Raw genomic sequence first — 57101 nt, forward strand, 5'->3', positions numbered from 1 at the left:
AGCGAGTGCACCAGGTAGACGGTCGAGGGAGCGGTGCCGATGCCCGGACCCAGCGCCACCACGTCCCGAGTCGCCGCCTCGCGCAGCAGTTGCGGGAGAGCGCCCGCCTGCAGGTGGTCCGCCCCGGCGCTTCCGACCGGCAGGGTCATCACCTCGGTGGTCTTCGCTTCCAGGATGGGATTGAGCGCGGCGGGGATGGCCAGCGTCACCAGGCCCCCGCCGGTGCGCAGGGCGCTGTTCGCGGCCATGGCCGCGGCGCCGGTCTTGCCGGGCGACCCGGCGACGATGAGGCTGTGTCCGGCGCTCCCCTTGTGGGCAAGCGGGGTGCGCGGGTGCATCAGGGAGCGCGCCTGCGCCAGGTCGACAAACCCGACGCCGGGAGCCTCGTCGAGCACCGCCTGCGGCATGCCGATGTCAGCGACCACCAGCCGGCCGCAGAGGTCGCAGCCGGGATGCAGCACGTTTCCCAGCTTGGCGAGGGCGAAGGTCACGGTGAGTTCGGCCCGTACCGCGGCCCCGAGAATACGCCCGGTCGCCGCATCGACGCCGGAGGGGATGTCGACCGCCACGACAGGGCGGCCGGAGGCGTTGATCGCCTCTATGGCATCCCGGAAAGAACCGGTTACCTCGCTCTTCACGCCGGTCCCCAAAAGTGCGTCCACCACGAGCGTCGCCTCGCGGAAGAGTTCCAGCGGCAGCGGCGCGCCCACCGGCGGCAGGATCAGGCTCGTCTTGTCGAGAAGCGCGAGGTTCGCGGCGGCGTCTCCGGTCACTGCCGAAGGGGGAGCCAGCATGAGCACCGCAGCCTGCCAGCCGCGCGCACTCAAGAGGCGGGCGATCACGTAACCGTCGCCGCCGTTGTTCCCCTTGCCGGCGACGACCAGGACCTTTCTCCCCTCCCCCGGACCGAAGCTCTCGGTGATGGCGTCGGCACAGGCGCGGCCGGCGTTTTCCATCAGGGTGAGGCCCGGGATCCCGAACTCACCGATGGCCCGCTGGTCCATCTGCTGCATCACCTGGCCGCTTACCACTTTCATGGGTACCTCACTTCTCCAGGACGACCATGCCGACCCCGGCCCCCGCATCGTGGGACAGGGAGAGGAAACAGGAAGTCAGACCGTGGCAGCGGAAGAGCTCCTCCGCCTTGCCGTAGAGTTTCAGTTCCGGCTTTCCCAGGGGGTCGTTGACCACCTCGAGGTCCTTCCAGGAGAGACCGTCGCGCAGCCCGGTCCCCAGGGCCTTCAGGAAGGCCTCCTTGGCTGCGAAGCGCAGGGCGTAGTGCTGGGCCGCGCGTTTCTTCCCGCCGCAGTAAGCGATCTCCGTCGGGGTGAAGAGCCGCTGGAACAGGGGCTCGTTCCCCTCGGCCAGGAAGCGCTCGAAGCGGGCAATTTCAACGATGTCGACACCGATACCGAAAACCACGTGAACTCCGAAAAACCGGTTAGAAGCCTTACCACAGAGGGACACAGAGGGAACGGCGAGGAACGCAGGGGAAAACGAAGCAAAGATGATCGAGCAACTTGGGACCCAGCTCACCTTCGTGGCAGCACCCTCACCGTAACGATCTGGGAAATTTAGGTTTACCCTCAAGCTTTTGGTTTTCCCTCTGCGTTCCTCTCCTTTCTCTCTGTGGACCTCTGTGGTAATGCTTTAGTTTTGTTTTTGCCTTTTGTTTATATGTTTTTGTTACTTCCGCCTACTGTGCCTGGGCCTCCGCCGGGAGGCCCAGGCTTTCCCGCCACTCGCGCAGCACCCCCGGCATGTCGAGCGACCAGTCCGCGAGCGCCTTCGACACCGCGACCTCTATCTTCACCCGGTCCTTCAGGTTCTTCAACACGTTCTGCATCGCGTACCAGCCGTAGCGCTGCACCATGAAGCTGGTGAGCGAGTAGCTCTGCCGGTAGGCCGCCCCGGCACCTTCCCGGTCGAGCCCGATGAAGGATCCGGACAGCGCGCCCAGAGGGAGCAGTTTCTCCTTGGCCAGGGGCGCGCCGTGCGCCGCCATGGCGGTCCCGTACTCACGGTACTCTTCGATCTGTGCCAGTCCTTCGTTGAGCCAGGTGGGGACGTTACCGCCGGTGATCTCGGCGATCAGCACGTGAGTGAATTCGTGAAACAGCACGCCGCGCAGTTGCGGGGTCATCTTGGTGATCCCGCCCAAGGGGAGGCGGATCTTCCCGTCGTAGAGGCCGCCGGACCAGTCCGGACCGTTGGTGACGCTGGAATATTCCTGTTTGGTGTAGAGCAAAACCGGGATGCGCGCGCTGGGGAAAAGCCCCAGGTCGGTCCCCACGCTGTTGTAGGCGGTCTCCAGGGCGTCCAGCACCTCGGAGGAGAGCCCGGGCGGGAGCTCGGCATCGAAGGTGATGTCGAACATCGAGCTGTACCCCTTGTCCATACGGGATTCGACCGGCAGCTCCCGCTCAGCCTTGGCGATCAGTTTCTTTATGCCGGGGTCACCCCCCAGGGGCTCGGCCCGGCGCCAGTTGTCCAGCGCGCCGTTCAGGTCACCGGTGTCGTAGCAGATCTTGCCCAGGTAGGTGAGTGCCTCGGCACTCTCGCCGAGCTGGTTCAGTTCGGCGCGGGCGGAGTCGAAGTTTTTGGCGAAGTACAGGGCGACGCCCCGCAAAAGGGTGAAGCGGCTTTCGTCGGGGTAGAGCTCGCGGGCCTGGGCGTAGTTCTCCGCAGCCTCGGGGAAGCGGCTCAGGTTCATGTTGCGCTGGGCCAGCGAAAGGTAGGCCTGCGCCAGGTCGTGGCGCAGGTTCTCGTTGTAGGGAAAGAGCGAAAAGCCGGCTCTGAGCTCCTCGATGGCCTTGTCGTACTGCCCCGCCTGGATGAGCGTCTTGGCGTCGGCGCTGACGCTGGCAGCGTCGCCGGCGCCGGCCCGGACGGGCAACAGGAGGAGGGAGCACAGCAACCCGAACATCACGACAGCAATCGAACCGGTTGATCTCATGGCGCGTCACACCTCTTGGTCAGACAGTTGGGTCACGCCCTCGTTACGACACCCCGCACGGAGTTGCCGATGCCGGCGGCGTCGAGCCCGTAGCTCGCCCGCAGTTCGGCCTGCTCGCCCTGTTCTACGAAACTGTCCGGGTAGCCCAGGCGGGTGACCGTGACGCCGGTCAGCTCCTCTTCCTCGAGAAGCTCCAGCACCGAGGTTCCAAAGCCCCCCTGCACGACGTTGTCCTCCACCGTGAAGAGTCGGCCGGTCCCGGCAAGTTTCAGGATCAGTTCGCGGTCCAGCGGCTTCACGAAGCGCACGTTCATCACGGCGACCTCGACCCCTTCCTTGGCCAGCAGATCAGCCGCCTCGAGAGCAGGCTGCACCATGGCCCCCACGGCAAGGATCGCCCCGTCTTTCCCCTGGCGCAAAAGCTCACCCTTGCCGACGGGGAGCGCCTTGAAGATCTGGTCGATGGGGACGCCGCAGCCGGAGCCGCGCGGGTAGCGTACCGCCGAGGGACCGGGAAGCTGCAGGCCGGTGTAGAGCATGTGCTGCAGTTCGTTCTCGTCCTTGGGGGCCATGACGGTGATCCCGGGGAGCAGGCGCAGGTAGGAGAGATCGAACACGCCGTGGTGGGTCGGGCCGTCGTTCCCCACCACGCCGGCGCGGTCGATGGCGAAGAGCACCGGCAGATCCTGCAGGCAGACGTCGTGGGCCAACTGGTCGTAGCCGCGCTGCAAAAACGAGGAGTAGAGCGCCACCACGGGCCTGAGCCCCTGGGCCGCGAGCCCCGCGGCGAAGGTGACGGCGTGCTGCTCGGCGATCCCCACGTCGAAGAAACGCTCCGGGTACTCCTTGCCGAACGGGGAGAGCCCGGTGCCGTCGGGCATGGCCGCGGTGACCGCGACGATCTTGTCGTTTTCCACGGCGAGCTTCTTCATGGTCTCGCCGAAGATGCCGGTGTAGGAGGCCGCGCCCCCTTTTCCCTTGAGCACCTTGCCGGTCTCGGGCTCGAAGGGACCCACCCCGTGGAACAAGGACGGGTTCGCCTCGGCGGCGGGATACCCCTTCCCCTTCTTGGTAAGAACGTGGATCAGCACCGCGTCGTCGAAGCGCTTGACGCTCTCCAGGGTGTCCAAAAGCTGCGGGATGTTGTGGCCGTCGATGGGACCTATGTACTCGAAGCCGAACGCCTCGAAGAGCATCCCCGGCGTGAAGAGCCCCTTGAGCGACTCCTCGGCGCGCTTGGCGACCTGCAGGGCGCTCTTGCCGAACTTGGGAAGCTTTTCCAGGAAGGCCTCGAGGTCCTTCTTGGCCTTGTGCACGAACTCCGAGGTGATGGTGCGCGACAAAAGGTTTGAGAGCGCCCCGACGTTCTCCGAGATGGACATCTCGTTGTCGTTGAGGATCACCACCAGGTCCTTGTTCAGGTGGCCGGCGTGGTTCAGCGCCTCGAAGGCGATGCCGCCGGTCATGGAACCGTCGCCGATCACCGCGAGCACCTTGTTGTGGCGCTCGCTCAGGTCGCGGGCCACGCCGAGGCCCAGCGCCGCGGAGATGGAGGTCGAGGAGTGCCCCACGTCGAAGACGTCGTGCAGCGATTCGGCGCGCTTGGGAAAACCGCTGATCCCCCCCAGGGTGCGCAGGGTGCCGAAGCTGTCGTTGCGGCCGGTCAGAAGCTTGTGGGCGTAGGCCTGGTGCCCGACGTCCCAGACGATCTTGTCCTCGGGGGAGTCGAAGACCCGGTGCAGCGCGATGGTGAGCTCCACCACGCCGAGGCTGGGAGCCAGGTGTCCGCCGTTGGCGGCGCAGACCTCGATAATCCGGGCGCGCAGTTCGCCGGCCAACTGCTCCAGCTCGGCAAGGGAGAGCCCTTTGATCTGCGCGGGATCGGTAATGTGGTTCAGGATGCTCGGCATCAAGATTTCCTTTTCACGATGTAGGAGGCGATCAGGCGCAGCGGCTCGGCCTTCTCGTCGAAGACGGAAAGCGCCTCGAGCGCCATGTCCACCAGTTCGGCGGCGCGCTGCTTGGAAGCCTCGAGCCCCATGAGCGCCGGGTAGGTCGCCTTGCCGCGCGCCTCGTCGCTGCCGGCGTCCTTGCCCAGCTCCTCGGTGGTCCCTTCCACGTCGAGGATGTCGTCGGCGATCTGGAAGGCGAGACCGATCGCGTCGGCGTAGCGGGTCATCGCCTTCAGCTGGTCGGCACTGGCTCCCCCAAGGATCGCCCCTGCCCGTACCGAGGCGCGGATCAGGGCGCCGGTCTTGTGGGTGTGGATATAGGAGAGGGTGGCGAGGTCGATCTCCCCCTTCCCTTCGCTCTCCATGTCCACCACCTGGCCGCCCACCATGCCGCGCGAGCCCGAGGCGAAGGCGATCTCGTGGATCACCTTGAGCCGGGCAGCCGGGTCGCCGGCCTCGTCGCGGGAGAGCAGGATGAACGCCTCGGTGAGCAGGGCGTCGCCTGCCAGGATGGCGGTGGCCTCGCCGTACACCTTGTGGTTGGTCGGGTTGCCCCTGCGGAAGTCGTCGTCGTCCATGGCGGGCAGGTCGTCGTGGATGAGCGAATAGGTGTGGATCATCTCCATGGCGCAGGCGGCGGGGAGCGCGGCTTTCAGCTCGCCCCCAACCGTCTCGCAGGCGGCCAGCATCAGCACCGGGCGGACCCTCTTGCCGCCGGCGAACACCGAGTAGCGCATGGAGCCGTGCAACGATGCGGGGAGTTCGGTTGCCTGCGGGAGGAAGCGATCCAGCGCCTCGTCGACGATCTGGCATCTCTCGGTCAAATATGCTTTCAAGTCCATGGATATCTCACTTAACTGGATTGGATTTTTGGTTCTCGTGACGGTCGGGGCAAGGGAATGAACTCAACGCACCGAGCTCATGTCGAGTCTACAGTTTTTAGTCGGTTTAATCTACTTCGTCGAACGGTTTGGTAACGAAGCTGCCGTCGCGCTGCTTGAGGAGCACATCAACCCTACGTTCCGCTTCATTGAGTTTCTTGCTGCAGAATGCCGACTGCTTGACGCCCTCTTCAAAAGCCTTCAGCGACTCTTCCAACGAGAGGTCGCCAGTCTCGAGTTTTTTGACCACATCCTCGAGTTTTTTGAGAGCAGTTTCGAACTTTTCTCCTGCCATGGGGACCTCGCTTGAAAAAAATGAACGCCCATTATACAGACTGTTCGCCCCGCGTCAAGGAAGTAGAGGCAGGGGGTGAGGCAGGGGCTAGGGGCTGGTCTCTTCCACTTTCAAGAACGCCGAGCCGGCGGCTAGGGTGAGTTCCAGGCGGTCGCCGGGAGCGAGGTCGCGGCTGTCGCGCACCACGGAGCGCTTTGGGAGCTTGCGGGCGATGCTGTAGCCGCGCCCCAGGACGGCGAGCGGGGAGACCGCGTTCAGGGTGCCGGAGGCAAAGCGCAGCCTCTCTCCCGCGCTCACGATGCGCCGGGTGATGGCGTGCTCCAGGCGCAGGGTGAGGTTACTGAGGCGCTCCTGGGTGCGGCGCAGGGTGAGTGCCGGGTTTTGCTGGTTGAGCCGCGCGGTCAAGCTGTCGATCCGCTCCTCCAGGTCCCCCAGGGTGAGGTCCATCTCGCGCCTCAAGCGCTGGTCCAGGGTATCGACGCGCTGGTTCAGGTGCCCAAGTATCCGGCTGGGATCGGCCACCAGGCGGGAGAGCGCGGCGACCCGGGAGCGGGTACCCTCCAACCGGCGCACCTGGGCGATCTGCAGCCGGTGCACCTGGGAGTCGAGCTCGGCGGTTAGCTCCTTCTTGCTGCGCACCACGAGCTCCGCCGCGGCTGACGGGGTGGCGGCCCTCAGGTCGGCCACGAAGTCCGAGATGGTGAAGTCTACCTCGTGCCCCACGGCCGAGATGATCGGGATCTTGGAGCGGTGGATGGCGCGCGCCACCACCTCCTCGTTGAAGGCCCAAAGGTCCTCGAGCGAGCCGCCGCCGCGCCCGACGATAAGCACGTCCAGGTTCCCCAGGCGGTTCAGGTCCTCGATGGCACCGGCGATTTCCTGCGCGGCCCCCTCCCCCTGTACCCGGACCGGGTTGATCAGGATCTCCAGGTTGGCGAAGCGGCGCCCGAGCACGGTGAGGATGTCGCGGATGGCGGCGCCGGTCGGGGAGGTGACCACGCCGATTCTTTGAGGGAGCTTGGGGATCTCGCGCTTGTGCAGCTCGGAGAAGAGCCCTTCACGGGCCAATTTCTCCTTGAGCTGGATGAAGGCCATCTGCAGCCCGCCGATCCCCTGCGGCTCCAGGTATTCGGCGACCAGCTGGTACTCGCCGCGCGGTTCGAACAGGGTGAGCCGGCCACGCACCAGGACCCGCATGCCGTCCTTGGGGACGAACTTCAGGGTCCGCGCCGCGGTGCGGAACATCACGCAGCGCAACTGGGCGCCGGCATCCTTCAGGGTGAAGTAGCAGTGTCCCGACTGGGGCGAGGCGAAATTGGAGATCTCCCCTTCCACCCAGACCTGGTCGAAATTTTCCTCAAGAAGGTCGCGGATGAGCGAGGTCAGAGCGCTGACGGTTAGGACGCGACGTTCGCGGAAAAGCTCCATTTCTCCCCCTTTTTGGCACGGCTCACCGTTTCTATCACGCCCCTCGGACGGTGTCAAACCGGTTGACCGGCGCGCGCTGTCGATGCTAGTATGCGCGCCATGAAAAATTACCCGTACGTGATCACCGTCTCCTCGGAAAAAGGGGGGGTGGGCAAGACGACGCTGGCAACCAACCTGGCGATTTTCCTGAAAGCCCTCGACGAGAACCTGCCCGTCTCCATCTTCTCTTTCGACAACCACTTCACCATCGACAAGATGTTCGCCATCAAGGGGCAAAAGACCACCGGCAGCGTGGCCGACCTGCTCCTGGAGACCCCGGGGTGCGAGCTTTTGCATACCGGGCAGTTCGGGGTGAACTTCATTCCCTCCTCGACGGCGCTCCCGGATCTCAAGGGATCGCTCAAGGGACCGATGGTGCTGGCGCGCCTGCTGGCCAACTCCAACATCCCCGGCGTGCTCATCGTCGACACCCGTCCGGACCTCGACATCATGACCCAGAACGCGCTCTACGCGGCGGACCGGGTCTTCGTGCCGATCAAGGACATGGCCAGCATGGACAACTGCCGCAACATCTTCGAGCTCTTCGACCAGCGCGGCCTGGACCGCAAGAGCCTCTCGCTGGTCCCCTGCCTGATCGACGAGCGCATCAAGTTCGACGGCCTGTTCAAGGACCAGAAGACGCTTTTGAAGGCGTTTGCCATCAACCGAGGCTACCGCTGCCTCGATACCTTCATCTCCAAGAGCCCCAAGGTCGAGAGCCTGAACACCAACCCGGAAGGCCGCATCTACCCGATCCTCACCCACGGGCGCGGCACCGACGTCTACGGCCAGTTCACCGCACTCGGGCAGACCGCGCTGGAGGAGTTCTACGGCACCAACGAACCGCGTTCGCTCCTGTTCGACAAGTGGCTGACCGAAGAGGACACCCGCAAGAAGGAAGCCTACTTCGCCCGACTGACGGGCCTTAAGAGCGAGTGCCTTGCCTGCGGTGCCCAGCTCGACAAGGAATCGCGGGTTTCCTACTACTGCGAGAGTTCCGACGGCGCCTCGAACGGCTTCATGGAGGCGGACTGCTTCGTCGAGTTCCTGATCCGGGCCGTCTTCAAGATCGACCGCGAGCTCCCGGCCGACGATCCGACCCGGCTCATGATCGCCCACACCGCGCAGGAATCCGTGTTCGTGCTGAACCCGGCCGACGTGGAGAACGGCATCCTCGACTTCCACCGCTTCGACCTGCGCGGCACCTCGCTTTTGAAGAAGCAGTACTCGATCGCGCTTCCGCCGGAGCGCGACGAGTTCACCGGACTTTTGCAGGGGAGCTTGGCCGGCTACGAGGGGAACCTGCGCGACGCCTTCTTGCTGGTGCACCCGGTAAACGGCGAAAGCCCGGAGGCGATCCTTCTGGACGAGAACTACCGCGAGCTGAACCGGCTGAAAAAGCGGATCGTGGCCCAGCTGTAGATTCGGCGGGCGGTTCGCATAGTGCCGCATACCTAAAAAGGCCTCCCGGCATCGAGCCGGGAGGCCTTTTTGTTTGTGTATCCTCAACCTGCCTCTAGCTCGTGAGCGCCGAGGCGGGCACGAAGGTGATCCCCTCGCGGGCCAGTTGCGGCATGAGGGCCTTGAGAGCCCTGATCGTCGCCGGGTGCGGGTGGCAGATGGCGATGGCCGACCCTTTCTTGCGGGCAATGGAGACCGCCTGGGCCAACTGCTTGCCGATCAGCGCCTCGTCCTGCACGTTGTCCAGGAACACCTGGCGCGCCGCACAGCGGACCCCGAGGGCCTTCGCGGTACGCAGGCCGGCCGAGGCGGGCGAGGTCATCGAATCCACGAAGAACATCCCCTTCCCCTGCAAAACCTTCAAAACCACCTCCATCTTCTCGGCGCTCTGGGTGAACTGCGACCCCATGTGGTTGTTGGCCCCGACGGCATGCGGCACCGTCCGGAAGTAGCTGTTCACCCGGTTCGCGATCTCGGCATCCGACATGGCAACCAGCACGCCTACTTTTTCCATGGGCTGGCGCGGGTACCCCTCCGGCTCCATCGGCATGTGCACCATCACCTCGCGCCCGGCCGCGTGGGCCTTTTCGGCAACCTCCCTGGCATGGGCGAGGCTCGGGATCACCGAAAAGGTGAGTGGCAGCTCGATGGAGAGCAGCGCCTGGAGTTCCTTAGGGCTCGCTCCCATGTCGTCGATGATGATGGCTACCCTCCCCGGACCGCTTGTGTGCGGCAGCGCGGCCTGGTGCGGCTTGGCCGGCTTGCTCTCGGGGTGGGGCGCGTGCGAGCTGGAGAGCGCTTCGTGCCGGGTCTCGGGGCGCGGCGGGATCTTAACGCGCGCGGCCGGAAGGTCGGCCTTCCTAGCGGGAGGAACCTGCGTTTTGCGTCCGTGCTCGAGCAGAAACACTGCGGCGGCGATCACTACGGCTACGACGAGCAGCGCTACCAGGGGGCCCTTACCGCGTCCCGCCGGCGCCTTGCGTCTGTTGACTGCTTTACCTCTACGTGCCAATCGGCAAACCTCCCCATCACACAACGTACGTGACTACCGGCTCTCCTTATAGAGGGACACGGCGTGCATCGTCTCATTGGGGTTATAAAGCGTTCGCCTCCGTTTTGACAACTGTTATTTGCTGACCAACTGGTCAGCGATTACTGTAATGCAAAAGGAAATCGGACAATTACATCCCTTGCAACGGTTCATTTGGCGGTCACCTCGAGAACGGTGTAGGGGCGAATCATCATTCGTCCCTGCGCCTCATCTCCGGAAATTCCGCAAATTTAAAATTGATCGTTTCTAATGCAAAAGCGGACGCTATACTTTTCCAGGACCTGAACCGGCTCCGACCGGGATTCCGACGCTTGACCTGCCGCTTCATGCGTTTAAAAGGGCATCGGAGGCACACCATGAATCCCCCCCTGCAGCGTAACCTCGTTTTTCGGCACCTGGAGAAACTCGTTCTGTTCGCGTTCCTTTTGCTGTGGACCGGCTGCGGCCGGCCGATCGCCGGCAAACACGCCGCCCCCATCCCGCTGCCCGCTCCGCCCCCCAGTCCATCGAGAACTGCGCCGCAACCGCTGCCGGCATCCCCCACACCGGCCCCGGCGCCGCCGGTGCAACCGGCTCCTCCCCAACCCAGCTTGGCGGTGGTCAAGGTCTTCTTTGCCACGGATCGGGCCCGCACCAGTAGCAGCGACCCCTACAAGATGTTCTCGGCCAAGCGCGGCCCCTTGAGCTTTGGTTCCTGCGAAGTGGCCATTGTTTCCGACACCGCCGAAGCCGGCAAGGCTCAGGGGGCCGGCACGCCCCCGAAAGCTGCATCTAGGCCGGCCCTGCGCCGCGTGGTGGCGCGGGAGCGCGCGGAGCTCATGAACCAGCTGAGGGGGGCCCTCTCAAAGAGCGGGAAGCGGAACCTGCTCGTCTTCGTGCACGGCTACAACATCGGTTTCGCCGAGGCCGCCCGGCGCACCGTGCAACTGAACCAGGATCTCAACCTCGACGGCGTCGCGGCCTTTTTCAGTTGGCCCTCGAAGGGACGCAGCGACGCCTTCACCGCCGACGAATCGGACGTGGAATGGGCCCAACCCGATCTCAAGGAGTTCTTGAAAGAACTGACCCTAAAGGTACGGGCGAAAAACATCTACCTCATCGGCCATGGCATGGGGAACCGCGCACTCACCAAGGCCTTCATCTACCTGAATTCGGAGCGCCCGGAGCTGGCCAAGCAGGTCCGCGAACTCGTCCTGGTGGCACCGGACCTGGACGCCGATCTCTTTCGAAGCGAAACAGCGCCAGCCCTCACTGCCGCCTCAATCCGCACCACCATCTACGCCTCGTCGCGCGATCCGGCCCTCAAGGCGGCGCAGAAGTACCAGGACTACGTGCGGGCCGGCGACTCGGGCCCCAGCCAGCCGATCTACGAGGGGATCGACACCATCGACGCCTCGCGGGTCGACACCTCACTTGCGGCACAGGCCAAGGGGGAGCGTTCCTCGGTCCTAAGCGACCTGCACCGGCTCATCCATGACGGGAAAAAGGCCAACGAGCGCAGCGGGCTGCAGGCGGTGAACGACGTCTCCGGGCGCTATTGGCGCCTCAAGAAACGCTGAGGCAGTACTTCAGAAATGACAGGGGAAATTTCGATAATTGTGCAGATCCGCACTAAGGGAGGTTTGAGACATGCCACTTGTTCACGTCATCATCGTACTCATCGTGGTCGGCGTCCTTTTGGGGCTCATCAACCGGTACATACCGATGGCCGGCTCGATCAAGTCGATCCTGAACGCGGTCGTCGTCATCGTCGTCGTGCTCTGGCTGCTCCAGGTCTTCGGGCTCTTGCACTACATCACCAGGATGCAGGTCGGCAAGGTGAAATGACACCGGGTGCGGGTTCCGGGCCGAAGTTCGCCTCCACGCGGTTGCGCCCGTTGCGCTTGGCCCGGTACAGTGCCTGGTCCGCCGAGCGGATCAAATCGGCAGGCTGGCAACTGGCGTCGCTGCAGGTGGCGACGCCGAGGCTCAACGAGGTGGCGACGATCCCGTCGGGGGTATCGACCGGCTCACGACAGACGCTCAGGCGCAGCCGCTCCGCCAGGGCCTGGGCGCTCTCCGCACTGCAACCAGCCAGCACCACCAGGAACTCCTCGCCGCCGTAGCGCCCCACGCAATCATACGGTCGCATCCGGCCCTGCATCTTCTGGGCAACCGCTCGCAGCACCACATCCCCCGCCAGGTGACCATAGCGATCGTTCACCCCCTTGAAGTGGTCGATATCCGCCATGACCACGCTGACCGGTTGCCCGCTGCGCCGGGCGCGGGAGAGTTCGCGTGCCAGGCAGCCGACGATCTCCTCGTGATTCCACAGCCCCGTCAGCGGGTCTCGGGAGGCCTTCTCGCGCAGCACCTCACGGGTCGTGATCAGCTGGTCCTGCAACTCGACGATCCTCCGGCCGGCACGCAGCCGAACCTGCAGTTCGTTCACGTTGAACGGCTTGGTGAGGTAGTCGTCGGCACCGGCGTCCATGCCGGTACAGAGGTTCTCTTCGCCGGTTAAGGCGGTCAACAGGATGATATAGGTGTACTGGTCGCAAGACCCCCGGCGCATCCTGCGGCAAAGCTCCAGGCCGTCCATGCCGGGCATCATCCAGTCCACAAGGGCGAGCCGGGGCGCCTCCGAGGACTGCAGCACCTGCCAGGCCTCGCTCCCGTCCCGGGCCTCCACCACGTCGAACCCCCAGCGCCCCAAGTGGACCTCCAACAAGCGCCGGGTGACGGCATCGTCCTCCGCGACCAGAATCTGCATTACCCCTCCCTCTCCAGCCCCTCGGCAACTAGCTGCGGCGACTGCCGCCTGGCTGTCAAACGCCCTACCGAATCCTGGACTGTTACTCTATCTATCTTCGGCAACTTGCGTCAAAACTTGACCGCCTTTACATGACATTTTCGGCAGTTACCGTTTCTGACAGAGCTTCACGTACATTGCTCACGGTATAACGTGCTGTCCTTAATCTTCACGTATACGCTTGCGCCCCTCACTGTCAGATGCAGCCCTGAAAAACTGTGTTAGTCTTAGTGCTCAGTGCGGTGCGGACCTCTCTACTTTCCTCAAGACACTCCCGGCATTGGGTGGCAGCAACTCCGACACCTCACAAGAGTCGGCCACCTCTCATTCTCATCCATGCTCCACGTGTCCTAGTCCAATCATCATTTTGAACAGCTGCATTGCACGCATCTTTTATGACGGAGACCTTTACATGCTGACCATGCAGGAAGTGAAAAACCACTATTTCTTCACCGACAACGATGCCGGACTGCTGCGCGACCTGCAGCCCCTGGTTCGCGACAACAGCAGTGCCCTCATGGACGCCTTCTACGACTACCTGCTGAAGATCCCGGAGACCGCGAAATTCCTGCGTAACGAGCAGGACCTGCAGAAGCTGAAAAAGACCCACTCGGAGTGGCTCATCTCGGTCTTTTGCGGCACCTATGACAACGAGTACCTGCTCACGCTCCAGCACATCGGCCAGGCGCACGTGCGCATCGGGGTCAGTGCCCACTACGTAAGCGCCGCGATGAACGTGATGCGGCGCCACCTTATCGAGATGTTGCAGGCGAACTACCCAAACATCGAAGACCGCCGCAAGTACCGGATCGCCATGGAGAAGATCCTGGACATCAACCTGGACATCATGAGCACCTCGTACCAGGAGGAAGAACTGCGCAGGGTCTTTGTCTCGCACCGCCTGGAGTCGAAGCTGATCCACGCCGCCGAAAGATTCACCTACGGGCTGAACCTCATCCTGGTGCTGGCACTCATCGGGGTCTCGCTCTCCGTGGTGGTGCTTTTTCTCTGGGACCTGGTGCACATCTTCCAGGGTGACTTCGAGAAGGGGATCCTTTCGGCCCTGGGGACCCTGCTCATCCTCTGGATGATGATCGAACTCATGGATAACGAGATAAAGACGCTCAAGGGGGGCAAGTTCAACATCCTCATCTTCATCGGGGTCATCATCGTGGCGCTGATCCGCGAGATCCTGATCTCCACCCTGCGCCACGACGTCCTGAACACCCAGGTTTTCCTGGCGGGGACGCTGCTGATCCTGGGCATTGTCTACTACCTGGTGGCACGCAGCCAGGTCGAGCGTAACCACCGGGACTGACGCTGCCGTCTTGCCGGTGCTTCCCGGGCAGCACACAGAACGGCGCTCCACTGACAGTCGTACACTCAGCAACAGATCAAACTGAGCCCACCATGCTATTTGGACACGTCACTACCAGAGACCTGCACCAGATCAGACAGTTTCGCTCTGCAATGATAATACTCATGGTGAATCAAAACGTTATATAGTCTCTTCCATAACCACAATTTGTGACTGAGGATAAGAGTCGAGAAAGAGAGAACTTGCCCGACTAGCCTTTACAATACTTCTGGCTTTGTTATGATGGGCCAGATGGAATCTGGGCTGCCCCGGAGAAACCAACGTCCATCGGCACGAGGTCAATGGCACATGCAGGACAAGAAGAAAACCGGGGTACATCTTGATTCCAGCCTCTGGTTCAACCGGGAAGATCATCGTTTTCTGGGAGGAGACCGGATCGCATTGCTGGAGCGGATCGACGAGCTGGGTTCCATCACCAAGGCGGCGCGGGCCGTCGGCATCAGCTACAAAACGGCGTGGGACCAGATCAACACCATCAACAACCTGGCAGAAAAACCGCTGGTGGAGCGGCTTACCGGCGGCAAGGGGGGCGGCGGCACCAGCCTCACCGCCGAGGGAAAGCGGCTGATCGCCGAGTATCGCATCATCCAGGAGGAGCTTCGCACCCTGCTGGATAACCTGGGCAGCAGGCTGGGAGACAGCAACGGCCTGTTCCAATTTCTAAGGAGAATCTCCATGAAAGTGAGCGCACGCAACACCTTCGCAGGGACGATTACCAACCTTACCAAGGGCGCCGTCAACGCCGAAGTCACCCTCTCGCTCAAGGGGGGGATACCGCTGACCGCCGTCATCACCAACGGCGCCGTCGAGAACCTCGGGCTCACGACCGGCAAGGATGCCTACGCCATCATCAAGGCAAGCTCCATCATCATCGGCACCGACCTGCACGATGTGAAGACCAGCGCCCGCAACGTCTTCTGCGGCACGATCTCGAAGATCATCGAGGGGCCGGTAAGCACCGAGGTCGACATCGAGATCGGCGGCGGCAACACCGTAAGTTCGGTGATCACCCACGGCAGCTCGCAGAACCTTGGCCTGAAGGTCGGCACTCATGCCTGCGCCATGTTCAAGGCCTCCAGCGTCATCATCGGCGTCAACTGATACCGCAAGGGGGGGCAGCCGGCGCTGTCCCCCTGTCCCCCTGTCCCCCTTTGCCCTTTGCCACCCCAACCCTTAACCCTCCGCGCCACGTCCGAACTCTTTACCAAGAACCTTCAGACCCTTTTGGGGTGTTCTCGCTCCCTGCTCAACTCCGCCCCGACGTACTGACTAGGGACCGGGCACTAGCTAAGCAGCTGCACAACTTTGCGGCAGTTCGCTGCTGCGTGCGCCACCGGCTCACGGCCAGGTGTCTGTTATTGCTGCACATTGGCCAGGAAACAAGTTGGCACAGAGCGTGAAACCCACCGGGAGTCGGAGATCCTCCACAGCCGGACCCCTTCAGGAGCGCGCATGGCGTACATAACCCAAGGAAGCAAGGTGACCATCAGTTACATAGGTACCCTGGAAGACGGGACGATCTTCTACAGCACCGAGGAGCACGGCCCGCTCACCCTCACCATCGGAGCGGAGCAGGTGTTCCCGGCACTGGAGCGGGCGCTCATCGGCATGCGTGCCGGCGAGTGCAAGAACCTGGTGCTCGCCGCCGGGGATGCCTACGGGCCGCGCCGGGCCGAGAACATCCTCAAGGTGCCGCGCAGCGTTTTTCCAGCGCAGAAGGAACTTGCCGTGGGGCAGAGGCTCAGCATCGACTTCAAAATGGGGGAATCGCGCGTGATGCAGGTGATCCGGCTGGACGAAGGTGCAGTGACGCTCGATGGCAACCACGCACTGGCCGGCTGCGAGCTGAGCTTCGCACTGCGAGTGGACCGGGTGGGGTAACAACGGGTTCTACGTTCTATGTCTACGTGAAGGTTTAGGCGAGGACGGGTGGTGCAAGATAGCGGTTTGAAACCTCGAGCCAGGTGTGACCCGTTCTGGACCTTAACGCACAACGTAGAACGTAGAACCTAGAACGTAGCACTGATTTTTTGAGGAGTTCTGATGCACAACGAGCTGAAACCGGACCGGTACGTCTCCTTCGCCGGTATCGACGCGGACCGTAATTCGATCCAGTTGGTGGCGCTCTTGCGCCGCTACATCGACGAACCGGAGAAAACCAACCCGTTTTGGGAGAAGTTCAAGGAGAAACTGGCCCGGGTGGGACAGCCCGAGGAAAACGGTGGGCGTTCGCTGGACGAGTTGTTCCTGATTCACTCGTACCTCAACAACATCCGCGAGCTTTTCGAGGACGAGCAGGATCTTCCCGCGCTGGAGCTCCTGGAAAAAATCGAGCTGGAGAGTTGCTAGCACTCCCACTGGCGCTTCACTCCGCAGCAGCCCAAATCTCCCGGCATCCGCGGGTTTTTCCCGGTTCCCAGCGTAAAGTTATCCACTTTCTGCGGAACGTTACGATCCGACGCGGCGCTCCCGGACTCGTCGCTAGCCCCGAGAGCGGCGAATTAGCTATTGACACGCAAAAACGGGCACTTGCACCAGCTGCTTAATCATTGTGCAACTTGGTGAAGTGCCCATGGATACGTGACATTGAGGCAACGAATCCACAACTTCTCCCCGCTTTTCCACAGGGACAGTGGAAAGCTCGCGCCCCCCTGAAGAACCCCGTCATCCCCTTCCGATCAGCCGCAGGAAATCCTGGTATTTCGCAAAGCCGACCAGCCTGGTTCCCTCACAGATATGGCTGGGAACCGCGCTGATGCCGGCCTCTTCGGCACGTTGCCAGTCGGCATCGACTGCGGCGGCAAAGCGCTCTTGGGCAAGCACGGCCTTCACCGCTTCCCCGTCAAGCCCCACCTCGACGGCGAGCCTTGCCAACTCCTCGACCAGGGCGATGTTGCGCCCTTCGACGAAGAAGGCCCGGTACACCGCCTGCCGCCAGGCGTCCCCCACACCCCGGGTCTCGGCCCACTTCCCCAGTTCCTGGGCGCGCCGGCTGTTGTAGGTACGGCTGCGCTCGGCAAGCGGCAACCCCTCGGCGGCGGCAACCTCGCGCACCCGCGCCTGCATCGGCGCAAGCTGCTCCGCAGGGATCTTCAGCAAATCGGTGAGTTCCATCCCCTCTTCGGGAGTCTCGGGATGCAGCGGGAAGACGTACCAGCGAAACTCCACGGGGAATTCCCGGGCAAGGCGGTCGGTACGCACGGTACCGAGATAGCACCAGGGTCAAACGTAATCGTAAAAAACCTCCACTACCGTCTTTCTCATGAGTCACCTCCTTGAACAGCTATCGTCTGAGTGTAGCCTGCTCCTGTTTGCCGGCAAGGGGACCGCCGAAATTTAGTACACGGCCTGGCTAGGACGGTTTGCCAAGTGGCTCCCAAGCGTAACACTGCTTCCTGGCGCCGGCGACTTCCCGTTCGGCTCCGTAACCGGAGGGAGCCGCCAACCCGCGAAAACCGGCCGAGTCGGCGGCGACGCTGATCCCGCTACAAGAGAATTCCACTCACCTGAAGCCGGCGTCCAGGTCCCCTTTGGCGAGCGCGAGCCCAGGCCGCGGGATCCGCCGGAAACGGCGACAAGTTTCCTGGCGCATCTCATTTGATTTACTCAATCAGCAAACCTTTAGAGCACAGTTGTGGAAGGCATGACTTTCAGCACGCCCGGTTCTGCAACACAGAGCCATGGATCCGCGCCCTGCAACTGTTTGAACCATGCTTTGACACTGTTAGTGCAGCTCCAACGACTCAACAAAACCCTCAAAAGACCGTTTTTGTCCTACGTTTTCCATCGACAGCACCTACTACCCGGTCCGGCCCGCCTTCTACTCTATGACTTATGAAATATCGGAAATATTCTTAATAGCTGATAAACATACTTTTATGTATTCGTGTTGACTTTTGTCTCTCAAAAGCTTATAGCTAACAAAAACTGACTGCCAATTTTGTGCAAGATTGTCCTTCAGCTCCCGGCCCCTTATTCGGACATGCTTTATGGCCTCGGACGGTTCCGATCACGGCAGATACCCCATCGTTCACCTGCTGGCACTTTCCCTGGCAGGCCTGGCCGGTAATTACTTCAACATCCCCCTTTTCCCCAACCTCGAAGTCCTCTTCGGCAGCACCTTCTCGATGCTGGCACTGCAGCTTCTCGGCCTTTGGAGCGGCGTGGCCGTTGCACTGACAGCCGGCAGCTACACCCTTTTGCTCTGGCAGCACCCCTACGCTCTTTTGATCCTGGTGCTCGAGACCCTCGTGGTCGGGTGGCTCGTCCTGCGCCGCCAGATGGGGATGCTCTTGGCCGACACGGTCTTCTGGCTCACCCTCGGGATGCCGCTGGCCTACCTCTGCTACCACCACGGCATGCATTTCCCCTCCCCGGAGGCGACCCTGGTCTTCATGAAATTGGCGCTCAACGGCCTGGCCAACGTCCTTTTGGCCCGCCTGTTGTTCACCGCCTATGCAATCGGCACCCGCCGGATCTCGGTCTCCTTCCGCGACATCATCTACGAACTTCTGGCAAGCTTCGTCCTGTTCCCCTCGCTCATCGTGCTGGTATTGAGCGGCCGCGCCGACTTCAGGGCAAGCGCCGCAACCATCCAGGAGACCCTCAGGCGCGACGCCCACCGCGTCTCGCTGAACCTTGATCACTGGCTGAAGGTCCGCAAGGAAACCTTGAGCCACCTGGCGCGGCTAGCCGCCACCCTCCCCCCCGAAGAGATGCAGGCCCGGCTCGACCAGGCAAGGCTCTCGGACTACTCCTTCCAACGCATCGGGCTTTTGAACCGGGAGGCGGTTACCACCGCCTACTCGCCGGTCAGCGACCCCTTCGGGCAGAGCAACCTGGGCAAGAGCTTCGCCGACCGCCCCTTCCTGCCCCAGTTGCGGCAGCGCAAAGAGCCGATGCTCTCGGAGCTGGTGCGGGGGACCATCGACAGCAGCACCCCGCGGGTCCTCATCCTGGCCCCGGTGCTGGTCCAGGGGGAGTACGCCGGGCACCTGGCAGGTGTCCTCAACCTGGATCGGGCCCACCAGATCCTGGACCAGGCGCTCGACAGCCCGCAGATCCGCTACACCCTCTTGGACCGGCACGGCATGGTCATCGTCTCCAACCGCGGCGATCAGGAGGTGATGTCCCGGTTCGAGCGCGGCCCCGGGAACCTGACCCCGCTCGGCAACCAGCTCGCCTGGTGGGTCCCCAAGGTGCCGGGGACGGTACCGGCCTGGCAGCGCTGGAAGCGCTCGGCCTACACCGTCGAGATCCCGGTGGGGAGCTTCTCGGAGTGGCGCCTGATCCTCGAACAGCCGCTGCTCCCCAGCCTCTCCGAGCTCCTGGCGCGCTACGCGGGGAAATTCGCCCTGATCCTGGCGATCTTCCTGGCCGCCCTGGTGCTCGCCGAGCTGTTGAGCCGGCTGTTCCACTCCCGGTTCCTGGAGCTGACCCGGCTCACCGCCGACCTGCCGGCGCGCCTGGCCGAGGGGCAGCAGATCAGCTGGCCGGACCGCCCGGTGCTGGAGGTGCGCCAGCTGATGGGAAACTTCCAGCAGGTCACCGCCTCGCTCACCGCCCAGATCCAGCAGACCCGCGCCCTGAACGAGACGCTGGAGCAGCGGGTCTCCGAGCGGACCGCCGAACTGAGCGAGCTGAACCGGGACTTCGTGAATTTTCTGGAAAACACCTCCGACTTCGTCTATTACAAGGATCGTGACTCGCGCTACCGCTTCTGCAGCCAGGCGGTAGCCGTCAGCACCGGGCACGCCCGATGGCGCGACCTGGTCGGCAAGCACGACAGCGAACTCTTCCCGGCGGAGCTCGCCCGGATCTACCTCGACGAGGAGGCCCAGATCTTCCGGGACGGCGTCTCGCTGTTCAACAAGATCAACCCGACCTGCGACCCGCAGGGGAAGCGCCGCTGGATCAGCACCAACAAGTGGCCCGTCTTCGATGCGGCGGGACAGATCGTCGGGATCTTCGGCATCAGCCGGGACATCACCGAGCGGATCGAGATCGAGGAGTCCCTGCGCCTGGCCCAGCAGTCCCTGAACCAGGTGCCGGACCCGATCATGTGGGCCGACCCCTGCGGGCGGATCGTCGACTGCAACGCGGGCGCCTGCCAGATGCTGGGCTACGACCAGTACGAGCTGCTGGACAGCACCATCTTCGAGATCGACCAGTCCACCACGCGGGAGAACTGGCCGCTGCTCTTCTCCGAACTGCGCACCCTGCGCAACCGGCACTACGAATCGAGCTACTGCACCCGGGACGGCCGCAGCATCCCGGTCGACGTGCAGCTCGCCTACATCTCCTTTGGCGACAAGGAGTTCCTGTGCGGGGTGGCCCGGGACCTCTCCGATCGCAAGGCGATGGAGGAAGAGCGGCTGCGCCTGGAGCGCCAGGCCCTGCACGTCCAGAAACTGGAGAGCCTGGGGGTCCTCTCCGGCGGGATCGCGCACGATTTCAACAACCTTTTGCAGGTGGTCCTGGGCAACCTCGACCTGGGGCTCATGGCGCTTCCCGAGGACGCGCGGGTCCGGCGCAACCTCGAGCAGGCGGTGATCGCCACGGTGCGCGCCTCCGAGTTGAGCGGCATGATGCTCGCCTACTCCGGCAAGGGGGTCTTGAGCGTGAAACGGCTCGACTTAAGCGAGCTGATCCGGGAAAACGGCCCGATGCTGACCGCCGTGGTCTCCCGCGGAATCACCTTCACCTCGGCCCTGGCTCCCGACCTCCCACCGGTGCAGGCGGACGCCACCCAGGTCCTGCAGGTGGTACTGAACCTGGTGCGTAACGCGAGCGAGGCGATCGGCAGCGGAGGCGGCACCATCACCCTGGGGACCGGGTCCCAGGAGTTCGACCGGGAAAGCCTTGCCGCCAGCCGGATCGAGGAGAAGCTCCCGGCCGGGCCCTACGTCTGGATCGAGGTGCGCGACAACGGCTGCGGCATGGACGAGGCCACCCAGTACCGCAGCTTCGACCCCTTCTTCACCACCAAGTTCACCGGTCGCGGCCTGGGGATGTCGGCCGCCCTCGGCATCATGCGCGCCCACAAGGGGGCGATCATGCTGGAGAGCACCCCCGGGGTCGGCACGGCGATGCGCCTGCTCTTCCCGATCGCCCCGCAGCCCTACCCCGTGCGCCGAGAGAGTACCGGGAACAAGGACCCTCTCACGGAGTCGGCCGACCGGCGCCCCCTGACGGCCCTGGTGGTGGACGACGAGGAGATGGTGCGCACCCTCTCGGAATCGATGCTGCAGGCCTTCGGCTTCCTGACGCTTTCCGCGAGCGACGGCGAGGCGGCCCTGGAGATCTTCCGCAGGGAGCGCCAGCGCATCGACCTCGTGCTGCTGGACCAGAACATGCCGACCATGGACGGCCTGAGCGTCTTCAAAGAGCTGCGCCAGCTGAGCCCCGAGGTGAAGGTGCTCCTGGCGAGCGGCTACAGCCAGAAAGAGGTGGCGGCCCGTTTCCAGGGGCTCGACCTGAACGGGTTCATCCAGAAACCGTTCAACGTGCGCCACTTACGGGACGAGATCCAGCGGGTGCTGTGGCGGGAGGTGACCGGCTAGCGGCACTGCCCGCGGCGGCGCCGCCGCACAACCAGGTACCACAGAGAAAGAGGACCATGCCCAAGCTCCCCCACGTCTCCCTCCTGATGCCGGTGCGCGACGAAGCGCGCTACCTGCCGGCCGCCCTCACCTCACTTTTCCGCCAGAGTTTCACGCAGTGGGAGCTCGTCGCCGTGGACGACGGCTCCCGCGATGAGACCCCCGAGATCCTCGAGGCGGCCGCGCGCGCCGACGCCCGGGTCCGGGTGCTCAGGCTCCCGGGATCCGGCCTGGTGCCGGCCCTGAACGCCGGGCTCGCCCTCTGCCGGGCGCCGCTTCTGGCCCGCATGGACGGCGACGACATCTGCCACCCCCGGCGCCTGGAGCGCCAGGTGGCCTACCTCGCCGAGCACCCGGAAACCGGGCTGGTCGCCTGCGGGTTCCGCCATTTCCCGCGCGGCGGGCTCAAGCGCGGCATGCTCGACTACGAGAGCTGGCAAAACGCCCTCGAAGACCACGACCAGATCCTGCGGGACCTCTTCGTGGAGTCCCCCTTCGTGCACCCCTCGGTGCTGGCCCGCACGGACCAGGTCCGGGCTCTTTCCGGCTACCGCGACCTGGGGTGGCCCGAGGACTACGACCTGTGGCTGCGCCTGGCGGCTGCGGGGGTCCGCTTCGCGCGCCTTAAGGAGCCGCTTTTTTTCTGGCGCGACCACCCCGAGCGAGCCACGCGCACCATGCAGGAGTACACGGCCCAGGCGCTTAGGCGCTGCAAGCTGCACCACCTGCGCCTTGGTTTCCTCGCGGGGGTGGAGGAGGTGGTGCTGGCCGGTGCCGGGAGCGAGGCGCGCGCCTGGCAGCGGCTCCTGTTGGCCGAGGGGATCCGGGTGGGGCACTGGCTGGACATCGACCCGCGCAAGCTGGGGCGCCTTTTGCACGGTGCGCCGGTCTTGCGCCCCGAGGAACTCGACCTTAATGGGAGAAAGATGCTCACCGCCATCGGCCTGCGCGGCGCCCGCCAGGAATTCCGCAAAACAGCACAGGGCTTGGGCTGGCGGGAGGGGGTCGATTTCGTCAGCGTCGCCTGAGGGCGATTTTGCACATGAGAAAATTTGAGCGCCCCCTGCAGCCGGTAACGGGCGCGGTATACTTAGCTACGATTGCGGCCGGCTCCGCTCGCGGACAGCCGGCGGCAGAACTCTGACAAAGGAGAATTCGCCATGAACAGGAGCATGTGCGCCGTCATCACCCTGATCGCCCTCGCCGCCCCCACCGTCTGCCTGGCGACCCCGCCCCGTCCCGGTCCCTACATCTCCGGCTTTGCCGGCGTCGCCATCCCCAACAACACCGACGCCTCCTCGAACACCCCGCTGCGAACCCCGGCCCTGGACGACCGGATCCAGTTCGATCCCAGCGTCGACGTCGGCGCCACCGCCGGCTATGACTTCGGGATCATGCGCATGGAGGCCGAAGTCTCCTACAAAAACGCCGAGATCAAGTCGCTGGTGGACCGCGTCGACGGGTCCTTCTACGGAGACATCGACGGCAGGGTCGGGGCCCTGGCGCTGATGGGTAACCTCTTCGTCGACCTGCGCAACCCGGGGCCGATCACCCCGTACTTCGGCGGGGGGATCGGTTTTGCCTCCCTGAACCTCAGTGACACCACCGGCACCAACTTCACCAGCGGAGCCCGCGGGGTCCACCTCTACAGCTCCGACAGCGACGCGGTGTTCGCCTACCAGGTGGGGGGCGGTGTCGAGGTCGCCATGAACCGGGTGCTCTCGCTCGACCTGGGGTACCGCTACTTCCACACCTCGACGGCGACCTTCAACGCGGACACCCCGGAAGAGACCAGGCTCAACTTCGAGAGCCACAACGTAACAGTGGGGCTCAGGGTCAAGTTCCGCTAACCGTCGGCCAGGATCCGGCCAAGGAGGTGCGCGATGTTCAGAATCGTCGTGGCCCTGCTGCTGGGCCAGTTGCTCGCCTGGGGGACGGCCTTTGCCGAGGACTTCGGCGAATGCCGGACGCGCTGTGAAACCGAGAACACCGACTGCGTGAACCGGCCGCCGGCTCAGGACCCGGACCTGCAGGCGGCTCAGCTCGAGCAGTGCGAGCGCTACCTGAGGATCTGCTACGCCGAATGCGAAAACCCGAAACCGACGGAACCACCCACCCTGGAGAACAACCCCAATGTGATCGTCAGGTAACCGCTCCGGGCACCCCGCAAAAAAGGCGCTCCCCTCACCGGTTGAGGGGGGCGCCTTTTTGTTCCCGCCGCAGGTTCAAGCCGCCTAGATGAGCTCCACCGTCCCGACTTCTTTCACGAAGGTCCCCTTGGCGTACTCGTCGAAGGCGACCCGCAGTTCGTCCTGGGTGTTCATCACGATCGGCCCGTACCAGGCAACCGGCTCCTTCAAGGGCTTTCCCGAGATGAACAAAAAGCGCACCGGGCGGTCTGCCGCGGTCACCTTTATCTCGTTTCCCTCAGGCTCGTAGAGTACCACGGTCTCGGACCCCAGGCAGCAGCGCCGGGAGAGGTCCATCCAACCGGCGCCGGCCATTTCGACGTCGAAGGGGTCGCGCCGCTCGTCGAAGAACCCTTCGCCGTCCAAAAGATAGGCGATCGCGGTATAACCGTCGGCGAGGGTATGGCGGAAGACGCCCCCCGCCGGGACCGAGACGTCGAAGAGCTCCGGATCGATCACCACGTCGCGCACCGGGCCGCGCACCCCCGCCACCTCTCCGGCCACCACCCGGATCTGCACCCCATCCACCGTGGTGACCGGGATCTCGGCCGCCTTCACCTCCTGGTAGCGCGGGGCCATCATCTTGCACTCGGCCGGGAGGTTCGCCCAGAACTGGAAGCCCCACATGACGCCCGAGGGGCTCTCCTTGGGCATCTCCTGGTGGATGATGCCGCTTCCCGCCGTCATCCACTGCACGTCGCCCGCCCCGATCACCCCCCGGTTCCCCATGCTGTCGCCGTGCTCCACCACCCCCTCGAGGACGTAGGTGATGGTCTCGATGCCGCGGTGCGGGTGCCAGGGAAAGCCGGCGAGGTACTCGGCGGGGTTCGCGCTGTGGAAGTCGTCCAGCATGAGGAAGGGGTCGAAAAGGGGCACCTGCGAATAGCCGAAGGCGCGCTTGAGATGTACCCCGGCCCCCTCGACGGTGGGGCGGCTCTTGAAGATCTTGGCAATGCGACGCACGGTCATGGAAATACTCCTTTAGTGATGTTGATCGGCCCCCAGAAACTGCAGCAGCTCGTGGTTCACGTTCTCGGCGTGGGTCCAGATGAGGCCGTGCGGCCCTCCCCCCACCACGACCAGGTGCGATCCCCGGATCAGCTGGTGGCTGCGCACGCCGGTTGCGCCGATCGGGAGGATCCGGTCGGCGTCGCCGTGGATCACCAGGGTCGGGATCTCGATTCTGGAGAGGTCCTTACGGAAATCGGTCCCCCAGGCGGCCACACAGTCGTAGGTGCCGCGCGGCGAGGCGCCGACGGCGACGTTCCAGCAGAACTGGATCGCCTGACTGCTCACCCTTTTCCCGCCCAGCTGGTCGACGTTGAAGAAGTCGGCCAGGAAGCCGGAGAGAAAGGCGGGGCGGTCGGTGGCGAGCGCCTTGCGGATGCCGTCGAAGACGTTCAACTCCACCCCCTCGGGGTTGTCGTCCCCCTTGAGCAGACAGGGGGTGACCGCCGAGATGAGTACCGCCTTCCTGACGCGCTCCGAGCCGTAGCGCCCGAGGTAGCGCACCACCTCCCCGCCCCCCATCGAGAAGCCGACCAGCGCCACCTGGCGCAGGTCCAGCTTGGCCAGGAGGTGGTGCAGGTCGAGCGCGAGGCTGTCGTAGTCGTACCCGACGGTGGGGCGGGAGGAGTGCCCAAAGCCGCGCCGGTCGTAGCTGATCACCCGGTACCCGGCGTTTAAAAGCGGCTGCAGCTGGCGCTCCCAGGAGGCTCCGCTCAAGGGCCAGCCGTGGATCAGGACCACCGGGGTGCCGGTGCCGTGATCTTCGTAGTAAAGCTCGATACTGCCGGAATTCTCCTCACCCACGTGGATATATGGCATAGGCTGCTCCTTTTCTGATCGAGATCTGTAGAGGAAGGAAGTGGCCGGGCCCGAGGCTCTCTGGAAGGTCAAACCTATCCATACTAGCAGAACCCAGCCGCCCTTCAATCGATGTTACCCTCTGGATGTCCTTTTCCTAAGGGGGGTCTTCTGACAGAGCCTTCCGACCCTTTGGATCCTGCTGCCGGCCGAGCTTGAGAAGGCCGATCTTTTTTTGGCTACCCGACTGTCTCAAGGGCGGAGCTGTGATAGCATTATTAACTGTTTCACATCTAACCTGTCAGAGCACCGGCGCGACAGCCAAGGAGCGGACCATGACCTGGGAAGTGATGACACAGGACGAATTGGCCGGATATCAAAAGGAGTGCGGTGTCAAGGTGGTCAAGGTCAATGGGGTCTGGTGGATCGAGCCCCGCCCCTACTTTTTCCGGACGCTCTACCCGCTCCAGGAATTAGCCCCGCACCAGGCGAGCTACCCGTTGCCGCACCTGATCGGCGGCGTCTTGCACCTGGTACCGGATCGGGTAAGCGCCAACACCAGCATGAAGCTCTTTCTCTATGACGACCTGAAAGGCTACGCGGCCGAGAAACTGCCGACCAAACAGAAATGGGTGATCAAGAAGAGCACCGAGAACTTCAGCGCCCGGCGCATCCGCGACCTGGAGGAGTTCGTGGAAACCGCCTACCCCATCTACTCCTCGTTTTACGACCGGACCCGCTACACCTACAAAAAGGAGCGCACCCGGCGGGAGATCTTCGCCTCCTGGGGGAAGGCGCTCTTCAACTACCCGAAGATCATGGTCCTCGGCGCCTACCACCAGGGAAGTCTCGCGGCCGTCGACATCTCCTACCAGGTCAAGGAGCTCGTCATCGACGACGTCTTCTTCGCCAGCACCGAGAGCCAGGGGCTCAGGGTCACCGACTTCATGGTGCATACCCTGCGCGAGATGGCCGCGGCCTCCAGCGCCCGCTACCTGTTCCGCGGGTTCCCCTGCGGCAAAAAGAGCCTGGACGAATCGAAGATCAACCGGGGGTGCAAGATCTTCCGGATCCCGGCGCACCAGAAGATCAACCCGCTGGCGCTCCACTTGGGAAGGCTCTTCATGAACGAGAGCTACCGCAAGCTGATCACCATCACGGCATGTTCCTACCTGGACGGTCATCCCACCTGGGAGTGGCGCGGGGAAGGCGAAGCTTCGGGGAAAGGAGGGTGATCGGGCGCAGCAGCGCCGAAAACTGCCGCGTCCCTTTGGGTTACAGGGCCCGGGCGATGCGGGCCAGCTTCATTTGCCGGGTGCCGAAGATCTCCAGCGCGTCCGAGCGTAGAAGTTTGAGCGGGTTATAGACCAGGTCGCGCACCAGGTACACCGAGAGGGTCTCGCCGTACGGGACGTAGAAGCCGACCGGCACCCCCAGGTCCTTGCCGAGTGCCAGCATGGCGGTGGAGGGGCGCCCGAAGAAAAGCTCCAGCGAGACCTTGGTCCCGCTCTTTCTGCAGTGCATCACGGTGTCCAGGGCGAGCGCGCAGTCGTGGCTCGCCAGGGCGAGCTCCGGCACCTGGCCGGCCACCTGGTCCACCAGTTCCAAGCACCCCTCCATGGGGTCCAGCTCCTCACCGGCGGGCGCCGGAAAATCCCCCTTCACAAGCCTCACCCGCACCCCGCGCCGCGCGGCCCAACGGGCATCCTCGCGACTGCGTTTCCAGCGGGTCGGCAGCGACAGGCTGAAGCTCCAGGGGCGCTTCCCCCCGGCTGCGGAGAGCTGCATGCCGATAAGCTCGTCGAGAAGCGTCAAGGTGGCGTCGGTCTCCTCGAACTTGTGGGAATCGAAGTGGACGCCATGGCCGTTTTTGAACGCGGTTGCGGCGATGGCGGCGGCGTGGTCGCGCTTAAAGCGCAGCGCCGGCGGCTTTAAGGAAAGGTAGAAGCGCTCGCCGGCGGAGTCCCCCTTGAGCACCCCGCTGGCCGCCTGGTACTCCCGCACGATCTGCTCCGGGTCGTCGCCCGCCTTGCTGAGGCGCCCCAGGGTGGTGTAGAGCTCGTGCCCCTGGAGGATGCGGCAGAGCCTGGTCCCCTCGGCCACGTCGTGCGGCTCGATCGGGACCAGGCGCCCCAGGGCGTAGGCGAGCTTCTTGGCCGCGGTTAGCACGGCTTCGCCTTTTCGAACCTGGCCAGCAGGTCTTCCAGGATCTTTTCCCCTGCCTCGGCGGAGCGCTGCACCAGCTCGTGGCGCACGTACTCCAGCGCCTCGGTGCAGCGCCCTTCGTCCCAACCGTCCCTGATCACCCGGATGTTCCCCGCACCCCAGGCGATGTGGGGGCGGTTCACCTCCCGTATTCCCACCCTGAGCAGCTCGATGCACTGCTTCATATGGGCTTCGGTCGGTTGGGTCCCTTTGAGCACCTGCTCGACCAGTGTTTCCGCGGCCTTCATCGCTATCTCGCAGTTGAGCATTGTCTTTCCTCCCGGCAGACACAGAATGAGAAAAGATTAGCACACTCTAACCGCTTCACAATCGGCCGCCAGAAAGAAAGCTAGCGCCCGCCCCAAAGCGACTCGTCCATGAACTGGCGGCGCAGACGCTCTTCGGGATTCTGCTCATAGAATTCTGCTTCGCTGAATGAGAAGCTGTACTGGGTGAGGTAGTCGGTAAGTACTTGGTAGGCGGTATTTATCCTGCGGATCTGGGCGGGGTCGCCGCCGCCGGCATCGGGATGGTGCAGTTTTACCAGTTCGCGGTGGCGGGTCTTTACTTCCTTAAGCGTGGCGCGTTCGCTAAGCCCGAACACCTCGCGGGCCAGACAGAGTTCCTTGAAGGTCATGGGATCACCTTTTCCGGGGCCGATCTGTCCAAAACCGGATGCCGGCTCAAAAGGCGGGCGGCCTCCCGGTCCACCAGCCAGAGCAGCTTCCCCTGGACCGGGCGGACCAGTTGGGCGGGGAGCTCGTCGAGCTCGCGCTCCCCTTCCAGCACCCGGGCCAGGATCTCGGCCTTCTCCCGGCCGGCGACCAGAAAGGCGACCAGCGCCGCCTGGTTGATGAGCTCCGCGGTCACGGTCACCCGGTAGAGTTCGCGCTCGGAGCGGTAAACCTCGCAGGCCCAGCGGTTTCGTTCGTTGAGCGCGGCGTTGCCGGGGAAGAGCGAGGCGGTGTGGCCGTCGGGCCCGAGCCCCAAAAAGACCAGGTCGAAGCGGGGCGCCTCGCCGTCGAAGAAGCCGCGCAGCTCCCGGTCGTAGCGTGCCGCCGACTCCCGCGGCGAGTCCGCGAAGGGGATGCCGTGCACCTGCTCCTCGCTTAAGGGGACCTGGTCGATGAAGGCGCGCCGCGCCATCCCCTGGTTGCTGCGCGGGTCGCTAACCGGCACCCAGCGCTCGTCCCCCCAGAAAAGGTGCACCGCGTCCCAGGGGACGCTGCTGCGCAGAGGCTCCCTCCCGAGCAGCTCGAAGCACTCCTGTGGGGTCTCCCCGCCGGAGAGGAGCGCGGCGAAGCGGCCGCGCTCGCCGGCCCGCTGCAGCGCCTGGTCGGCGAAGAGCCGGGCGGCGGCGTGGCTTAGGGCTTCCCTCTCCTCGTAGACGATGACCATGGCTCCCCCCTTCCCTAGCGCCGGGGCTCGACGGACTTCGGGTTGTACCAGGAGCCGTCCCGGGCGATGACCTGGTCTGCCTCGGCCGGCCCCCAGCTCCCCTGGTCGTAGAAGTAAAGCGGCGTGGTGTCGTTCAGGATCGGGTCCACGATGCGCCACTGGGCCTCGATGGTCCCTTGGGCGGCGAAAAGCGAGGTGTCGCCGTTTAGCGCATCGCCCAAGAGCCGCTCGTAGGGCTGCATCCCCTCCCCTTCCTCCTGCAGGGCGACCAGCTCGACGTCCTCGCCGCCGCGCCGCTCGCCGGGTACCTTGATCCGCATCCCGAGGCCGATCATCATGTCCGGGCTCAGGCGGAAGCGCAGGTGGTTCGAGAAGGCCGGGACGATCTCGCCGAAGGTCTCGCGCGGCGGGCGCTTGAAGGCGACGGTGACCGTGGTCGAGGTGACCTCGAGGCACTTGCCGGTGCGGATGTAGAACGGGACGCCGGCCCAGCGCCAGGTGTCGATGAAGAGCCGCACCGCCACGAAGGTCTCCACCCGGGAGTCCGGCGCCACCCCCGGCTCGTCGCGGTAGCCGCGGAACTGCCCGCGCACCACGTGGGCCGGGTCGAGCGGCTTTATCGCGCGCAGGAGCCTGGTGCACTCCTCGCGGATCCCCTCCGGGTCGTCCCCGGTTGAGGGGTCCATGCAGAGGTAGGCGACGATCTCCAAGAGGTGGTTCTGCAAAACGTCCCTGATCGCGCCGGTCTCCTCGTAGAACCTGGCCCGCCCCGCCATCCCGAAGGATTCCGCCATGGTGATCTGCACGCTCGCAATGTAGTTCCGGTTCCAAAGCGGCTCGAGGATCGAGTTCGCGAATCGGGTGTAGTAGATGTTCTGCACCGGCTCCTTCCCCAGGAAGTGATCGATCCGGAAGATGTCGTCCTCGGGAAAATGTGCGGTGAGCACCCGGTTCAACTCCTGCGCCGAGGCGAGGTCGCGGCCGAAGGGCTTTTCGACCACCACGCGCGGCTCGCGCAGGCAGCCGGTGCTGGAGAGCCCCTGCACCACGGTCTCGAACATGCTTGGGGGGATCGCCAGGTAGTACAGCGGCCGGGCGGCATCCTTAAGGACGCTGCAGAGCCTGTCGTAGGTCGCCGGGTCCTGGTAGTCGCCGTCGACGTAGATGAGCCTTTCGCTCAGCCTGCGGAAGGCCTCCTCGTTGAAGCCGCCGTGATGCTCGAGGCTCTCCCTGAGCCGCTCCTTGATGCGCTCCAGGTTCCATCCCGAGCGGGCGATGCAGATGAAGGGGACGTTGAAGTGGTCCCGGGCGGCGAGGCCGGCGAGCGCGGGGTAGATCTGCTTGTAGGCGAGGTCGCCGGTGGCGCCGAAGAAGACGAAGGCGTCGGAGGGGGTACGGCTCATGAATCACCTCCTGCGGGCGCCGGTTTTTCCTGGTGCCCGCCGAACTGCTGGCGCAGGGCCGACAAGAGCCGGTCCCCGAAATCGGCGCTGCCGCGCGAGGCGAAGCGCCCGAAGAGCGCCGCCGAAAGCTGGTAGGCGGGAACCCCCTCGTCGATGGCGGCCTGAAGGGTCCAGCGCCCTTCCCCCGAATCGGAGACCCGTCCTTGGAACTCGGCGAGCTCCGGGCTCTGCACCAGGGCGGCGGCTGCGAGGTCCACGAGCCAGGACGAGAGCACCGAGCCGCGGCGCCAGAGCTCGGCGATCTCGTCGAGCCTGAAGTCGTAGCGGTACAGGTGGGGGTCCTTAAGGGGAGCGGTCTCCGCGTCGGTGCTGCGCTGTTCCCCGCCGACGCCGGCGTGGCGCAGGACGTTGAACCCTTCGGCGAGCGCCGCCATAACGCCGTACTCGATGCCGTTGTGGACCATCTTCACGAAGTGGCCGGCGCCACTTGGGCCGCAGTGCAAAAAGCCCTGCTCGGCGTCCCCGGGCTCCCCCTGCCGTTCAGCAAGGCGCGGGGCGGCGCCGGCTCCGGGCGCCAGGGCGGCGAAGACCGGTTTCAGCCGCTCGAAGGCGCGCTCCGGGCCGCCCACCATGAGGCAGTAGCCGCGCTCGCGCCCCCAGACCCCGCCGCTGGTCCCCACGTCGAGGTAGTCGATCCCGCGCCCGGCAAGCTCGGCGCTGCGCCTGAGGTCGTCGGCGTAGTGCGAGTTCCCCCCGTCGACCACCAGGTCTCCCGCGCTCAGAAGCGGCACGAGCGCCGCCAGCATCTCGTCCACAACCGCCGCAGGAAGCATGAGCCAGAGGGCACGCGGCGCCTCGAGGCGTGCGACGAGCTCTCTCAGGGTCGCGGCCCCGGCGGCCCCGGCCTGGACCAGCGCCGCAACGGCGTCCTGGTTCAGGTCGTACACCAGGCAGCGCTCCCCAGCAGCCAAAAGCCGCCGCACCATGTCGCCACCCATGCGTCCCAGTCCGATCATCCCGATCTGCATCGCACACCTCGCTCGCCTTGACAAATCGCCCCGGCTGCGTTCCCCGGAGTGAGGTAAAGAAGCCGTCTAAAGCGCCCCCCGCACCGGTTTCCCCGCAGCCGCCGCCCACCTTCTACCTTCTGCTACCGCGCCAGCGCCGCCTGCCGCTTACGCTCCAGGGCCTGCATCAGGTTGTCGAAGGGACGGATGAACTTCTGCACCCCTTCGTCCTCGAGCTGCTGGCTCACCACGGCAAGATCGATCCCGAGCTCCGCCAGACGCTGCAGCACCTGGCGCGCCTCCTGCTCCCCCTGGTCCAGGGTGGGCGCGGGGCGGCCGTGGTCGCGATAGGCCGAAAGCGTCTCGAGCGGCGCCGTGTTCACGGTGTCCGGCCCGATCAAGGCCTCCAGGTACTTCACGTCGCTGAAGGAGGGGTTCTTGGTGCCGGTGCTGGCCCATAAAAGGCGCTGGGGCTTCCCTCCCTGGGCGGAAAGGGCCGCGAACCGGTCGCTTACGAGCATCTCCCGGTACTGGGCGCGGGCCAGCTTCGCGCAGGCGATGGCGGTCTCGCCGATCAGCTGCCCGACCTGCTGGGCACGCATCCCCCCCTGCTGGGCGATCTCCTCGAGCAGCGGGTCGACGATGACGTCGATGCGGCTCAAGAAGAAGCTCGCCACCGACGCCACCCCGGCAAGCGGCAGCCCGCGGGCCGAGCGCTCGGCGAGACCGTCCAGGTACGCCTCGACGACCGCCCGGTAGCGCGGCAGGGAGAAGAGCAGGGTCACGTTCACGTTGATCCCCTCCAGCGCCAGTTGCCGGATGGCCGGGAGCCCCTCCCAGGTGCCGGGGACCTTGATGAACAGGTTGGGGCGATCGACCCGTTCCCAAAGCCGCCGCGCCTCGAGGATGGTGCCGGCGCTGTCGTGGGCCAGGTGCGGAGAGACCTCGAGGCTCACGAAACCGTCGGCGCCACCGGTGCGCTCGTAGATCGGGCGCAAGAGGTCGGCGGTCATCCGGATGTCGTCCACCACCAGCGCCTCGTAGATCTCCCCGGTCTTGAGCCCCTCTCCGGCGAGCTCGGCGATCGCCCCGTCGTACTCGTCCCCCTCCGAGAAGGCCTTCTCGAAGATGGCGGGGTTGGAGGTGACACCACTCACCCCGTCCTGCTGGATCAGGGAGACCAGTTCGCCGGAGATCAGCATGCGCCGGCTCAGAAAGTCGAGCCAGATGCTCTGCCCCAGGGCTTCCAGCCGCAACAGCGGATTATCTCTCATCATGGGTTTCCTCCTGCCGGATACAGTTCTCCAGCTGACTCACCTTGGCGAGCCGGCGCCGGTGGCGCTCCGCCGCGCTGAAGCGCGCGGTGAGAAAAAGCCCCACCAGTCGGCTGGCCTGGGCGTGATCGACCACGCGGCTTCCCAGGCAGATCACGTTCAGGTCGTCGTCCTCGACCCCCTGGCTCGCCGAGAACTCGTCGTGGATCAGCGCGGCACGGACTCCCGCCACCTTGTTGGCGGCGATGGAGGCGCCGACCCCGCTGGTGCACAGGGCGATCCCCCGGTCCACGTCCCCTTGGGCGACCGCCTTGGCCAGCGGGATCACGAAGTCCGGATAGTCGTCCCCCTCGTCGAGCGCGAAGGCACCGAAGTCGACCACCTGGTACCCCTCCTCGCCGAGCGACTCGCGCAGCTGCTCTTTGAGGGCAAAACCGCCGTGATCCGCCGCCATACCGACCCGCATCACCCCTCCCCTCCGGCGCGCCGCAACAGGGCGAGCGCCGCCTCGCGTACCCGCTCGGCCGTAAAGCCGTACTCCTTCAAGACCACCTCGCCCGGCGCCGAGGCCCCGAAACCAGTGACCCCGAGTATCACGCCGGCGGGACCGACGTAGCGCTCCCAGCCAAAGGGGGAGCCCGCCTCGACGGCCAGCCGCAGCGGCACCCGGGGCGGGAGCACGGCGTCGCGGTACTCCTTTGCCTGCTCTTCGAAGAGCTCCCAGCTGGGGAGCGAGACCACCCGGGCGCGCACCCCGTCGCGGGTCAAGGTCTGCCAGGCCTCGAGGGCCAGGTGGAGCTCCGAGCCGGTAGCGATGAGGATGAGCTCCGGCTCCCCCCCCGCCGCCTCGGCGAGGACGTAGCCGCCGCGCGCGGTCCCCTCGGCCGGCGCCAGGGTGCTGCGCTCCAGGGTCGGGACCGACTGGCGCGACAGCACGAGCGCTACCGGGCGCTCCCTCATGGTGAGCGCCACCTTCAGGGCGACCACCGCCTCGTTGGCGTCGCCGGGGCGCAGCACCACGAGCCCCGGGATGGCGCGCAGGCTCGCCAGCTGTTCCACCGGCTGGTGGGTCGGCCCGTCCTCGCCAAGCCCTATCGAGTCGTGGGTGAAGACCTGGATCACCTTGAGCCTGGAGAGTGCTGCCAGGCGCAGGGTGGGACGCAGGTAGTCCGAGAAGGTGAGGAAGGTGGCGCCGAAGGGGATCACCCCGCCGTGCGCCGCCATGCCGTTCAGCGCGGCCCCCATGGCGTGTTCGCGCACCCCGAAGTGCAGGTTGGCGCCGGCGGGTCCCCACCCCCCACCCAGGCTCCCCTGCTGGTCGGCGGGGACGAAGTCGCCGCACTGGAAATCGCCGAGCCCCTTGAGACCGGTGTAGGTGGAGGGATCCAGGTCCGCGGAGCCCCCCATCAGCTGGGGGATCCTGCCTGCCGCCAGGTTCAGGGCGCGGCCGTTGGCGATCCGGGTGGCCATCCCCTTGGCATCGGGGTCGAACTGCGGGAGGGCCTCCTCCCAGCCGGGTTCGAACTCCCCGGCCAGCACCCTGGAGAACTCCCGCGCCGTCTCGGGGTGCGCTTCCCCGTAGGAGGCGAGGAGCCTGTCCCAGCCGGCAGCGGCAGCAGCACCGCGCTTAAGGGTTTCCCGGAAAAAGGCGAGCGCCCGCTCAGGGATCAGGAAGGACGGCTCGACCGGCCACCCCAGGCGCTCCTTGGTGCGGCGCACCTCGTCCTCGCCAAGCGGTGAGCCGTGGGCCTCGAAGCTGTCCTGCTTCCCCGGCGAGCCGAAGCCCAGGTGGGTGCGCACCAGGACGAGCGAGGGGCGCACGAGCTCCTCGCGCGCCTTGATGAGCGCCGCAGCTATCGCGTCCAGGTCGTTGCCGTCCTCGACGCTCAGCACCTGCCAGCCGTAGGCGGCGAAGCGGGCGGCCGTGTCCTCGGTGCAGCAGACCCCGGTCGAGGCGGAAAGGGTGACCCGGTTGTCATCGTAGAGGCAGACCAGTTTTCCGAGCCTTAGGTGCCCGGCGAGGGAGGCTGCCTCGGAGGCGACCCCTTCCATGAGGTCCCCGTCGGAGGCGAGCACGTAGGTGTGGTGATCGATGACCGGAAATCCGGGGCGGTTGTAGCGGGCGGCGAGGTGCGCCTCCGCAATGGCCATGCCGACCGCGTTGCCGAACCCCTGTCCGAGCGGCCCGGTACTCACCTCGACACCGGGGGTGACGCCGCGCTCCGGATGCCCCGGGGTGCGGCTCCCCCACTGGCGGAAGCGCTGGAGCTCCTCGAGGGGGAGGTCATAGCCGGTGAGGTGCAAAAGGGCGTAGAGGAGCATCGAGCCGTGGCCGGCGGAGAGGACGAAGCGGTCCCGGTCGAACCAGTCCGGGCGGGCCGGGTCGTGCTTTAAAAACCGGGTCCAGAGCAGGTAGGCGAGCGGCGCCGCCCCCATGGGCATGCCGGGGTGTCCGCTGTTCGCCTTTTGCACCGCGTCGACGGCCAGGAAGCGGATAGTGTTGATGCAGAGGTAGTCGAGGTCCCCCTCGCTGCGGGTGGTTCTGGTGGTTTCCATGGTGCTGCTCCTTGCTGCTCGGGCGTCTCCGGAATGGTTTCCGGCATTACTCTGAGCTGTCGATGTACTGCAGCGCTTCCTTGGGATAGCGCTCCCCCGCCACCTGGAACGTGGCGAGCGCCGCGTCGAGGGCGGCCCAGACCGGTTCGGAGAGCCGCAAAAGCGCCGCCTGGGCGTTCTCCTCCAGGTGGCGCAGGTGCCGGGTTCCCGGGATGGGAACGACGTCGCTCCCCTGGCGCAGCACCCAGGCCAGGGCCAGCTGGCCGGGGGTCACGTCGTGGGCCGCGGCAAGCTCGCTCACCGTCTCCACGAAGGAGAGGTTGTGGCTCAGGTTTTCCGGCTGGAAGCGCGGGTTGCGGCGGCGCCAGTCGGTATCGTCCAGGTCGTCCGCGCTCCTGATCTTGCCGGAGAGTACCCCGCGCCCCATGGGGCTGTAGGCCACGAAGCCGATCCCCAGTTCGCGCAGGGTGGGAAAGAGCTTGCGCTTCACCTCGCGCTCCCAGAGCGAGTACTCCGACTGCACCGCGGTTAAAGGGTGCACCGCGTGGGCCCGGCGCACCGTCCCCGGCCCCACCTCGCACAGCCCGATGTAGCGGATCTTCCCCTGGGCCACCAGCTCGGAGAGCGCCCCCACCGTCTCCTCGATCGGGGTGGCGGGGTCGAGGCGGTGCTGGTAGTAAAGGTCGATGTAGTCGGTCCCCAAGCGCTTCAGGGACCCCTCGAGGGCCCGGCGCACCTGGGCCGGGCTGCTGTCCAGGACGAGCTGTTCGCCGCGGGGGCCGAAGCGCCAGGCGAACTTGCTGGCGATGGTCACCCTGCCGCGCGGCACCTCCTTCAAAAGCCGCCCCAGGAGCTCCTCGTTGGCGAAGGGACCGTAGAGCTCCGCCGAGTCCCAGAAGTTGATCCCCAGCTCGAGGGCTCGACGCAGCACCCGCACCGAGCACTCGTCGTCGGATCGACCGTAGGCGAAGGACATCCCCATGCACCCAAGGCCAAGCGCTGACACCTCCAACCCCTGGCGGCCGAGTTTTCGTTTGTACATCGCGTGCCTCCTTCCGCTCAGCGGCTGCCTGCCGGGCAGGCACCGCCGTCGGGCGTTTGCGGGACCAAGCGCCGGGCTAAGAGCCCAGCTCGCTGTCGGCCCCGGCGCGGGGCTCACGTTTGTCCAGCACCAGCCGCATGAGCGGCACGGTGGTGGCCACCCCGACCAGAAACAGGGCCCAGCCGGCCGCCCGGCGCTGTTTCTCGCTCAACCGGTCGGCAAAAAGCAGTGCAACGCCGCCCCCCAAGATCGCACGGGTTCCGGCGATGAGTGACAGCTCCGGCAGGGTGAGTCTGGACTCTTTCATAAATGCCTCCTTCTCTGGCCACGATGGGCTTTAGTGAAGCAACCCTCTATCTGACTCTTTGCGGCGCCCTCGGATAAAGCCATCTGATTCCTAAAGCAGTTCCAGTGACTTCTGGCTGAGAACCAGATCAAAGTATAGCAAGATCTCTTCGATCCGACAGGGGTTGCCAGCTTTGAGTATCCCCTTTCGCTTCAGACTAAAAAAAATAGCCCATAAATCTCTATGGGCTCGTGTGCTTCTCTTGGAGGGGACCTGAAAGAGTGAGGTGCGGGGCCCGGGGCGCGCAGCCCCGGGCCCCTTTCCTGGCGCTAGCGGACCACGCAGTCGATCACCGCATTGATCCTGCGGTTTTGCGCGCGCCCTTCCGGCGTGTTGTTGTAGCTGATCCGGCGGGTGGCACCGTACCCCTTGGCGGAGAGCCGGGAACGGTCGATCCCGAAGTTCTCCACCAGGTAGCGCACCACGTTCTCGGCGCGCTGCTGGGAGAGCCGCATGTTGTTTTCCGGGCTCCCGACGTTGTCGGTGTGCCCTTCGATGACGGCGGTGGTGGTCGGGTACTGCTTCATGTAGTCGGCGACCTTGGCGATCTCGTCGCGGTACTGCGGCTTCACCTCGGACTTGCCGGAATCGAAGTCGATGACCAGCGACATGCAGAGCCTCTCGGCGGGCTGGATCTGCTGGACGTCGAAGGCGCAGTCGATGATCGCCTCGATGCGGCGGTTTTTCTGCTTGCCCGCCTCGGTGCTGTTGTCGGCCACCGGGCGGGTGAAGCCGTACCCCTTGGCGGTGAGCCGCGAGCGATCGATGCCGAAGTTGTCCACCAGGTAGCTCACCACGTTCTCGGCGCGCTGCTGGGAGAGTTCCATGTTGTGGTTGTAGGTGCCGACGTTGTCGGTATGCCCCTCGATGACCGCGGTGGTGGTCGGGTACTTCTTCATGAAGTTCCCCACCTTGGCCACCTGCTCGCGGTACTCGGGACGGACGTTGGCGCGGTCGATGTCGAACTCGATGTTCATGGTGACGCAGTACTTGTAGTGGCCCGGGGTCGGTTCCGCGGCGGGAACCGGGCCAAGCGGCGCCTCGCCGGCGGGGGCACCGGTCGCCGGCTGCTCGGCCGCAGGCTGCGCCGGAGCGCGTTCGGCGGGAGCCGGGGTGGTCTCGGCAGCGGACGCCGCGGCGGGACGCGCCCCGCCGAACAGGAAGGTGAACCCGAGCGAGTACTCGATGTTGTTGAAGGCCTCATGGCGCCAGTTCTCGTTGCTGAAGTCCCACAGGTAGCGCGCGTCGGCGCGCAGCGCGATGGAGTCGGTCATGAAGAACTTGACGCCGCCACCTACGTTGGCGGTAACTTCCGAGAGGTCCCCGGTCTGGTTCTTCGGGTACTCGAAGTGGATCCCGCCCGCACCGGCGGCGATATAGGGAACCATGGCCGCCTGTGGCATGAAGTTGTAGAGGAAGTCGAGCCGGTAGGACCAAGTCGAGCGGTCGTGGCCGCCGGGGAACTCTTCGGCGTTGATGTAGTTGCCGACCAGTTCGGTCGCGAAGCTGTCGGTCCAGTCGTACCCCAGGCGCAGGCCGTACACCATCCGGTTCCGGCGCAGGGCCTGCTCCTCGTCAAAGCTGTAACCGCCGACATAGGGGGAGAAGGAAAAGGCCCCCGCCCGCTCTCCGGCGTGTGCCAGGCCCGAGAGCGCCAGCATGGCCAGAAACATCGTGCACGTGATGATCTTCTTCATGTGTGTGTCCTCCTTGGGTGGAAAGGCTTTCCCATGAGCGCTTTCCGGTTTGGATTATAGTGAAGCTGAATTTGGATCCTGCCTTGGGGCAGTCCACCCGCCGCGGAGTGGGCGGGGTGTGATCGAGGTTGGGTAACTGCCGGTTCGAACGGTGGATTGTCGGGGGATCCGGGCCGCTGCGGCATCTGGTCTTCAAGGGTCTGGTCCTCCCGGTGTGCAGCCGGAGTTTCACATTAACTGTAAAAAATTAATGATTAACAATATAGCTGCTCCCAAACGCATGTCAACCGCTCATTATGAACGGTAGTCCGACAGGTTTCGGTCACAGACCTCTCAGCCGCGCCATGCTCTTCCCCTCGTTGGTTTCCACCACCTGGATGCCGGCTATGCGGCAGGCGTTGAAGCCGCCGGTCACCACCTGCACGTCTGCGAAGCCGCGCTCGCGCAGCATGCGTGCGGCCGCGAGTGCCGGAGCGTCTTCCGGTGCCGTCGAGTAGAGCACCACCTTGCGCTCCTGGGGGATCTCGTCGAGGTGGTTTTGCACGTCGTCGTCCGCCAGGCGGAGCGCCCCGCGTACTTTCATCACGGCCAGGTCCTTATCCGCCCCCCGGCGCACCTCCAGGAAGAAGATCGCCTCCCCCCGTTTCAAAAGCTCACGCACCGACTCGGCCGATACTTCCAAATCACTCATCTCGTTCTCCTTTGACGCTATCTCCGCGTCGGACAGCAGGCAGTTTGCCAGGCGTCATGCCTTGAGCCGGGTTGGCAAACGTTCATAAATTACCTTAGCATTTATTAATGTCAAGCCGGAAACAGCGACAAAGACAACTGCTGTGATCCAGTAGGAGCAGGACCCCCTTCTGGTGCATGACAGAAAAAGAACTAGTGTCGACGTTTGAGAATGGCTATAATTCAGATGCTTCGACAGCCATCCCTGCTCAGCTACCCCAAAGAGAGAAGACCATGAAGATAGTACCGGCACAGCAGCACCCCACCCTGCTCGCAGAAACCCCAGCCAGCACCCAAAAGTCTGCCGACACCCCGCCGCAAAAGGCGGCCTCCCCGGGAACCCCGACGGCAGACCGGGTTCAGCTTTCCGACGCCGCACAGTGGCGCCTCAAGGTACAGCCGGCGGACCAGGCGCAGCGCCTGGCTCACCTGAAGGCGAGCATCGCGGCAGGAACCTACCAGGTGAGTTCCCGCCTGGTCGCCGAAAAGATGCTCGCCGACGGGGCCGATCTCTAGAAGCCCCTGCCGCTTCAGGGCACCCGGGGAACCGGACTCCCCCGGGTAAGCTGCTCGAAAAAAAAGGGGCGCGCCGCCCGGCCGCCCCGATGCTCCACCCTATGAACCGCACCCCTTCTGCCCCTCTCTAGAAATCCGCCAGCCCCACGACCTTACGCAGGATCACCAGCACGTCGCCGGCATCGATACGCCCGTCGGGGTGCGGCGCGCCGGCGATGAGCGGCGCGACGTCGCCGTGTTCCAGGAACTCCGCGGTCACCGTCTCGAGCCCCAGGGAGGCGCGCAGCGCCAGCTGCGCATCGGCGAGGTCCACCCGGCCGTCCCCGTTCAGGTCGCCCCGGATCAGCGCCAGCTTCACGATGTTGCGCCGGGTCACGCTGACCCCGGCCAGCGGATCCAGGGCGCGCACCACCACCGGCACGACCCCGGTCGCCGGCAGCGAGATGCGCTGTTCGAACCTGCCACCCGTCAGAACCGGGGTGTAACTCTTCCCGTCCGCCTCCAGGACCAGCGCGGTCGTCCCGGGTCCGGTCGTCCCCCGTACCACGAGGCTTGCGAGCTCCGTCCTGAGATCCTGCCCGGGTTCCTCGACGGCAAGCGCGGGGAGACCGGGGCGCAGCTCGAGGCTCCTTTTAAGCCGTGCGCTGCGGCCGGCACGCCGCGCCGTGAGTTCCAGCGTGTTGGTTCCCGGGGTAAGCGTCCCTAAGAGGCTGAAAGCCCCGGTCTGAGGCTGGACCGCGACCTGCTGAGCAGGTCCCCCGTTGAGCATCGCGGAAAGCTCGCTTCCCGGGGTGACGCTTCCGGTCAGGGTGAGCTGCTCCCCCCCGGTGATGCTGTTGTCCGCGGGGGTCGCCACCTGGATCTCCGGGGCGGCCGCATCGAGGGTGACCGTCACGCTGCGGCCCGTCGTGTTGCCGGAGAGGTCCCGCACCAGCACCTCGACCAGGTTACTCCCCGGTGCAAGCGGCACCGCCCAGCTGAAGGGTGCCTGCGGGTCGGCGAGGGGGACGCCGTTCACCGTGAGGCTCGCCACGCCGCCGCTGTCCCGGGCCTGGCCGCACAGGTTGAGCACCGGGTTCGCGGTCACCGATCCGCTGGAAAGGGTGGAGAGTTCAAGCTGGGGGGGCTCGGATTCCGGGGCGACCAGAAGCGGCTGGTGAACCGGCAGTGCCGGGTTGTAGTTGGCGTCCCCTTCCTGCCGGGCGCTTAAGACCGCGGTGCCGGCACCTTTCAGGGTGACGAGGTTCCCCACCACCTCGGCCACGGCGGGGTCCGAGCTCTGGAAGCCGACCGGCAGGCCGCTCGAAGCCGTCGCGCTCAGGGCGAAGGGTGGATCGCCCACCCGGTGTGCAGCCAGGGGGGAGAACTCGAGCGTCTGCCCCGCCCGGTGCACCACCAGGGTCCGGGAGACCTGGGGGGCCGGTTCCAGGTTCCCCGAGCCGGGCTGGGCGGCGCTGACCTGTGCGCTCCCGGCGCCGGTGATGCGCAGCACCCTGCCGCTTACCTGTGCCACCTGCGGGTTGGAACTGGTGAAGGTGAGGGTGAGTCCGCTGCAGGCGCTGGCGTTGAGCTCGAAGGGGGGATCGCCGTAGGTCCGCTCGGGAAGCTCGGGAAAGACGATCTCCTGGCAGGACCTGATCACGTTGAGGAGCCCGTTTTGGAAGGAGAACTGGTAGTTGGCGGCAGCGAGGCTGCCGGTTCCAACGCTGATCGGGTAACTCCCCACCGCGCTGTCCGGCCCGGCAGTGGTGGCAAGCAGGGGTTCCCCGGCGAGAGCCGACCGGGTCTCACCCCTGACGAACCCCTGGTAGCTCACGGTCAAGGGGGGGTTGGGAGTCCGGTAGGCGCGGGTCTGGTCGTCGGCGCGCACCAGGAGCGCCGCCGGGGTGATGCTGAAGCTCCCGGGGAGGTAGCTCAACAGGTAGTTGCCCAAAAGCCCGCTCCCGCCGTCCTCCGCACGCGGGGTGACCTGGTAGCTCCCCACCGTTTCCCCCGGGGCGCGGCTCGCGCCGAGCTGGATCCTCCCGGGTCCCAGGTCCGCCGGCAAAAGGCCGCTCTGGGTCGCCCCCAGGACCGGTTCGGCCCCTCCGTAGCTTTTCGAGCCGTCGCTGCCCCGAAGCGTCGCGCTTTTCGGCGCGATGCCGAGGGATCCCGGCTGGAAGCTCACCGCGTAGTTCGACCCGGGGGTGAGGGTCCCCTGCCCGATCGGGTAAGGGCCAGCCGCGACGCTCTCCCCGGGGGTGCGCTCGAGGGTACCGGAAAAGCCGTCCGACCCGATAAGCGCCGGGGTGCAGCTGTAGGTAAGCGGCGGGTCCGGGGCGCCGTACTCCTTACTCTGGTTGAGCACCCTCACCGTGACCGGTCGGGGATCGATGCTCAAGGTGGCGGCCTGGAAACTCAGGGAGTAGTTGCCGTTGAGGGTCAGGGTCCCCAGGCCGATCGGGTAGCTCCCCGCCGCCTCGCCTGGGGCGCGGGAGAGCGCCCCGGAGAAGCTGTCGCCCCCGACCAGCGCCGGGGTGTGGCTGTACCCCAGGGGGGGCTCGGGGTCGCCGTAGAGCTTGCTCCTTCCCTGTGCGGTGACGGTGATCTCCCTGGGGGTGATCGACAAGGTGGCGCCGCTGAAGTTGAGGGTGTAGCCCGCCCCGGCGCTCAGGCTCCCCTGCCCTATCGCGTAGAGCCCGACGCTCTCCCCCGGTGCCCGGGAAAGGGCGCCCGTGAAGCTGTCGCCCGGGGCGAGCGGCGGGGAAAAGCTGTAGGTCAGCGGCGGGTCGGCGCTCCCGTACCCCTTGGTCTTGGCATCGGCAGTCACGGTGACCGTCGTCTGCAGCGCGGGATCGAGGTAGTAGCCGAGCAGGCTCTCCACCAGGGAGCCGGCGCTCCCCTTGTCGGCGGCGACGCGCCCCTGGGCCATCAGGTAGCGGTTGGCGCGCACCCCGTACTGGGCGAGGTTCAGGTTGCCGAGCTGCCAGCCGCCGGGGACCCGCGCGCCGTACCCGAGAAAGGTCCAGCTGGCCCCGGGGGCGTCCGGGTCCTCGCAGTACTCGAACCAGACCTCGCGCAGTTCGGGTGAGGCGCCGCTACGCCGCCAGCTGACGCTGTTGCCGTCCGCGGCGACCGCAAGGGACTCGGCCGCAAAGCCGTAGGAATAACGTGCCAGGCGCTTGACGCCGTTGCCGTTCACCGAGTCGAAGTCCCCTCCCACGAGCAGCTTTCCGTCGGGCTGCAGGTTCACCGTGTTCACCTGCCCCACGATGGTCCCGCCGTGGTAGGCGAGCGGACCCAGGTCGAAGTCGGGGTCGACGGTGCCGTCCGCGCGGATGCGGGCCACGCAGTCCCGGTAGTAGCTGGTACCGGTGGCGTCGCGCACGTGGTCGAACACCCCGTAGATCAGCATCCCGCCGTCGGACTGCAGCGCGGTGCGAAAGATGGTGCTGGAAATGGTGTAGCCGTCCAGGAGGGTCATGGTCTCCACCCGGAAGCCCGGATCGACGCTGAGGTCCGGGTTCAGACGGACCAGGGTGGGTTCCCAATCCGGAACGCTCGGCGGCGCCGGCCCCGCACCGCTCACCAGAAGCTTGCCGTCGGGCTGAAAGACCACCGCCAGGATCGCACCCAGCACGCCGGTCACGCTGGCGTCCAGCTGGCCGTCGCTTTTAAGCCGCAGCAGCTTGCCGTTGGCGGTTCCCAGCACGAGCTTCTGGTCCGGCTGCAGGGCCGCGGAGTATACGACGTTGTCCAACTCCGGGGGGTCGCTGAAGCTCGGATCCCGGTTCCCGTCGCTTTTAAAGCGCGCCAGGTAGCGGTAGGGTGAGGCCGCCGCCGTCATGCGGCCACCGATGTAGTAACTCCCCTCCTGGATCGCGCTCCCGTCGGGGAGGGTACTCCCCTTGGGGAGCGGCAGGATGACGGCGACCTGGTCGCCTGTCATGAGCGCCTTCATGTTGGCGTTGAAGGTCGCCACCTGCGGGTCGGCATTGACGCTCCCCCGGGGGTCGAAGCGGGCGACCGAGCGCTGGGGCGAGCCGTTTACCTGCAGAAAGCGCCCTCCCACCAGGTAGCTGCGGTCGGGAAGCTGCGTCATCGCGTTGATCGCCCCGTTCACCCTGAGCAGAGGGTCGAAATTGGCCCCGTCCATCAGGTTCAGGTCCTCCTTGAGGCGGGCGATATAGTTGCGGGTCTGCCCCTGGACCGTGGTGAAAACACCCGCGAAGGTGGTGCTGCCGTCGGGCGAGGGGGAGATCGCGCTCACCGCCCAGTCGAGCGCCAGGCTGGCGCCGGCCAGGTCGTCGTCGAGCGCGCCGCCGGGGTAGAAGCGCGCCAGCCGGGTACGGGTCCGTACCCCGGCCAGGGAGAAGTCGCCCCCTGCCATCAGCTTGCCGTCGGGTTGCAGGGCGAGCGCCCGGACCGCCCCGTCCAGCACGGGAAAGAGGGTGGTTTCCACCAGCCCGGAGCGGCTCAGCCGGGCCAGGTGGCCGGCTGGGGTGCCGGAACTGGCGCTGAAGTCCCCCCCGATGAGCAGTTTTCCGTCCGGCCGGACCGCGATGGCGCGGACCGCGGCGTTGGGGGCCGCGGTGAACCCCGCGTCCAGGGCGCCGTCGCCGCCAAGCCGCGCCAGGTAATTCGCCCCCAGCGCGCCGGCCGCGAAGTTTCCCCCGACCAGGATCTTGCCGTCGACCTGCAGGGCGAGGGCAAAGACGCTCCCCCCCGGGTCCGCCGCCGCAAAACCCGGGTCCAGGCTCCCGGTCCCCTGGAGCCGGGCCAGCCGCGCCCGGGGGAGCGTGAAGGCCCCCCCGAGGTAGATCTTGCCGCCGGAAAGCACGATGGCGTGCACCGCGGCGTCGGGAGCGGTGCCGAGGCTGAAGCCGGCGGCGCCGGGATCGAACGCCGCCACCGAGACCCGGGCCAGGTTGGGGCTCGGGGTGCCGAGGACCAGTTCGGAGAAGGCCCCGCCGACCAAGAGCCCGCGCCCGTCGGCTAAGAGCGCGAGCGCGTGCACCTGTACCGGGGAGGCGGTGCTGACCGGGTCGAAGGGGTCCAGGGCGCCGTCGGGGCTCCCCAGCCGGGCCAGGCCGCGCCGCGGGGTGGCGCCCACCTGGGTGAAGTCCCCCCCCACCAGAAGGTAGGGCGCGGCAGAGGGGAGATCCGGGTCGGGCTGCAGGGCGAGTGCCCGCACCGGTCCGTTTAAGGGGGGAGGCGCGAAGCTGGTATCGAGGGTGCCGTCGGGGTTGAGGCGGGCCAGGTAGTTCAGGGTCACGGCGGGCGCGCCGCCGGTGATGCTGAAATCGCCACCGATGACGATCTTGGCGTCCCAGGGCTGCACCAGCACGGCGTGGACCCCGGAGCCGCTCAGGGAGACCGGGCCGGTACCGCCGGTAACGAAGCCGTCCAGCCCGGTGTACCCCTTAAGCGGCGCGGGAATGAGGGTCACCAGCACGAGCAACACCAGCCCAACGATACGCGCGTTCATGCCTGCCTCCCACCTGCTGGGGCCCGGCGCCACCCTGCTGCCGGTCCGTCAGCGTTCCTGGATGTGGATGATCTTTTTGAGGGGTTTGAGGCCCGAGTTGCTGATCAGCTTGGCGTTCCCCGTCTTGCCCGAGAGCGCCTCGCTGCGCCGCCCGCCTCTATCGCTCCACCCGGAGAGCGGAAGCTCCGCGGTGCTCGCGTCGGAGAGGGGCAGCACCGCCTTGCCGCTGCGCGGTGCGCCCCCGGCGTTGTCGTAGCGCACCCCCCAGAGGTAGGAGGTGCCTTGCCGGCAGGGGTCGCTGGCGGGCTTGAAGCTGGGGAAGTAGACGACCCCTGCGGTGAGCGCGCTGGGGTTGGCGGTGCAGCGCTCGCTGCCGTAGCCGTTGTTCGCGGGGTCGAGCCCGATCCACCACCCCTTGGTGTCCGAGCCGGCGGGGACCGGGTCGCTCGTTGCGTCGTACAGGTCGGCAAGCTTGAGCGGCGTCGCGCTGCACAGGGTGCCGTCTTTGGGGGTAAGGGTGTTGTCGGGGCGGTAGCAGGGCTCCTGCACCCCGAAGAGGGCGCGCCCCGCGGTTAAGTCGTCGCGGTTGTAGAAGTAGCGGCCGGTACCGAAGTAGAGCCAGAGTTTGTTGTTCTTGCGGTCCTGCAGCTTCGCGATGCTCCCGGTAACCGGGCCGATGCCGTCGATTACCCGGCTCACCACCCACTTGGCGGGGTCCAGCTGCTCGCGGGTCAAAAGGCGCAGCACCCCCCCGGTCCAGCTGCCATCGCCGGCCTTGCGGGTGTACCCCAGGTAGAGGGCATCGTCCTGGTAAAAGCCCCGGGAGTTCGGGTCCCAGCGGTCGGCGTCGATCCCCCCCCCGGAGAGGCTCCCGCCGAAGGCGTTGGCGATGCCGGTGTCGATCACCCAGTAGTTCACCCCCTCGACGAGGCGGCCGACAGGGTTCAGGTCGACCACGAAAAGCTTCAGGTTCTGGTCCGAGGTCCCCTGGAGCTGACAGAGATCCCGGTCGATGGAGCCGGTGGGCCCCGAGGCGAAGACGGCGAACCAGCGGCCGTTTCGGGCCGGATCCGGCAGTCCCGAGCTCCCCTCCTCGAGGGCGTTGACCTTCAGGATGGCGGGGCCGGAGGTGGCAAACCCGAGCCCCGGCGGCGAGAACTCCCAGATGAGGCGCGGCGGGGTCCCGCTGCCGTCGGCGCGCTGGCCGGTGACGTCGAGGGCGAAGTAGGCCGAGAAGCCGCCATCGGCGCGGGGGGACTTGACACAGGTTCCCCCTCCCCCCTCGCTGCAGCTCTCGGAGGGCCCCCGGGTCGCCCCCCCCTGCCCCATCCCGCCGATCAGCACGGTGCGCCAGTTACTCCCGGTCTCGGTCTCCTTGGGACAGTTCCAGTAGCCGGCCCGGCTGCAGCGCGCCGGGTCCCCGAGGCTCGCGTCGACCAAGGTGGGACTGCCGTCCACGAAGTAAAGGTGCGGGTAGTCGGGCTCTTTCAGGTAGCGCAGATAGGGGAGCGCGTTTTTCGGGACGAAGGCCCACTCCTCCTCCCCGAGGTCGGCCCCCGCGAGGGTCGCCTTCTGCCCGGCTGGCCAGCCGGGCTGCGAGGTGAGCTTCAGGGTCCCCAGCCGGAAGGCGTGCAGCATCCCGTCGTTGGCGCCCAGGTAGACGGTGCCGCGGTTTGCGTAGTCCACCCCCTTCAAAAAGGCGCGGTAGGAGCGGTCCGCGTAGCCGCGCGGCGGGGTGAGGCCGTAGCTGGCGAGCCCGTTTGCGGTCTGAAGCGCCGGCGTCGAGGCGATGATGTCGCCAAGCTTCCAGACCCGGCGCTCGCCCCCCGCGCTGCGGGCCACGCTGCGGCTGCGGCTGCCGTCGGCGTCGCTCCCCCGGACGAAGGAGACGATGGCGGCCGCCTCGCCGGGGGTTTGGGCCTGCAAGAGCGCGCGCTGGTCCGGGCTGTCGGGGTCCAGGAGGGTGAGCGTGCTCCCGTCGGTCTGGGTGTAGATGGTCCGGCCGGCGGGGTCCCGGCTCCAGAGCTTCAGCCCGGCGCGCCAGAGGCTCTCCAGCGTCTCGACCCGCACCGCGCGCGGGTACCCGGCGGGCTGCACGGCATCGGCGCTGCCGTCGCCGTCGGCGTCCAGGGAGAGGGTCGCCCGGGTCTCCTTCGCGGCGGGGTCGAAGCTGAAGCGGACCACCCGGTCCCGCTTCAGGTCCAGGCTCAAAAGCCCCCCGGTGTCCTCCCTGATGGTGCTCGCGCCGCCACTGCTCCCTAACAGCGGGTCGAGGTAGTACCAAAGCGCCTGCAGCTCGCCGAGCCAGCTCGCGGAACTCGCCCCGCCGTCGAAGCTCTTCACCGGATAGAACTGTTCCTGCAGGTAGAGCGCGCCGTTCGCGTCGCCGCTCGAGACGATCGAGGCGTCGGTCCCCGAGTTGGATCCGGTGCCAATGAGCTGGAACACGCTGGCCAGGGCACTCTCCAGGTCGGCGGGGCGCTGGACGCTCAAAAAGCGCCCCCCTCCCTTGGCCGCCACCAGTTGCATCATCTTCTCGGGGACCCCTTCGTCGCTGGTGCTGCAGCTGCCGTCCTCGAGGTACGCGCTGCTCGATGCTGCGCCGCAGGGAAGCCCGGTGTAGACCACGTAACTGGTGATGAAGTCCCGGTTGTTCTGGATCGGCCGGGAGGGATCGTTGATGTTCGTGTGGTTGGCGATCCAGGCGAGGTCGTCCAGGTTGTAGCTCCCCTGGAACGGGAGCCCGGAGTCCGGCTGGTCGGAGTTCTGCGTGGTCTGGCTGACCGGCAGCCCGCCCGCCCCCCCGAAGCTGCGCTGCGCATCGGCAAGGTAGCTGTTCACCGCCCGGGCGCGGTCCGCGCTGGACATGCCGTCGGTCACCATGAGGATGTTGTTCTTCTGGCAGCTGTACTGCGAAGGCGGCCAGCTCTCGTCGAAGTCAGCCCCCTGGAGCCTCAGCTCGGTCCGGTTGGCGAAGTAGCCGATCGCCTCGTAAAAGGTCTCGGCCCACGGGGTCCAGGAGTTCGCGTTCACCGCGTCGATGGCCGCTACCAGCCCGGAGCCGGGGCTGTGGTCACCCAGCGGGGAGTGGTTCAGGTAGGAGATCACCCGCCCCCCGTCCAGGTGGGGGTCCTCCCGGCAGGCATCCCGCCCGCCGACCAGGCAGTCGGAGGCCTGGGCGCACTCGCGCCGGGGCGCGGGGTCGTACTGGCAGTGCTTGACGCAGGGGATCGGGCTCGATTCGTCCCCGCACTCCGACCCGGAGCCGTTGTCGTTGAACACCATGGCCCCGAAGTTGATCTGGCCGCCGTACTTCTGCACCAGACCGCTGGGGGGGGCGGCCGCGGGAATCCGGGCGACCAGCGTCGCCGAGACCTCCCCCAGATTGCTGATCCCGGCATCGAGGATGAAGCCGGGGACGTTCAAGGTGGTGCCGGTCATGTTTGCCGTGACCGAGGGATCGGTGAGCCAGGGATGCGCCAGGTCCTTGCAGTAGTCGAGTGTCTGTCGGTAAAGGCAGCTCGCCGAGGCCGTGAAGCCTCTCATCATGTCGTAGCAGGACCCCAGGTAGCCGAAGGTGTAATCGATACCCTGGTAGCTGGTCAGGTGGTGGAAGACCCCCCTGCCGCAGACGTCATCGCCGGTATTCCTGACGATGTCGAAGGGGTTGCCGCCGTAGATCCATTCGATGCGGGCCTGGCAGTCCGTCGTGAGGTTCGTGTCTGGGGCGAGCGAGCCGGTGGCTAAGTAGGAGTAGCAGTCGGTCATGATCTCGGTGTAGACCTTTCCTTTGGTCGGTATCTCGTCCGCGTCGAACTGGTCCCCCAGACAGCCGAGCGCGGCCTGGCGCAGCGCGTTCACCCCGGCGGCGTCGCGCCAGGCGGTGATGGCGGAAAGGCAGGCATCCCGGTTGTAGGCGTTGGCGTAGACCTCGATCCGGGAGAGCCCCCCCCTCCCCGACTGGTAGGAGTACTCCGCCTCCGAGGGGATCGGGCCGCGCACCGCGAAGGTGACCGGGAGGTTGTCGACCATCTTGACGAAGCGCTTCCCCTGGCAGCCGCGCGTCTCGGCCGACAAAAGCCCGGTTGCCGGGTCGTACTTCCCGCCGGTGAGGGCGCGTTTCTCCAGGTCGAGCTTGCTCATCACGAGCCAGTTGAGGAAATTCCCGCGGGCCAGGAAGTTGTCGACCCGCTGGTAGGAGATCCCCAGTGCCGACTCGTCGGGGACGCTGTTCACGCAGAGATAACCGTTGCGGGCAGTGCCGCAGCGCTCGGAGCCGGGGATGCCGGCCGGCTCGGAGGCTACCTGGAACCGGGCGCCGGCGAAGTCGTAGCGGTAGAAGAGGTCCGCGTCGAAATAGCCGAGATAGCTCGCGGTGTCGCGGTAGGTGTCGTCCAGGCAGTAGGTGGGGGTCTCGGTCGAGGTGTTGGTGTAGGCCGGGTCGTACATGCTGGCCGAGTTGTCGATCATGAGCAGCAGGTTGGGCTTGATGCCGGAGCCGGCCAGGGGGGGCAGACTGCAGTAGTTGCGCGCGCTGGGGATGCCGGGGACTTCGGCCCGGGCCGGGAGGCCCAACCCGGCCAGCGCTAGAAAGAGAAGCAGCACGATCAGGCAGCGCCCCGCAGCGCCGCCTGGATACCTGTTTTCCATGGCACCCTTCCTCGTCTTGGGGCGGCAGCCACACCGCCATGAGCGTTTTCTAACCTGCACTAGTATAGCCGCAGGTCCGCCAAAAAAAAGCAGGCCAGGGCTAGAAGTGGAGGAAAGTGCTCCCAAGCGGCGTTTAGCTGGGACGGGTCAGGGAGGGGAAGGGTGTGGGTGGGGAGCGGAAAGCCCCAGCGACCTCAGGGGGAAGTCGAGGTGCTGGTAGTCGGGAAAGCGCCAGTCTCCGCCCCAGAGAAAGCCGCGCTGCAGCCAGGCGGCGAGCGGCGCCCCCCCTTCAAGGAGCATCCCCGGGCGGGGTCGGTCCCGCTCCAGGAAACCGGCGGCGCCGGGCGGAGCGACCTGGCAGGCGTCAGGGTAGCGGGGGCACAGGCAAGAAGAAGCGTTTTCCCGGCAGCCGGAACGCTCCAGCACCTGGGCCTCGGGCGCCGCCCGGTCCAGCCCCAGAAGAGGGAGCGCCTCGCGGTTCAGGCTCAGGAAGGGGTTTTGCAGCGGGTTCAGGTCGATTGCGGTGCCGTAGCTGTGGCGCGATAAGGTACCCGGCTTCCCCGGGACCGAGCGGCAGTTGAAGCCGGAGCTGTTGTTGGCGGCCATGGAGCGCGCGTCGTCACCGGCGAACTCCTCGATGAGCCGCAGGGACGCGATCGGGAACCCGGAGCGATAGGCCCCCTCCAGCGCGTCCAGCGCCAGGGGAGCCAGGGCGGCGTGGAGCACCAGTTCGCCGTAGTGGCTCAGGCCGTCCAAGCCCCGGTAGCGCACCACCAGGTAAGCCAGGTCGGCGGGCGCTACCGGGCACCCCGGCCGCCAGGAACCGGTCTCCGCCATCCGGCGTGCCAGCTCGGCCGGCAGGGTTACCGCGCCCCCCAGGTACTCCCCTTGCCGGGCGAGGGCCAGGGGGCGTCCCCCCGCCAGGCGATCCCTGAGGGTGTGCGGCAGGTCGGCGGAAAAGGCCGAGGGGATCCCCCGGGCAAGAGCCGCGAGGTCGGCCGGCGAGCCGAGCGCCAGGTGGGGGTGGCGCTTAGGATCGAGCCACCCCAAAAGCCTGAGCAGGGGAGCTTCGGCAAGGGAGATGCAGCCGGCGCTGGGCGCCCCGGGGGCGCGTTCCAGGTGGAAAAAGATGGCGCTTCCCATGCCGCGCAGCACAGGATCGTCGTTGTAGTCGACAACCAGCACCCACCGGTAGAGCTGGTCGGCGCGCAGGAGGTTCTCGAAGGAGCGTGGGGCAACGGCCCCCCGCAGCACCCGGCGGTTGTAATCCGCAGAGAGCGGGTCGTCGACCCAGATGTCGTCAGGCCCCACCTGCCGGTAGGGGAGCGCTCCCGGTGCGCCGGCGCCCGCCCCGAAGCTGCGGGTCAGGGGAAAGAGCCCCGCGGGGGTGCGGCCGTCCCCCTCCCGCTTCTCCCAGGGAGGGGCCACGCCGTTGCGCCCGAGGTTCACCGCGACGGGGCCTAAGACCGTCTCCCAGCCGCCGCTGTCGCGGGTCAGGAGGTAGAGCGTCCCCCTCGTGGGAGCCGACGCCGAGGGGTCCACGTAGACCACCTGGTCCCCCGGGAGAGCGCCCGGCAGGAGCCGGTCCAAAAGCCGCCTGTTGGCCGCGGGCAACCCCGTTTCGGCTCCGCCCCCCGCGGGGGACAGGTTAAGGGGAGCACAGCCGGTGAGGGCGAGCAGCAGGGCGCAGAGCACGGCGCCCAACACCCGGCAGGGGAACGTGGGGCGATCGGCAGCTAGGGAGATTGTTAAGCTGGTGATGGTAGCCATGAGGGAAGGATCTATACGAGGAGCCCGACAAAAGCAAGGGAATCCTGCCGCGGTGTGGCGCGCGCGGTCAACGCAGGCGGTCCAGCGCCAACCGAATCCGCTCGGCGACCTCGGCCATCTCGGCCTCGTCGCGGTACCCCACCCGGGGCCAGAAGAAGCCTTTCAGGCCGTCACCCGTCCGGCGCGGCACGACGTGGACATGCAGGTGGGGGACGCTCTGGCTCACCCGGTTGTTGAGGGCCACGAAGCTCCCCTGGGCCTCCAGGGCAAGCTCGACCGCGCGGGCCAACAGCCGGGCGGCGAGAAAAAGCGGCGCGACCAGATGGCGCGGGAGCTCCGGCAGGGTGGCGTAGTGCGCGCGGGGAACCACCAGGAGGTGCCCGGGAAAAAGCGGCCGGCGGTCCAGAAAGGCGAGCACCCGGTCGTCCTCGAAGACCGTCCGGGCCGGCAGCTCGCCGCGCACGATGGCGCAGAACCGGCATCCCGAGACCGTTTTGCTGCCGCTGTCAGTGGTACCGCGTCCCAGGTCCATCACCTTCCTCCTGTTTCCCTTCAAGCCGGCAGCTTCGCACACTGGCAACGATTCTACTCTTCCGTTTAGCCCTGGCAAGCGAGTTTGCCGGGGAAGAGGTGAAGAAATGGTCGCCCCCGCTACTTGAAGAAACGGCCGCCCCCCCGTTATATTAATTAGCTGTAATCATCCCGCGACCCGGAAGGCCCCATTCCCACTGGGGCGCTGCCGCGATCGAGAACGCTACACGAGGGACCCCATGAGCGCCTTTCGCTTAATTCTCATCGCAATCTGCGCCTTTCTTGCCTGGGCGCCTCCCGCCGGCGCCACCCTGAAACTTAAGTCCCTGTGCGAGATCCACTACCCAAGCGACGACCGGACCGAGTGGACCTGCGAAAAGCTCAACTGGCAGGACACGCCGAACTCGCGGTTCGGATCCTACTGGCAGGACGTGCTCCGCTTCAACCGGCTGGACCGGCGCCATTTCCTGGGGGGGCGCTCCATCAAGTTACCCAAGGACTTAACCCGCATCTACCACTACAGCCCGCTCCCCTTAAGCTACCCCGAGGCGGCGCGGGAGCCCAAGTTCATCCTCATCGACCAGGCTGAGATGTTCCTGGGTGCCTACGAGTACGGCCGGCTGGTGCTCTCCTTCCCCGCCGCCATCGGCATCGAGAACCATCGGGTCCCCACCGGCGACTACCAGGTGGACGCCGCCGACCGCAGCCACCAGTCCAACCTCTACCAGGTCGAGGAGATCGACCGCCCCTACCCGATGCACTACGGGCTGCGCTTCTTCGTGGACAAGACTAAGGATGGGTGGCCCTCCTACTGGATCCACGGCCGGGACCTCCCGGGCTACCCCGCCTCGCACGGCTGCGTCGGGCTCTACGACGAGGAGATGCAGGTCGAGTACTACAGCGCCCACGACCAGAAGGTGAACAAGAAGTACTACCACCCGATCACCCCACCCTACCTGGAGGGAGCCCAAAAGCTCTACCAGTGGGTGGTCGACCCGCGCAGCGACCCCGGGACCTTTCACCTCATCGGCAACGGAGCGAAGGTGAAGGTCATCGGTGAACCGCCCATCTAGCGGTAACGAGATCCCCCGGCGGAGTCATGCGAGACGGGAAACCCATGTCGATGAAGAGGAGATGCCAACAGCTGCTGGATGCCCTGGCCAAGCTCTGGCGCGCAGAGCCCGTCTTCGGCATCTTCCAGCGCGCCGACCTCGCCAAGGGGCGCCTGGTCCTGCTGGCCAGCTTTGCCATCACCCTGGCCATCTCGGTCAGCATGGGGATTTTCTCCTACCAGAACCTGAGGGCCACCCGCGACGCCAACCGGTGGGAGAAGCACACCTACCTGGTCATCATGGAGCTGGACAACCTGCTGAGCGCCGCGAAGGACGCCGAATCAGGGCAGCGCGGCTTCCTAATAACCGGAAACCTCAAGTACCTCGCCCCCTACCACCAAGCCATCGGCAATGTCAACATCCACCTGGACGCCTTGCACCGGCTGACCCGGGACAACCCGGACCAGCAGCAGCGCCTGGGCCGAATCGAGCCGGTGTTGCGCAGCAAACTGGCCCTTCTCGATGAAAACATCCGGCTCCGCTCCACACGCGGGTTCGAGGCGGCCCGCGAGCACACCATGCGCGACCTGGGGCGCCAGACCATGGACGAGTTGCACGGCCAGGTGGGTCAGGCGGTACACCAGGAGAAACGCCTGCTCAGAGAGCGCGCGCTCCTGGAGCGCACCTACTCAGCCCGCAACTTCTCCTACCTTTTGGGCGCCAACGTGGTCGGCGTACTGCTTTTGTGCATCCTGTACCTGTTCCTGTGGCGCGAGTTCAGCCGCCGCATCCACAACGAGCGCGACCTGATCGCCAACCGGGACCTTCTGGAGCTGCAAAACCACGAGCTGCGCATGGCCGGCGAGGAGCGCCAGGAGATGGAGGCACTCATCGGCAAGTTCAGCGATCTCTACGATTTCGCCCCAGTGGGGTACTTCAACCTGGACCGCTGCGGGGTGATCCGGGCCGTCAACCTCACCGGGGCCAGCTTCCTGGGGGTCGGGCGTTCCCAACTGCTGGGACGGCCGCTGGACGTCTTCCTCACCGCGCAAAGCCGCCCCGCCTTCCTGGAGTTCCTGGAGCGGGTCTTTGAAAACCAGGGAGAAAAGGTAAGCGGTGAGGTAGTTTTCCTGCAGGAGGTCTTCGCCCAGGTCGAAGGGGTAGCCTCGGTAGCGCGGGACGACTGCCGGGTGGCCATCTTCGATATCTCCGACCTGAAGCGCTCCGAGCAGGAGCGCAGCCGGCTCGAGGACCAGCTGCACCAGTCCCAGAAGATGGAGTCGGTGGGGAGGCTGGCCGGAGGGGTGGCCCACGACTTCAACAACATGCTGAGCGTGATCCTGGGGCAGGCCAACCTCGCACTCATGGACCTTCCCCCGGGCGCCCCACTCTACACGGCGCTCGACGAGATCCGCAAGGCGGCCGAACGCTCGGCCGACCTGACCCGGCAGCTGCTCGCCTTCGCCCGGCGCCAGCCGGTAGCACCCAAGGTGCTGGACCTGAACCGGACCATCGAGGGGATGCTCACCATGCTGAAGAGGATCCTGGGGGAGAACCTGCAGCTCAACTGGCAACCCGGGGACGGGGTGTGGCCGGTGCGGATCGATCCGAGCCAGGTGGACCAGATCCTCGCCAACCTCTGTTCCAATGCCCGCGACGCCCTGGGCGAGACCGGCACCATCTGCATCGCGACCCAGAACCGGGAGATCGATGCGGCCTACTCCGCCCACAGCGCGGAGCTGGTGCCGGGCGACTACGTGCGGCTTAGCGTGAGCGACAACGGGTCCGGCATGGACCGCGAGCTGCTCGCGCACATCTTCGAGCCGTTTTTCACCACCAAGGGGGCCGGCAAGGGGACCGGCCTGGGACTTGCCACGGTTTTCGGGGCCGTGAAGCAGAACAACGGGTCCATCAACGTCTACAGCGAACCGGGGGTGGGGACGACCTTCAGTATCTACCTGCCGCGGCACCGGGAGGGGCAACAGGCGCCACCCCAGGGACCGGGAGAGCCCCCCGCCGAAAAGGGGCAGGAAACGGTCCTCGTGGTGGAAGACGAGAAGGCGGTGCTCAGCATGGCGCAGCAGATCCTGAGCCGGCAGGGGTACACCGTGCTGGCGGCGAATTCCCCCGGTGAAGCGCTGCGGCTGGCCCGGGAACACCCCAAGGAGATTGCGTTGTTGGTCACGGACGTGGTGATGCCGGAGATGAGCGGGAGGGATCTGGCGGCCCAGCTGGTGCGGGACAACCCGAAGCTGAAACTGCTTTTCATGTCGGGGTACACCTCGGACATCATCACGCACCACGGCGTGCTCGACGAGGGGACCCATTTCCTGCAGAAACCGTTCAGCAGGGGGGAGCTGGCAGCCAAGGTGCGCGAGGTGCTGGACCGCAGGTGACCCGACGAGGGGGAGCGACACTCCCTGGCCGGGCGGGAGCCCCGCACCGGCGAGCTGCCGGAAGGGGCCTAGGAGGCGTAGCGGAGGGTCTGATCCTTGATCTGGTGGATGTGTCCCTTGATCTGCTCAATCTCGGACTTGATCTTGCCGGAGTTGCAGGCGCTGCGGATCTGCTCGTAGAGCGAATTGAACTCGCGCTCGCTGCTGGCGACCCCCGCCACCCGGTACTCGACTTTCTGGTCCAGCAGGATGCGCTTGGTCTGGATCAGCTGCACCTCGAGCTTGAGCTTCTCGATGATCGGCAGATCGCTATTTTTCAGCTCAGCCAGGCACTTGGTGAGCACGCTGTATTGCTTCAACATGAAGTTCCCCTCCCTTTTCCGTAAACTACCCCAGCAGTAAACCAAGAAGCGTACCAACGGGAGAAGCGGAAGCAACCACTAATCTTTCGAGTACTTACAGGGAAGAGGCTGTCCAGGCTGGGGCCGGGCGGCTGTTCTTTTTCTTACACCCTCCGCCGAACCGCCACATAAACCCGCGCAATGCCAAGTACTTAGCACTTCCCTGTAAAAAAAAGAACACTGTGAATATTTTTACGACTGAATCTGGTTTCAGATTATCACTCAGTCGTTTTAAATTATTATTAATTCACCGTTCAGTAAAAAAGATGCACCTGCAACGATGAAATCAACCAGCTGCGAGATAGAGAAGAAGGCCGCTTCAATGAGTGTCAGGCAAGATCTTCCTTCTCAAAGCCCTGCAGAGCCACTGCAGTAGTTACACCGGCATTGACTGCGGCCGCGATGTCCACCGCCTGCAGCAGGGCCTCCTGGGGAATCCCCGTTTCCAGCGCCTTGCGCATCCTCTTGCCGGTGCAGTGCACGCAGCCGCGGGTCAGCGCGACGGCGAGCCCGATGAGCTGCTTCTCGCGGTCCGTGAGGTGTTCTGCGGCGTGCGAGTGTTCCAGCAGCGCCGTTGCTGCGAAATCTTCCAGTTTCATGGGCAATTCCCCCTCGCGACATGATATGGCACTTATTATAGCAGTTCAAAAAACTGGACATTGAGGGCGGCTGCAGTTAAAGTGCAGTCACCGTCCAGTCAGGATGGTAGCTCGTTTATAGGAGGATATGCTGGTGATCGAGTGGCAAGACTGTCTGTCGGTCGGCGTGCTGGAAATAGACATCCAGCACAAACTGCTTTTCGAGCGTTTTAACAGTTTCCTGCAAGCATGCGA

46 protein-coding genes and 1 pseudogene (2 of these 47 running past the window's edge) are annotated in these 57101 nt (G+C 65.7%); 16 read left to right on the forward strand and 31 right to left on the reverse strand.

The window, feature by feature from the left end:
- From GMST_RS09080 to xseA, 7 genes are all read right to left on the reverse strand, one after another.
- Positions 1-1037, reverse strand: the 5' portion of a protein-coding gene (locus GMST_RS09080; protein WP_183354318.1) for an NAD(P)H-hydrate dehydratase. The gene continues 517 nt to the left of window position 1, outside the view; only the first 1037 of its 1554 coding nucleotides appear in the window; it begins with the start codon at positions 1035-1037; its stop codon lies off the left edge, out of view.
- A 7-nt stretch (positions 1038-1044) separates the two neighbouring features.
- Complete coding sequence (locus tag GMST_RS09085; protein ID WP_183354319.1) at positions 1045-1422, reverse strand: holo-[acyl-carrier-protein] synthase; 378 nt, start codon at positions 1420-1422, stop codon at positions 1045-1047.
- Between the two features lie 274 nt (positions 1423-1696).
- Positions 1697-2956 (reverse strand): peptidase MA family metallohydrolase, encoded by a 1260-nt coding sequence (locus tag GMST_RS09090; RefSeq protein WP_246399347.1) that lies wholly within the window; start codon positions 2954-2956, stop codon positions 1697-1699.
- A gap of 32 nt (positions 2957-2988) precedes the next feature.
- Positions 2989-4866 (reverse strand): 1-deoxy-D-xylulose-5-phosphate synthase, encoded by a 1878-nt coding sequence (dxs, locus tag GMST_RS09095; RefSeq protein ID WP_183354320.1) that lies wholly within the window; start codon positions 4864-4866, stop codon positions 2989-2991.
- The gene (locus GMST_RS09100) at positions 4866-5750 is read right to left on the reverse strand and encodes a polyprenyl synthetase family protein (protein WP_183354321.1); all 885 of its coding nucleotides are present in this window, start codon (positions 5748-5750) and stop codon (positions 4866-4868) included. The genes dxs and GMST_RS09100 overlap by 1 nt, the downstream gene beginning before the upstream one ends.
- A gap of 106 nt (positions 5751-5856) precedes the next feature.
- Entirely contained in the window at positions 5857-6084 is a 228-nt protein-coding gene (locus GMST_RS09105) for an exodeoxyribonuclease VII small subunit (RefSeq protein ID WP_183354322.1), read from the reverse strand.
- An 87-nt stretch (positions 6085-6171) separates the two neighbouring features.
- Positions 6172-7512 (reverse strand): exodeoxyribonuclease VII large subunit, encoded by a 1341-nt coding sequence (xseA, locus tag GMST_RS09110; RefSeq protein WP_183354323.1) that lies wholly within the window; start codon positions 7510-7512, stop codon positions 6172-6174.
- Positions 7513-7602: 90 nt separating this feature from the next.
- Here xseA and GMST_RS09115 point away from each other — a divergent pair, with 90 nt between their 5' ends.
- Entirely contained in the window at positions 7603-8973 is a 1371-nt protein-coding gene (locus tag GMST_RS09115) for a ParA family protein (RefSeq protein WP_183354324.1), read from the forward strand.
- Between the two features lie 94 nt (positions 8974-9067).
- Here GMST_RS09115 and GMST_RS09120 read toward each other — a convergent pair whose 3' ends face one another.
- On the reverse strand, positions 9068-10024 hold the full coding sequence (locus GMST_RS09120; RefSeq protein WP_183354325.1) for a divergent polysaccharide deacetylase family protein: 957 nt from the start codon (positions 10022-10024) through the stop codon (positions 9068-9070).
- A gap of 395 nt (positions 10025-10419) precedes the next feature.
- On the opposite strand from GMST_RS09120, the gene GMST_RS22410 reads away from it, so the two are divergent.
- Together GMST_RS22410 and GMST_RS09130 are read left to right on the forward strand one after the other, a co-directional pair.
- A complete protein-coding gene (locus tag GMST_RS22410) occupies positions 10420-11622 on the forward strand; it encodes an alpha/beta hydrolase (protein ID WP_183354326.1) in 1203 nt (400 codons plus the stop codon).
- A 70-nt stretch (positions 11623-11692) separates the two neighbouring features.
- On the forward strand, positions 11693-11890 hold the full coding sequence (locus GMST_RS09130; RefSeq protein WP_183354327.1) for a Thivi_2564 family membrane protein: 198 nt from the start codon (positions 11693-11695) through the stop codon (positions 11888-11890).
- On the opposite strand, the gene GMST_RS09135 is transcribed toward GMST_RS09130, so the two are convergent.
- Positions 11859-12815, reverse strand: a complete 957-nt coding sequence (locus GMST_RS09135) for a GGDEF domain-containing response regulator (RefSeq protein WP_183354328.1) — start codon at positions 12813-12815, stop codon at positions 11859-11861. The two genes, GMST_RS09130 and GMST_RS09135, sit on opposite strands and share 32 nt — an antisense overlap.
- Positions 12816-13266: 451 nt before the next feature.
- Between GMST_RS09135 and GMST_RS09140 the strand changes: the two genes are divergently transcribed.
- The 4 genes from GMST_RS09140 (at position 13267) to cowN (ending at position 16581) form a co-directional block, all read left to right on the forward strand.
- Complete coding sequence (locus tag GMST_RS09140) at positions 13267-14172, forward strand: protoglobin domain-containing protein (RefSeq protein ID WP_183354329.1); 906 nt, start codon at positions 13267-13269, stop codon at positions 14170-14172.
- Between the two features lie 348 nt (positions 14173-14520).
- Positions 14521-15333 (forward strand): TOBE domain-containing protein, encoded by an 813-nt coding sequence (locus GMST_RS09145; RefSeq protein WP_183354330.1) that lies wholly within the window; start codon positions 14521-14523, stop codon positions 15331-15333.
- Positions 15334-15684: 351 nt separating this feature from the next.
- Positions 15685-16113, forward strand: coding sequence for an FKBP-type peptidyl-prolyl cis-trans isomerase (locus GMST_RS09150; protein ID WP_183354331.1), 429 nt, complete (start codon positions 15685-15687; stop codon positions 16111-16113).
- A 162-nt stretch (positions 16114-16275) separates the two neighbouring features.
- A complete protein-coding gene (cowN, locus tag GMST_RS09155; RefSeq protein ID WP_183354332.1) occupies positions 16276-16581 on the forward strand; it encodes a N(2)-fixation sustaining protein CowN in 306 nt (101 codons plus the stop codon).
- 315 nt (positions 16582-16896) lie between these two features.
- Here the strand turns inward: cowN and GMST_RS09160 are convergent.
- Positions 16897-17442 (reverse strand): annotated as a pseudogene (locus GMST_RS09160) (DsbA family oxidoreductase); the annotation flags it as partial.
- Between the two features lie 779 nt (positions 17443-18221).
- Here GMST_RS09160 and GMST_RS09165 point away from each other — a divergent pair.
- The 4 genes from GMST_RS09165 (at position 18222) to GMST_RS09180 (ending at position 23983) form a co-directional block, all read left to right on the forward strand.
- Positions 18222-21794, forward strand: coding sequence for a hybrid sensor histidine kinase/response regulator (locus GMST_RS09165; protein ID WP_183354334.1), 3573 nt, complete (start codon positions 18222-18224; stop codon positions 21792-21794).
- Positions 21795-21850: 56 nt separating this feature from the next.
- The gene (locus tag GMST_RS09170; protein ID WP_183354335.1) at positions 21851-22861 is read left to right on the forward strand and encodes a glycosyltransferase; all 1011 of its coding nucleotides are present in this window, start codon (positions 21851-21853) and stop codon (positions 22859-22861) included.
- 132 nt (positions 22862-22993) lie between these two features.
- Positions 22994-23683 (forward strand): outer membrane protein, encoded by a 690-nt coding sequence (locus tag GMST_RS09175; protein WP_183354336.1) that lies wholly within the window; start codon positions 22994-22996, stop codon positions 23681-23683.
- A 33-nt stretch (positions 23684-23716) separates the two neighbouring features.
- Positions 23717-23983 carry a hypothetical protein gene (locus GMST_RS09180; RefSeq protein ID WP_183354337.1) on the forward strand — a complete coding sequence of 89 codons (267 nt, stop codon included), beginning with the start codon at positions 23717-23719 and terminating at the stop codon, positions 23981-23983.
- A gap of 84 nt (positions 23984-24067) precedes the next feature.
- On the opposite strand, the gene GMST_RS09185 is transcribed toward GMST_RS09180, so the two are convergent.
- Both GMST_RS09185 and GMST_RS09190 read right to left on the reverse strand, forming a co-directional pair.
- Entirely contained in the window at positions 24068-24991 is a 924-nt protein-coding gene (locus tag GMST_RS09185) for a pirin family protein (protein ID WP_183354338.1), read from the reverse strand.
- A gap of 12 nt (positions 24992-25003) precedes the next feature.
- Complete coding sequence (locus GMST_RS09190) at positions 25004-25849, reverse strand: alpha/beta fold hydrolase (protein WP_183354339.1); 846 nt, start codon at positions 25847-25849, stop codon at positions 25004-25006.
- Positions 25850-26163: 314 nt separating this feature from the next.
- Between GMST_RS09190 and GMST_RS09195 the strand changes: the two genes are divergently transcribed.
- Positions 26164-27063 carry a hypothetical protein gene (locus GMST_RS09195; RefSeq protein ID WP_183354340.1) on the forward strand — a complete coding sequence of 300 codons (900 nt, stop codon included), beginning with the start codon at positions 26164-26166 and terminating at the stop codon, positions 27061-27063.
- Between the two features lie 40 nt (positions 27064-27103).
- Here the strand turns inward: GMST_RS09195 and GMST_RS09200 are convergent, their stop codons facing one another.
- From GMST_RS09200 to GMST_RS09260, 13 genes are all read right to left on the reverse strand, one after another.
- Positions 27104-27997, reverse strand: a complete 894-nt coding sequence (locus GMST_RS09200) for a hypothetical protein (RefSeq protein ID WP_183354341.1) — start codon at positions 27995-27997, stop codon at positions 27104-27106.
- Entirely contained in the window at positions 27991-28302 is a 312-nt protein-coding gene (locus GMST_RS09205; protein WP_183354342.1) for a hypothetical protein, read from the reverse strand. The genes GMST_RS09200 and GMST_RS09205 overlap by 7 nt, the downstream gene beginning before the upstream one ends.
- 80 nt (positions 28303-28382) lie before the next feature.
- Positions 28383-28670: a J domain-containing protein gene (locus GMST_RS09210; protein ID WP_183354343.1), complete on the reverse strand. Its 288-nt coding sequence runs from the start codon at positions 28668-28670 to the stop codon at positions 28383-28385.
- Positions 28667-29431: a 6-phosphogluconolactonase gene (gene pgl / locus GMST_RS09215; RefSeq protein WP_183354344.1), complete on the reverse strand. Its 765-nt coding sequence runs from the start codon at positions 29429-29431 to the stop codon at positions 28667-28669. Before pgl ends, GMST_RS09210 begins: the two co-directional genes overlap by 4 nt.
- 14 nt (positions 29432-29445) lie before the next feature.
- Positions 29446-30834 carry a glucose-6-phosphate dehydrogenase gene (gene zwf / locus GMST_RS09220; protein WP_183354345.1) on the reverse strand — a complete coding sequence of 463 codons (1389 nt, stop codon included), beginning with the start codon at positions 30832-30834 and terminating at the stop codon, positions 29446-29448.
- Positions 30831-31862, reverse strand: a complete 1032-nt coding sequence (gene gnd, locus GMST_RS09225) for a phosphogluconate dehydrogenase (NAD(+)-dependent, decarboxylating) (protein ID WP_183354346.1) — start codon at positions 31860-31862, stop codon at positions 30831-30833. Before gnd ends, zwf begins: the two co-directional genes overlap by 4 nt.
- Positions 31863-31984: 122 nt before the next feature.
- A complete protein-coding gene (tal, locus tag GMST_RS09230) occupies positions 31985-33118 on the reverse strand; it encodes a transaldolase (RefSeq protein WP_246399360.1) in 1134 nt (377 codons plus the stop codon).
- Positions 33105-33581 (reverse strand): RpiB/LacA/LacB family sugar-phosphate isomerase, encoded by a 477-nt coding sequence (locus tag GMST_RS09235; protein ID WP_183354347.1) that lies wholly within the window; start codon positions 33579-33581, stop codon positions 33105-33107. The genes tal and GMST_RS09235 overlap by 14 nt, the downstream gene beginning before the upstream one ends.
- Complete coding sequence (gene tkt / locus GMST_RS09240) at positions 33581-35671, reverse strand: transketolase (protein WP_183354348.1); 2091 nt, start codon at positions 35669-35671, stop codon at positions 33581-33583. The genes GMST_RS09235 and tkt overlap by 1 nt, the downstream gene beginning before the upstream one ends.
- A 46-nt stretch (positions 35672-35717) precedes the next feature.
- On the reverse strand, positions 35718-36713 hold the full coding sequence (locus GMST_RS09245; RefSeq protein ID WP_183354349.1) for an aldo/keto reductase: 996 nt from the start codon (positions 36711-36713) through the stop codon (positions 35718-35720).
- Positions 36714-36789: 76 nt separating this feature from the next.
- The gene (locus tag GMST_RS09250; protein WP_183354350.1) at positions 36790-37020 is read right to left on the reverse strand and encodes a hypothetical protein; all 231 of its coding nucleotides are present in this window, start codon (positions 37018-37020) and stop codon (positions 36790-36792) included.
- Between the two features lie 308 nt (positions 37021-37328).
- Positions 37329-38756, reverse strand: a complete 1428-nt coding sequence (locus GMST_RS09255; protein ID WP_183354351.1) for an OmpA family protein — start codon at positions 38754-38756, stop codon at positions 37329-37331.
- A gap of 322 nt (positions 38757-39078) precedes the next feature.
- Entirely contained in the window at positions 39079-39447 is a 369-nt protein-coding gene (locus tag GMST_RS09260; protein ID WP_183354352.1) for a rhodanese-like domain-containing protein, read from the reverse strand.
- A 272-nt stretch (positions 39448-39719) separates the two neighbouring features.
- On the opposite strand from GMST_RS09260, the gene flgM reads away from it, so the two are divergent.
- Positions 39720-40001 carry a flagellar biosynthesis anti-sigma factor FlgM gene (gene flgM, locus GMST_RS09265; protein WP_183354353.1) on the forward strand — a complete coding sequence of 94 codons (282 nt, stop codon included), beginning with the start codon at positions 39720-39722 and terminating at the stop codon, positions 39999-40001.
- Positions 40002-40128: 127 nt separating this feature from the next.
- On the opposite strand, the gene GMST_RS09270 is transcribed toward flgM, so the two are convergent.
- The 4 genes from GMST_RS09270 to GMST_RS09285 form a co-directional block, all read right to left on the reverse strand.
- Entirely contained in the window at positions 40129-45468 is a 5340-nt protein-coding gene (locus GMST_RS09270) for an MBG domain-containing protein (RefSeq protein WP_183354354.1), read from the reverse strand.
- 48 nt (positions 45469-45516) lie between these two features.
- Positions 45517-50118, reverse strand: coding sequence for a pilus assembly protein (locus GMST_RS09275; protein WP_183354355.1), 4602 nt, complete (start codon positions 50116-50118; stop codon positions 45517-45519).
- Between the two features lie 147 nt (positions 50119-50265).
- Positions 50266-51888, reverse strand: coding sequence for a M15 family metallopeptidase (locus GMST_RS09280; protein ID WP_183354356.1), 1623 nt, complete (start codon positions 51886-51888; stop codon positions 50266-50268).
- A gap of 67 nt (positions 51889-51955) precedes the next feature.
- Entirely contained in the window at positions 51956-52420 is a 465-nt protein-coding gene (locus GMST_RS09285; RefSeq protein ID WP_183354357.1) for an HIT family protein, read from the reverse strand.
- A 238-nt stretch (positions 52421-52658) separates the two neighbouring features.
- Here GMST_RS09285 and GMST_RS09290 point away from each other — a divergent pair, with 238 nt between their 5' ends.
- Both GMST_RS09290 and GMST_RS09295 read left to right on the forward strand, forming a co-directional pair.
- Positions 52659-53492 (forward strand): L,D-transpeptidase, encoded by an 834-nt coding sequence (locus GMST_RS09290; RefSeq protein ID WP_183354358.1) that lies wholly within the window; start codon positions 52659-52661, stop codon positions 53490-53492.
- A gap of 50 nt (positions 53493-53542) precedes the next feature.
- On the forward strand, positions 53543-55867 hold the full coding sequence (locus GMST_RS09295) for a CHASE3 domain-containing protein (protein ID WP_246399362.1): 2325 nt from the start codon (positions 53543-53545) through the stop codon (positions 55865-55867).
- 68 nt (positions 55868-55935) lie between these two features.
- On the opposite strand, the gene GMST_RS09300 is transcribed toward GMST_RS09295, so the two are convergent.
- Both GMST_RS09300 and GMST_RS09305 read right to left on the reverse strand, forming a co-directional pair.
- On the reverse strand, positions 55936-56229 hold the full coding sequence (locus tag GMST_RS09300; protein WP_183354359.1) for a hypothetical protein: 294 nt from the start codon (positions 56227-56229) through the stop codon (positions 55936-55938).
- A 368-nt stretch (positions 56230-56597) separates the two neighbouring features.
- Complete coding sequence (locus tag GMST_RS09305) at positions 56598-56867, reverse strand: carboxymuconolactone decarboxylase family protein (RefSeq protein WP_183354360.1); 270 nt, start codon at positions 56865-56867, stop codon at positions 56598-56600.
- 127 nt (positions 56868-56994) lie between these two features.
- On the opposite strand from GMST_RS09305, the gene GMST_RS09310 reads away from it, so the two are divergent.
- Positions 56995-57101: the start of a bacteriohemerythrin gene (locus GMST_RS09310; protein WP_246399364.1), read on the forward strand. 304 nt of this gene lie beyond the right edge of the window; only the first 107 of its 411 coding nucleotides appear in the window; its start codon is at positions 56995-56997; its stop codon lies beyond the right edge, outside the window.

This window comes from Geomonas silvestris (genome assembly GCF_014193515.1).
Taxonomy (GTDB): domain Bacteria; phylum Desulfobacterota; class Desulfuromonadia; order Geobacterales; family Geobacteraceae; genus Geomonas; species Geomonas silvestris.

Bases quoted from the DNA above. Each gene is read 5' to 3' on its own strand.
- GMST_RS09275 (WP_183354355.1), bottom strand. From the start codon at position 50,118: ATGGAAAACAGGTATCCAGGCGGCGCTGCGGGGCGCTGCCTGATCGTG.
- GMST_RS09170 (WP_183354335.1), top strand. From the start codon at position 21,851: ATGCCCAAGCTCCCCCACGTCTCCCTCCTGATGCCGGTGCGCGACGAA.
- GMST_RS09255 (WP_183354351.1), bottom strand. From the start codon at position 38,756: ATGAAGAAGATCATCACGTGCACGATGTTTCTGGCCATGCTGGCGCTC.
- GMST_RS09250 (WP_183354350.1), bottom strand. From the start codon at position 37,020: ATGAAAGAGTCCAGACTCACCCTGCCGGAGCTGTCACTCATCGCCGGA.
- GMST_RS22410 (WP_183354326.1), top strand. From the start codon at position 10,420: ATGAATCCCCCCCTGCAGCGTAACCTCGTTTTTCGGCACCTGGAGAAA.
- pgl (WP_183354344.1), bottom strand. From the start codon at position 29,431: ATGGTCATCGTCTACGAGGAGAGGGAAGCCCTAAGCCACGCCGCCGCC.
- GMST_RS09115 (WP_183354324.1), top strand. From the start codon at position 7,603: ATGCGCGCCATGAAAAATTACCCGTACGTGATCACCGTCTCCTCGGAA.
- GMST_RS09135 (WP_183354328.1), bottom strand. From the start codon at position 12,815: ATGCAGATTCTGGTCGCGGAGGACGATGCCGTCACCCGGCGCTTGTTG.
- GMST_RS09235 (WP_183354347.1), bottom strand. From the start codon at position 33,581: ATGCGGGTCGGTATGGCGGCGGATCACGGCGGTTTTGCCCTCAAAGAG.
- GMST_RS09305 (WP_183354360.1), bottom strand. From the start codon at position 56,867: ATGAAACTGGAAGATTTCGCAGCAACGGCGCTGCTGGAACACTCGCAC.
- GMST_RS09245 (WP_183354349.1), bottom strand. From the start codon at position 36,713: ATGTACAAACGAAAACTCGGCCGCCAGGGGTTGGAGGTGTCAGCGCTT.
- GMST_RS09290 (WP_183354358.1), top strand. From the start codon at position 52,659: ATGAGCGCCTTTCGCTTAATTCTCATCGCAATCTGCGCCTTTCTTGCC.
- dxs (WP_183354320.1), bottom strand. From the start codon at position 4,866: ATGCCGAGCATCCTGAACCACATTACCGATCCCGCGCAGATCAAAGGG.
- GMST_RS09165 (WP_183354334.1), top strand. From the start codon at position 18,222: ATGGCCTCGGACGGTTCCGATCACGGCAGATACCCCATCGTTCACCTG.
- xseA (WP_183354323.1), bottom strand. From the start codon at position 7,512: ATGGAGCTTTTCCGCGAACGTCGCGTCCTAACCGTCAGCGCTCTGACC.
- cowN (WP_183354332.1), top strand. From the start codon at position 16,276: ATGCACAACGAGCTGAAACCGGACCGGTACGTCTCCTTCGCCGGTATC.
- GMST_RS09285 (WP_183354357.1), bottom strand. From the start codon at position 52,420: ATGGACCTGGGACGCGGTACCACTGACAGCGGCAGCAAAACGGTCTCG.
- GMST_RS09100 (WP_183354321.1), bottom strand. From the start codon at position 5,750: ATGGACTTGAAAGCATATTTGACCGAGAGATGCCAGATCGTCGACGAG.
- GMST_RS09185 (WP_183354338.1), bottom strand. From the start codon at position 24,991: ATGACCGTGCGTCGCATTGCCAAGATCTTCAAGAGCCGCCCCACCGTC.
- GMST_RS09140 (WP_183354329.1), top strand. From the start codon at position 13,267: ATGCTGACCATGCAGGAAGTGAAAAACCACTATTTCTTCACCGACAAC.
- GMST_RS09150 (WP_183354331.1), top strand. From the start codon at position 15,685: ATGGCGTACATAACCCAAGGAAGCAAGGTGACCATCAGTTACATAGGT.
- GMST_RS09260 (WP_183354352.1), bottom strand. From the start codon at position 39,447: ATGAGTGATTTGGAAGTATCGGCCGAGTCGGTGCGTGAGCTTTTGAAA.
- flgM (WP_183354353.1), top strand. From the start codon at position 39,720: ATGAAGATAGTACCGGCACAGCAGCACCCCACCCTGCTCGCAGAAACC.
- GMST_RS09180 (WP_183354337.1), top strand. From the start codon at position 23,717: ATGTTCAGAATCGTCGTGGCCCTGCTGCTGGGCCAGTTGCTCGCCTGG.
- GMST_RS09270 (WP_183354354.1), bottom strand. From the start codon at position 45,468: ATGAACGCGCGTATCGTTGGGCTGGTGTTGCTCGTGCTGGTGACCCTC.
- GMST_RS09130 (WP_183354327.1), top strand. From the start codon at position 11,693: ATGCCACTTGTTCACGTCATCATCGTACTCATCGTGGTCGGCGTCCTT.
- GMST_RS09090 (WP_246399347.1), bottom strand. From the start codon at position 2,956: ATGAGATCAACCGGTTCGATTGCTGTCGTGATGTTCGGGTTGCTGTGC.
- GMST_RS09175 (WP_183354336.1), top strand. From the start codon at position 22,994: ATGAACAGGAGCATGTGCGCCGTCATCACCCTGATCGCCCTCGCCGCC.
- gnd (WP_183354346.1), bottom strand. From the start codon at position 31,862: ATGCAGATCGGGATGATCGGACTGGGACGCATGGGTGGCGACATGGTG.
- GMST_RS09300 (WP_183354359.1), bottom strand. From the start codon at position 56,229: ATGTTGAAGCAATACAGCGTGCTCACCAAGTGCCTGGCTGAGCTGAAA.
- GMST_RS09145 (WP_183354330.1), top strand. From the start codon at position 14,521: ATGCAGGACAAGAAGAAAACCGGGGTACATCTTGATTCCAGCCTCTGG.
- GMST_RS09295 (WP_246399362.1), top strand. From the start codon at position 53,543: ATGAAGAGGAGATGCCAACAGCTGCTGGATGCCCTGGCCAAGCTCTGG.
- GMST_RS09280 (WP_183354356.1), bottom strand. From the start codon at position 51,888: ATGGCTACCATCACCAGCTTAACAATCTCCCTAGCTGCCGATCGCCCC.
- zwf (WP_183354345.1), bottom strand. From the start codon at position 30,834: ATGAGCCGTACCCCCTCCGACGCCTTCGTCTTCTTCGGCGCCACCGGC.
- tal (WP_246399360.1), bottom strand. From the start codon at position 33,118: ATGATGAGAGATAATCCGCTGTTGCGGCTGGAAGCCCTGGGGCAGAGC.
- GMST_RS09210 (WP_183354343.1), bottom strand. From the start codon at position 28,670: ATGACCTTCAAGGAACTCTGTCTGGCCCGCGAGGTGTTCGGGCTTAGC.
- tkt (WP_183354348.1), bottom strand. From the start codon at position 35,671: ATGGAAACCACCAGAACCACCCGCAGCGAGGGGGACCTCGACTACCTC.
- GMST_RS09105 (WP_183354322.1), bottom strand. From the start codon at position 6,084: ATGGCAGGAGAAAAGTTCGAAACTGCTCTCAAAAAACTCGAGGATGTG.
- GMST_RS09205 (WP_183354342.1), bottom strand. From the start codon at position 28,302: ATGCTCAACTGCGAGATAGCGATGAAGGCCGCGGAAACACTGGTCGAG.
- GMST_RS09190 (WP_183354339.1), bottom strand. From the start codon at position 25,849: ATGCCATATATCCACGTGGGTGAGGAGAATTCCGGCAGTATCGAGCTT.
- GMST_RS09195 (WP_183354340.1), top strand. From the start codon at position 26,164: ATGACCTGGGAAGTGATGACACAGGACGAATTGGCCGGATATCAAAAG.